Here is a 55778-nt window from a genome sequence, read left to right as displayed (position 1 = left end):
GGTGTACGCCGAACCATGCCCTTGCGGTTTCGGTCCTGGAAGCGGCGACGTGGGAAGAACGTAGCGCCGCGGAGCGCTGCGTCGCAAGCATGCGACGGCACATCAATGAGACGGCATATGACGCGAGGTCATGCTGCCGAACGAACTAGATCGCGTGATCGAATTCCCCGGCCTTGACGCCCAGGATCAACGCTTCGAGCTTGGTGCGAGTGGTCGTGATGATTTCGCCCGGATTGTCGCTCTCTCGGACTTCGATCATTCCGTCCTGCGTCCGTATCTCGACGCAATTCCCCGTCGCCTCGGAGTAGGAAGACTTCTGCCAGTTGGTAACAGTGGTCATTCGGTGAGTCTCACATTTCCTTTACGATGCTGCGGATGAGTTCCCGCGACGCGGCAGGGCTGAGCGAGGCGCGCTGGGCGGCTTCGAGAACCGCACGGTACTTGCCCAGTTGGGCCTTGGCGTCCAGGAAAGCCGGACCGTATGCGCTGTCGAGTTGCACGGTGTCGAGTTGCGACACGGGGCCGTCGGTGTAGAGCACTGACTGTGCCGACCCGATGAGTTCTTCTGTGGAGAAGGGAAGTACCTGAATCGTCACGCTCGGCCATTCGGCGACTTCCAGAAGGTGTTCGAGCTGGCCGCGAGCGACGGCCCGACCGCCGTACCTCATGCGCAGGGCCGCCTCGTTGATCACTCCCTCGAAGGGCGGAGGGGTGTCGCGGTCGAAGAGTGTGCGGCGTCTTATGCGCTGCTCAACGCGGGCGTCGAGTTCGGTCTGCGGCAGTGGCGGCAATGCTCCGCCGAAGATCGTGCGCGCGTAGTCGGCCGTCTGGAAGATGCCGGGGATCGTGAGGCTTTGCAGGGACAGGATGCGCCGGGCGTGATGTTCCATCTCCGCGACGTCCAGGAATCCCTGCGGAAGGATGCCTCGGTATTCCTCCCACCACCCTTTGTATCGCTCCTCGGCCATGTCGCAGAGGGCGTCGACCAAGGCGGAATCGCTGGCGGAGTAGAACGAGGCGAGGCGGCGAACTCGCTCCGCGCTGATCCCCCATCGCCCCGATTCCAGGTGGCTGATCTGCGCTTGATTTCCGCCGAGCAGCGCTCCGGCCTCGCGCGCGGGCATCCCTGACGCCTCGCGGAGCTTTCGCAGTTCCGCGCCCAGCCGTTGCTGCCGCATGGTGGGACTGCTTCTTGGTGGCATCGGCCCCTCTTCTGGTCGGCGTTCCCCAGTCTGCCGCGACACGGTCTCACGGGTCTACCTGTCAACGGCACAGCCGAGTCTCATCCTTGTGCCGTCTCATGTATGTGCCCTACCGTCGTGGGAATACCGCGCCGCACGTCGGATCGCCGAAGTGCAGTCACTCGCGCGCCCTTTGGGTGCGTACCTGGGGAGTGGCCAGGCCACGGCAGCGGGCAGCGCGCACCATCGCGTTGGGAGACGTAGCCACGACTCTCGCACCCCCGAAACCAGCCCCCACACCCCCCGTCGCACGCGACTCGTTCCGGTTCGACCTGCTCAACCGTGCCACCGCGCCGGGAATCGCCCGGGCCGTCGTGACCGACCTGATGACCCTGACCGGCAACACCGAACTTGTCGACGACATCCGCGTCTTGGTGAGTGAGCTGGTCACGAACGTACACCTGCACACCGACACGGCCGTCGTACGCCTCGACGTGACCGTGCACCCCACCTCCGTACGCGTGGCCGTGTGGGATGACGCCCCGCGCAGCCGGCTCCTCAGCCTGCCCGCGCTGCTCGACGACGGATCGGGGCGTGGCCTGCACCTGGTCGAAGCCCTGGCGTCGCGGTGGGGCGTCTACCGGCCCAACATCGACACCCGCCGGCGCAAGGGGGTGTGGTTCGCGCTGGACCGGTGCGGAAGCGGCGCTCCGTAACCAGCCACGGCCATGCACAGCGGTCTGCCGGATCAGGCGCCGGAGTGCGGGCGAGCCCGCTGAACGATCACGATGCGATCCGGGCCTCAGCGTACGGCCGCTGCCGCGCGTACTTCGGCGAGGGCTTGCCGGGCCAGCGGGCCGAAGCCCTCGCTGTTGTCGGTGTCGATCCACTGGTCAAAGGCGATCTCCCAGACGAGCATGCCCAGTTTCGCGGCCACGCGCGCGGTCGGGCTCGGGACTCCGCGACGGTTGAGGGCCTCGGTCACTGAGGCGGTGAGGTCGATCCTCTTCAGGGCTTCCCGTTCGCGCAGTTCCGTATGGGCGTTCAGCACGGCATGGCGTCGGCTGCTGAACTCGCGGCGGTCGACGGTGAAGAACGTCCGGCCGAGCGCATCGAGGGCCTCCGCAACCGCGTCGAGCGGCCCGGACCCCGGCGGCGCCGAGGCGATCCCTTCGACGAGCAGACCGGCCACCGTGCCCCCGCCGAAGAGCACCTCGCGCTTGTCCGGGAAGTACCGGAAGAACGTGCTCTTGGTGAGCCCCGCGCGCTCCGCGATCTCGATCACGGTCGTGTCGTCGTAGCCGTTCTCCTCGAAGAGGTCGAGGGCGGCGGCGGCGAGTCGTCCTGGTGCATCGGGTTGCCAGCGAGCCATGAGAGCAGTGTACGGGACTTGGTCCCATCGCTGAGGTAGGGTCGATGAGACCAAGTCCCATCACTGGCCAGGAGAGGTCACCGATGAGTAGAGCTGTCCGTTACCGGCAATTCGGCGGTCCCGAAGTACTCGAACTGCAGGAGATACCCGAGCCGCACGCCGCACCGGACGAGGTGCGCGTCCGGGTCACGGCCGCCGGGCTGAATCCGATGGACTGGCAGATCACCACCCAGCCCGACATGGCGGCGGGGTTCGGCATCACCTTGCCGGCCGGGTTCGGCAGCGACTTCGCCGGAGTGGTGGACGAGGTGGGCGCCGAAGCCACCGGATTCGCGGCCGGCAACCGGGTGTACGGGGCGGCGATTGGCCGGTCCGTCGCCGAATTCGTGCTGGTCAAGACCCCCGCTGCAGACCTGTGGCCCACCCCGGAGGGTATCGGCGACGAGGCGGCGGCCACGCTTCCGGTGTCCGGCCTGACGGCCTGCGCCGCGCTCGACGCGATCGGGCTCCGCGCCGGGGACACCGTCCTGATCGGTGGGGCGGCGGGTGGCGTGGGCATCTTCGCCGTGCAACTGGCGAGGCTCGCGGGTGCCCGGGTGCTCGGCACCGCCTCCGACGGCACGTTCGGATTCCTGCGCGGGCTCGGCGCCGAACCCGTGGCGTACGGCCCCGGCCTGGCGGACCGGGTGCGGGCTCTGGCGCCCGAGGGGATCACCGCCGCAGCCGACCTGTTCGGCAGGGAGACGGCCGAAGCCGCGCTGGGGCTCGGCGTGGCACCTGAGCGGATATCCGTCGTGGCCGACGGCCCTGCCCCGCCGCCCGGTGTGCGCAAGACGGGCGCCCTCGACGCGGGTCCGGGCGCCATGGAACGGGTCGCCGACGCGGTCCGTGCCGGCGAGATCACGGTGCCGATCGCGGCGACCTTCCCGGTCGAACGGATCCGTGAAGCCGTGACGACGCAGGCCGAGAGGCATGTTCACGGCAAAATCGTGATCGCGCTGTGAACCGGCACCAGGTGGACTCGGCGACCAGGATGCGGGCGCGTAGTGCGTAGTGCGTCGTGATCGTTTCGTGGGTTGTTCCTGCGCTCCGAGGCATGATCCGGCTCCATTCGGAGCGCGTGCGTGCCTGTTTGCCTGCCTGCCAAGAGGCTTCCCGGGTACAGCAGGCGCGGTACCGGCCCTTTGGAGTGGTCGAGGGGCGCGCGGGGCGTACGAAACGTGCGGACGCGGCGCGGCGAGCGTCAGGGGCGCGCCCCCGCCCGACATGGCGAAGATGGCCTGATCGACGCTCGTCCCACGCGGGCGCCGGAGCCCCGGCGTACCGCTCACCGGCGGTGTCCGCGGCCCGTCGCGTACCGGTACAACGGCTGAATCCGTCCTGGCAGGGTAGTGACATACCGCGAGGAACACCAGCACAATCGCCAGGAACTTACCCGCGCGTAACAGGCGCACCCTATGGGGAGGCTCCCGGTGCAGAGCACGATGCAAGACGTACCCCTGACCGTTTCGAGGATCTTGACGCACGGCGCGACGATCCACGGAAGGGCCGAGGCGATCACCTGGACCGGTGAAGGCGAACCGCACCGCCGCAGTTACGCGGAGATCGGCGCCCGCGCCGCGCAGCTCGCGCACGCGCTCCGCGACGAACTGGGCGTCGACGGCGACGAGCGGGTGGCGACGCTCATGTGGAACAACGCCGAGCACCTGGAGGCGTACCTCGCCATCCCCTCCATGGGTGCCGTACTCCACACGCTCAACCTGCGCCTCCCCGTCGAGCAGTTGATCTGGATCGTCAACCACGCCGCCGACCGGGTCGTCCTCGTCAACGGCTCCCTGCTGCCGCTGCTGGTACCGCTGCTCCCGCACCTGCCGGGGGTCGAGCACGTCGTCGTGGCGGGGGCGGGCGACCGTTCCCTGCTGGAAGGCGTCCGGCCCAGCGTCCACGAGTACGAGGAGCTGATCGCCGGCCGCGCGCGGCAGTACGACTGGCCGGAGATCGACGAACGGCAGGCCGCCGCGCTCTGCTACACCTCCGGCACGACCGGCGACCCGAAGGGCGTGGCCTACAGCCACCGGTCCCTGTACCTGCACTCCATGCAGGTCAACAACGCCGAGGCGTTCGCACTGGGCGGCAAGGACATTGCCCTGCCAGTGGTCCCGATGTTCCATGTGAACGCCTGGGGCCTGCCGCACGCCTCCTTCATGGCGGGCGCCTCCCTGTTGATGCCCGACCGCTTCCTTCAGCCGGGGCCGATCGCCGAAATGATCGAGACGGTGCGGCCGACCATCGCCGCCGCAGTACCCACCATCTGGCAGGGCCTGCTCGGCGAGCTGGACGCCACCAAGCGGGACGTCACCTCGCTGCGCAACGTCGTCATCGGCGGCTCCGCGTGTCCCCCGGCACTGATGCGCGCCTTCGAGGAGAGGCACGGGCTGCGCGTCGTACACGCCTGGGGCATGACCGAGACCTCCCCGCTCGGCTCGGTCGCGCACCCGCCGGCCGGCGTGAGCGGCGAGGAGGAGTGGGCCTACCGCGCGACGCAGGGCCGCTTCCCCGCCTCCGTGGAGGCCCGGCTGGTCGGCCCCGACGGGGAACACCTGCCGTGGGACGGGGAGTCGGCGGGCGAGCTGGAGGTGCGCGGGCCGTGGATCGCGGGCGCGTACTACGGCGGCGCGGACGGCGCCGACCTGCGCCCCGAGGACAAGTTCAGCCCCGACGGCTGGCTGCGCACCGGTGACGTCGGTACGATCACGCCGGACGGCTATCTGACGCTGACCGACCGGGCCAAGGACGTGATCAAGTCCGGCGGGGAGTGGATCTCGTCCGTCGAGCTGGAGAACCACCTGATGGCCCACCCGGAGGTCGCGGAGGCCGCGGTGGTGGCCGTACCGGACGACAAGTGGGGCGAGCGCCCGCTGGCCGCCGTGGTGCTGCGGGAGGGCGTGCACGTCGGGTTCGAGGAGCTGCGGGCCTTCCTCGGCGAGCGGGTGGCCCGGTGGCAGCTCCCGGAGCGGTGGACGGCGGTGGCGTCCGTACCGAAGACCAGCGTCGGCAAGTTCGACAAGAAGGTGCTGCGCAAGCAGTACGCGGACGGGGAGCTGTCGGTCACGCGGGTGGGGTGAGGCGGCGGCGTACGCGTACGGGAGGGGCCGGAGCCGGGGCCGGCTTCGCGTTGTGCAGGCGGATGCCGCTGAAGCCCAGCGTGCTGGTGATCACGTCGCTCCAGAAGCCCCAGAGGCTGTCGAGCACGCGGAGCTGGATCCCGGCGTCCCGGTGAAGCCGCAGGAGTTCGCCGACCGGCTCCGGCGGGCCCAGTGGCGTGACCGGGCGGGTCGCCACGACGGCGTGCGGCACCGGGTCGCCGAACGGGCGGAAGGGTGCGGCAGGCAGCCGGTAGGCGAAGAGTTCGACGGTGCGCAGCCGCTCCAGCCAGTCGTACTCGATCACGTGCACCCGTTCACCGCCGCCCGGCCCGAGGACGCGCGCACGGTCCGCCGCGGACGTGCCCGGCACGCACCAGGCCATCGCCCGCGGGCACTGGCGCGGGAACCAGTAGTCCGGCGCCCGGTCGCCGTCGACGGCCCAGACATACGCCTCCCGCTGCCGGGCGGTCCGGGCCACATGCGGCACGAAGCGCGTGATCGCGGGATCTTCGGAAAAGTGCAGGACTTCACCGGGGCGGGGGCGCATGGGGTGTTTCTACCGGAGAGGGGCGGTGCACCACCACGGAATGCGCGATGCCGGGTGGCGCGCCGTCCCGCTCAGTTCGTACCGATCTTCGCGAGCAGGTCGACGATCCGCGCCTGCACCTCCGCGCTCGTCGAGCGCTCCGCCAGGAAGAGGACCGTCTCGCCCGCCGCGAGCCGCGGCAGCTGGGCCGGGTCGAGGTCCGCCGACGTGTAGACGACCAGCGGGGTGCGGTTGAGCAGGCCGTTCGCACGCAGCCAGTCGACGATCCCGGCCCGGCGGCGGCGTACCTGCATCAGGTCCATCACCACCAGGTTCGGGCGCATCTGGGACGCGAGGGTCACCGCGTCCGCGTCCGTGGCGGCCCGCGCGACCTGCATGCCGCGCCGCTCCAGTGAGGCGGTCAGCGCCCCGGCGACGGCGTCGTTCTCCTCGGTCAGCAGGACCCGCGGCGGGTGCTGCTCACTGTCGCGCGGGGCGAGCGCCTTGAGGAGTACGGCCGGGTCGGCGCCGTACGCGGCCTCCCGCGTCGCCTGCCCGAGTCCGGCCGTCACCAGGACCGGGACCTCGGCCGCCACCGCCGCCGTACGCAGCGACTGCAGCGCGGTACGGGTGATCGGCCCGGTCAGCGGGTCGACGAACAGCGCCGCCGGATACGCGGCGATCTGCGCGTCCACCTCCTCGCGGGAGTTGACGATGACCGGGCGGTAGCCGCGGTCGCTCAGCGCCTGCTGGGTGGAGACGTCCGGCGCGGGCCAGACCAGCAGCCGGCGCGGGTTGTCCAGCGGCTCCGGCGGCAACTCGTCGTCCATCGGCTGCGGCTGCGGGTCGGTCACCTCGACGGCGCCGTTCGGGCCGTCCAGCGGCTCGGGTCCCTCGCTGCCCTCGTCGGGCGCGGAGACGGCGAAGGCACGCCCCTCCGAGGAGTTCAGCAGGTGCTGCTGTTGCTGCTGTTGCGGTGGCTGCTGCTGTTGCTGTTGCGGCTGGGGCTGCCCCGGCGCGTGGGTGCCGGGCTGCGGGTGCGGCCGGGCCTCGGGGGCGTCGCCCGCGGCCGTACGCTCCCCCTCCTGCGGCGGCTGCGCCAGCTTGCGGCGGCGGCCCGAGCCCGCGGCGGGCGCCGAGCCTCCGGGCGCGCCCGGACGCTGCTGCTCGGCGAGCTGCTGCGAGAACGGCACGCCCTGCCCGAGCGTCCGCACACTGAACGCGCGCCCGTGGGAGTGGCCCGAGGCGGGGCCGCCCGCCATGTCGTCGCCCTCCGCGTCCTCCGGGGAGGCGGGTGCGGGCATGGGCTGTCGGGGGGCGGCCGGGTCCTGTACGGGGGGCTCGGCGGCCATGCCGGGACCGGGGCCCTCGACGGGGCCCCCGGGGGCGGCACCGGCACCGGCACCGGCACCGTTCCCGGGCGTTCCGGCGGGCCCGGGCTGCGGCTGACCGGCCGGGCTCTGCGACGGGACGGGCGGTACGGGCGGGACCGGCCGGCCCGGCTGTGCCGGAGCCTGATCCTGCCCCGGGTTCCGACTCTGACCCTGGCCCTGGCTCTGCGTTCCCTGGCCGCCCTGCTCGGCCTCCACCGGGCTGGGCCGCCCACGCCGCCGCCCGGTCGGTGCGGGCGGAGCGTCCGTGGCCGCCGGAGCGGTTACGGGGCCGGCCGCCGCAGCGGTACCGGGACCGGCCGCCGGTCCGCCCTCGGTGGGGTGCGCCACCAGCCCCTCCGGACCGGCGACGAACGTACCCGTCGACTCCGAATCGGCCATCGCGGCGGCCGCCCGCTCCTCGGCGGCGGCCCGTCGCGCCCGGCGCCGGCCGGTCGGCTCGGGGCCCCACTCGCCTTCGGGCGCGCCCGGCTCGGGCACCGTCCCGGCCGGACCACCGGCCGCGTCCGCCGTACCGGGACGAGCGCGGCGGCGGCCCGTGCCACTGCCCGCGCTCGCGTCCGTACCCGTACCTGTGCTCGTACCGCCCTGAGAGCCGTCGGGCTGACCGGAAGCATGACCGGAAGCCTGGCCGGCGTTCTGCCCGGGCAGGACCGGCAGCGGGGGCAGGGGGGACTGCGGGAGCTGGTCGGCGGCAGCGGGCGGCAGCGCGAAGGCCGAGTGGACGTTACGGGCGGGGGCCTGCGACTGGTTCGGGATGGGGCGTTCGGCCGTGTCGGCCAGCGCCCTGCGTGCCCGGCGCCCGGACGGCGGCACCTGCCCCTGAGCCTGCGCCTGCCCCTGACCCTGCGCCTGGGCGTGCACCGCCTGACCCTCACTCTGCCCCTGCGGGCCGCCCCCGACTGCCGGGAGCGCAGCCCGTTCGGCGCCCTCCGGGCCGCCCTGCTGGACCTGGCGCCGACCGCCCGGCGGTACGACCTCGGCCCCGGCCATGCCCTGCGGCATCCCGGACGCACCGGGCATCCCCGGCCCCGCGCCCGGACGCCCGTCGCCACCCGCACCCGCACCCGCACCCGAACTCGGGCCCGTACCACGTACGCCGGAACCACCCGGTCCCTGCGCCCCGGAAGCATCGGCTTCGCTGCGGGCTCGGGGCACCTGTCCGTTGCCGCTGCCGCTGCCGTTTCCGGCCGCCGCGGTGCCACCGCCCGGCTGCTGCTGCTCCGGCACGTCACCATGCCGCGCCCGGCGCCGCCCGGTCGGCGTGCCCTCGGCCCCACCGTCCGTACGGGACGCACCGCCACCCGCGGCACCAGGCGCACCGGGGCCCCCGGCCCCGCCGGAGCCGGTCGCGCCCGCCTCAGCCCCCTGTCCCTTGCCTCCGCGGACTCGGGCGCCTCCGCCGCCTCCGCCGTCTCCGTCGCTTCCGTCGCTTCTGTCGGCTCCCCGGCCCTGCGGCTGCGTCCCCCGCGCCCGCTCGGCGGGCACCGGCATGACCGTCGTCTCGTTGCCCGTGGCCTCGCGCGCCGGGCCCCCGGCGCCGGTCACCGGCGTGCCACCGGCCGTCACGGGCACTTCGAGTACGTACGCGCTGCCGCCCGCGCCCGGCACCTCGTGCGTCTGCAGCACGCCGCCGTGCTGGCGCACGATGCCGCGCACGATGGGCGCGTGGACCGGGTTGCCGCCGCCGTACGGGCCGCGCACCTCGATCCGTACGACCTCGCCGCGCTGTGCCGCGGCCACCACGATCGTCGAGTCCCCGGAGGCGGCGGCCTCGGCCCCGCCACCCGGCGTCTTGCCCGTGGCGTCCACCCCGGCCACGTCCGCGATCAGGTGGGACAGCGCCTGCGCGAGCCGCTCCGCGTCCACCTCGGCGTCGATCGGCGGCGCGTGTACCGCGAACTGGGCGCGGCCCGGGCCGATCAGTTCGATCGCGCCCTCGACGCCGGCCGCCACGACCGCGTCGAGCGAGACCTTGGCCCGGGTGAGCCGTTCGCCGCCCGCGTCCAGCCGCTGGTAGCTCAGGACGTTGTCGACCAGCGTCGTCATCCGCGCGTACCCGGCGGCGAGGTGGTGCAGGATCTGGTTCGCCTCCGGCCACAGCTGGCCGGCCGGGTCGGAAGCGAGCGTGCCCAGCTCCGCCTTCAGCTCTTCCAGGGGGCCGCGCAGCGACTGGTCCAGTACGGCCAGCAGCTGCGTGTGGCGGGCCGCCAGCGCGTCGTACGGACGCCGGTCGGTGAACGTCATCACCGCGCCGACCAGCTGGTCACCGTCGCGTACCGGAGCGGTCGTCAGGTCCACCGGGACCGAGCGGCCGTCCTTGGCCCACAGCGCCTGCCCGCGCACCCGGTGCTTGCGCCCGGAGCGCAGGGAGTCGGCGAGCGGCGTCTCCTCCCAGGGCAGCGGCGTGCCGTCGGCCCGGGAGTGGTGGATGAGCGGGTGCAGCTCCTTGCCGCCCAGCTCGCTCGCCCGGTATCCGAGGATTTGTGCGGCGGACGGGTTGACGAGGACGACCCTGCCGTCGGAGTCGACACCGACGACGCCCTCGGCGGCCGCGCGCAGGATCATCTCGGTCTGGCGCTGCTGGCGGGCCAGCTCGGTCTCGGTGTCGAGCGTCCCGGTCAGGTCCCGTACGACGAGCATCAGCAGTTCGTCGCCGGTGTAGCCGTTGCGGTGGTCGGCGTACGCGGCCTCGAAGGCGGACTCGTACGGGGTACGGCCGTCCTCCAGGTTCGCGCTGGTCACCTCGACCAGCAGCTCACTGCCGTCGGTACGCCGGGCCACCATCCGGGTGGGCTTCGTACGCGGGCCCTGCTCCTGCTCGTTGTGGCGCCGCATCGAGCCGGGGATGCGCTTGGAGTCGAAGGACGGCAGCAGGTCCAGCAGCCCGCGGCCCACCAGGGCGGTGCCCGGGGCCTCGAAGGTCTCCAGGGCGATGGTGTTCGCGTTGACGACCGTGCCGTTGCAGTTCACCAGCAGCAACGCGTCCGGCAGGGCGTCAAGTATGGCTGCGAGGCGAGCAGCGCCTCGGGATGGCCTGCTGCTCACGACGACGCTTCCTCCCTGCAGTTACCGCACCTTGCCGAGCCCGCCGCCACGTCCGCCGCGGGTCACTGGAAGGGAGTCTACGGGCACCGGATGTGGACGCGGAGACGGATGACGAGGAGGTAATGCCACGGGATTGTGCGACTCACCGCACGCCCGACATGTGCCCCGCGTCCCGAACCGGCCCGCTTCTCCGTCACGAAGCGACCGAGGGCAGCACCGGCACGAAGCGGTTCCAGCGGCTGATCTCACATCCGTTGGCGCGGCTGAACTGGGCGTTGACCGTGCGCCCCGCCCAGGTCCCGGTGATCCGCGCGGTGGCCGGGCCGCCGTACTGCATCGTGCACTTGCTGTCCTTGGGCACGCCCGCGAACAGGTCCTTGCCCCACCGCGCCAGGTTGTCGAGCTTGTCGCAGGCACCGCGCGCGTCGATGTGGGTGCCGCGCGCCGGGTGGCAGTACAGCTCGTACGTGCCGTTCGTGGCCGTCTTGCCGGAGTCGCTGACGGTGATCGTGAGGTGGTCGGAGGAGCGCGCCAGGAGGGGGCGGGGCGCCGCGGCGGACGGAAGCCCGGCGGACACGGCGGCCGGGGCCGTCAGGGCGAGGGCGGCGGTGGCGGTGGTGGCAGCCGTGGCGAAGCGGGACAGCCGGCGGAACGGCATCGCGGACTCCAGGAGGTGCGAGGTACGGGGACAGCGGATACGGGGGCGGTACGCGGGCGTCCCTGCCGGGACCCGACCCGTCCCCGCAGCGTCTAACGCGCCGCCGGGCCCGACGTTGCGCGCGTCCCGCCGCCCGCCGCCATGTTTGAACCCTGTTCGATTCACGGCCCGGAAGCCGCCCGAATCACCTCGTAAAGACCTTTGCCGGTCGGCCGGTCCGCCGAGTACCGTGGGGGTCGATTGGTGACAGCCCGCCGAGCTGTGCCATCATCTGGTCACGCCACATCGCGCTTGCGCGCGGTCGGGGTGTGTGGAGGCGTCGCCTAGTCCGGTCTATGGCGCCGCACTGCTAATGCGGTTTGGGTTTTAAAGCCCATCGAGGGTTCAAATCCCTCCGCCTCCGCTCTGTTCGTTCAGGCCCCGGTCGTCACGACCGGGGCCTGAACGCTTTTCTCCCCCCGGAGCCGTGCACCGAACCCGCCGTACGATCCCACGGCCCATCGGCTCTGCCCCCCCCCGCCACATGTGACCGGAACTCTCCGGGCGCGCCCCCGCTCCCCGGGCGACCCTGGCCCCATGCCCCCCGACATGACTCCAGACATGCCGCCCGACCGGCCCCCTCCGCCCACCCCGGACCAGCCCGCCCCGGACCCATCCACCGCCACCGCCCACCACGCCACCCGCCGCGCGACCCACACCGCCCACACCACCCTCACCCACATCGCCGGCATCCCCCTCCCGGACTCCGCTCTGGCCAGGGAAGCCACCGAGCTGATCCGCAACACCACCGACGAGCTGATCTACCACCACTCCCGCCGGGTCTACCTCTTCGCCGCCCGGCACGGCCGCGAGCGGGGCCTGGCCTTCGACGCGGAGCTCCTCTACATCGCCGCCCTCTTCCACGCCCTGGGCCTGACCGCCCGCTTCCGCGGCTCCCGGCAGCGCTACGAACTGGACGGCGCCGACGCGGCCCGCCGCTTCCTGACCGACCGCGGCGTCCCGCCCGATCGCGCGCGCCTGACCTGGGAAGCTGTCGCCCTGCACACCACGCCGGAGATCCCCCACCGCATGGCCCCGGAGATCGCCCTCCTCGCGGCCGGCGTCGATCTCGACGTACGCGGCACCGGCTACGACACCCTGCCGCCGGAGACCCGCGACGAGATCCTCACGGCCCACCCGCGCCCCGACTTCAAACGCCGCTTCCTCCGCGCCGTCCACCAGGGCATCGCCCACCGCCCGGGCACCACCACCGGCACCGCCGCGGCGGACGTCCTGACCCGCCTCGATCCGGAGCGCACCCGTCCGGACTTCGTACGGATCGTCGAGGACTCCCCCTGGACCGAGTAGTTCCGGCCCGCCGCGATCAGGACGTTTCCGCAGGTCAGAGGGGGTGGGGCAATCGGATTTCGCCTCACGCCGTGGTTCGTGTAATGTTCTTTCTGCAACGCCGACCGGCAAGAAAAACCGCCGGAAAGCCAAGCGCTCGTAGCTTAACGGATAGAGCATCTGACTACGGATCAGAAGGTTGCAGGTTCGAATCCTGCCGAGCGCACAGCAGGTCAAAGCCCCCGCCGGGTAATCCGGACGGGGGCTTTGTCGTGCTGTACGGCGGTGAAGGGCGGGGATTTCCCTTGTGGGCGCGTGTGGCGTAGAGTCTGACGAACCGACGCGGGGTGGAGCAGCTCGGTAGCTCGCTGGGCTCATAACCCAGAGGTCGCAGGTTCAAATCCTGTCCCCGCTACTGCGAAGACCGGTCCGGCACGGAAACGTGCCGGACCGGTCTTTTTTGCGTGGCGTGTGTGGGGGAAGCGGATTACGGGGTCTCCGTGTAGTGCAGGGCCGGGCCGGTGGTGTGCGGGGCGAGGTCCGGGCGGAGGGTGAGGGTTTCCGGGTCGTAGTCCGCGGAGTTCTGGCGGCGGAAGGACAGGGGCGGGGCCGAGGGCAGGTCCAGGAGGCGGGCGCGGAGCCGGTCGGCGGTGTCCTCGAAGGTGGCGGGGGTCATCCGGTCCGCCGAGGGGACGAGGAACGGCGGCATCGCCTGCATGCCGGTGTACCAGAAGGTGCCGTGGTGGAGGGGGAAGAGCAGGTCGTTGAGGTCGCCGCTGACGCCGCGGGGGCCGATGGAGGAGGCGCGGGCGCCGGCGGTGACGACGGCCATGGCGCGCTTGCCGGTCAGCGGCCCGTCGCCGTAGCGCAGTGCTTGTCCGGTGGCGGGGTCCTCGATGCCGTACGCGAAGCCCTTGATGAAGACGCGGTCGAACCAGCCCTTGAGGATGGCGGGCATTCCGTACCACCAGAGCGGGAACTGCACTATGAGGGTGTCGGCCCAGGAGACCTTCTCCTGCTCCTCGCGGATGTCGGGGCTCAACGTGCCACTGCTGTGGGCGTGTGCGGCGGCGCGGCCGACGTGCAGGCGTTCCTCGGGGGAGTGGCCGAAGTCGCCGGCGTCGACGACCGGGTTCCACTTCATGGCGTAGAGGTCGGAGAGCCGTACCTCGTGGCCGTGCTCGCGCAGGACGCGCAGGCCTTCGTCCTTGAGGGAGCCGTTCAGGGAGCGCTCTTCGGGGTGGGCTGCCAGCCACAGGACCTTCATGGGGAATCTCCAACAGGGTGGGAGGGGAGGGCGGGAGTTCGTTCTATGGGTCGATCTTGGGGTGCGGGGCGGTGGCGGGACGAGTGACCGGATGGCCAGCATGTGCAAGGATCGGGCCATGGGTAGGGGTGCGGGTATGGGTATAGGCATGGGGATGGGCGTGGGGGCAGGTACGGCCGCGGGAGTCTTCGCGGGGGACGGGCGGCATCGGGTCGCCGTACTGGTGCGGCACGGGCTGCTGCCGATGGAGCTGGGGATCGTGCACCGCATCTTCGGCACGGCCGAGACGGCCGACGGGCAGCGGCTGTACGAGGTCGTGACGTGTGCGCCGGAGCCGGGGGAGATCCGTACGGACGTGGATTTCACGGTCAATGTGCGGCACGGGCCCGAGGCGCTGGCGGAGGCGGACACCGTCGTGGTGCCGGCCTCGCAGCAGGACTACGGGACGGACAGCGGGTGCCTGAGCGAGGAGATGGCGCGGGCCGTGGCGCGCATCCGTCCCGGGGCCCGGGTGGCGTCGATCTGCACGGGGTCGTTCGTGCTGGCGGCGGCCGGGCTGCTGGAGGGGCGGCGGGCGACGACGCACTGGGGATCGACGGAGCAGTTCCGGCACTTGTTCCCGGCGGTGGAGCTGGACGCGGATGTTCTGTACACGGATGAGGATGGCGTTCTCACGGCCGCGGGAGTCGCTTCCGGGATCGATCTGTGCCTGCACATGGTCAGGTGTGATCACGGGGCGGCGGTGGCCAACGAGGTGGCCCGCCGTACGGTCGTGCCGCCCCACCGGGAGGGCGGGCAGGCCCAGTTCATCCGGCGTCCGGTCCCCGAACCGCAGTACTCCTCGACGGCCGCGGCCCGGGCCTGGGCGCTGAAGCACCTCGACCGGCAGGTGACCCTGCGTGAACTGGCCGCCTGCGAGGCAATGAGCGTACGGACCTTCACCCGGCGGTTCCGGGAGGAGGTCGGGGTGTCGCCGTTGCAGTGGCTGACCCAGCAGCGCGTCGAGCGGGCGCGGCAACTGCTGGAGGAGACGGAGCTGACGGTGGACCGGGTGGCGGCGGACGCCGGATTCGGTACGGCGGCCTCGTTGCGGCAGCACCTCCAGGCCGCGGTCGGGGTGTCGCCGAGTGCGTACCGCAGCACCTTCAGGGGGGCCGGGGCCGAGCCGGCGGGGGCCGGGGAATGAGCGCGGCGGCGGGGGCCTGGTGGTGTACGGGGCCGAGCTGGGCCGGGAACGAGCCGGGGCTCGGCTGGTACGCCCCGGAGCGCGGCGCGCGTCGGCGCAGCGCGTTGCCCGCCGACAAGGCGCTGGCCTTCGCGGTGACGGGCGAGCGGCGGTGCCTCGGGGTGCGGCGGAGCGCGCGGTGGACGGCCTGCCCGTACGCGGCGGTGATCGACGGCGGGAGCGCGCGGGACCAGTGCGCGGACTGCGCGCGGCTCGACCGTTCGCGGTCGGTGGCGGCGGACACGATGGCCGACGATCCGCGTACGTACGGCGTCTACCTGGCGTATTTCGGGCCGGGCCTGCTGAAGGTGGGCATCACGGCGGCCGAGCGCGGCGCGGCACGGCTGGTGGAGCAGGGGGCGGTCACGTACGCGTGGCTGGGGTACGGGCCGCTGATGGCCGCGCGGCGGGCGGAGGCGTTGCTGGGCAGCGCCCTGGACGTACGGGACCGGTTCGGCAAGGCGGAGAAGCGGGCGGTGCGGGCTGGGCTGCCGCCGGTGCCGGAGCGGGCGGCTGCGCTGGCCGAACTGCACGCAACGGCGCGGGGGCTGGCCGGGTGGCCGGAGGCGCTGGAACCGGCCGCGTTCGCATGGACGGACCATACGGAGGCGTTCGGGCTGGCGCGGATTCCGGCGAGGGCGGTCGGTGAGGTCACGGGGCTGACGACGGGGGATGAGGTTGTGGGGAGTGTGGTGGCGGGAGTGGGGGCTGATGTGTATGTGCGGGATGCGGGGGGAGGGAGCAGGGTTTTCGTGGTGGACGGGCGGTTGTTGGCGGGTTGGGTGTTGGTTGGTGCGGTGGGTGGGGTGACTACGGCGGAAGTGCGGGATGGGAGGGGTGAGGGGGAGGGTAAGGGAGGGGCGCAGGGGAGTTTGTTCTGAGGGTGGGGGGCGAGGTCAGGGCGAAGGGTGGCCCTCAGTAGGTGCTAGGTGCAACGATCGCCTCGGGCTCGGGTTGAGAGCTGAGAGCCGGTATCCGGTGTCGTACGGCGGGGGGCGGCGTGACCATGGCGGTGGACGGTGACGAGCGGGTCGAGGCGCTCTGGCGGGGGCTGGGGCTGCCGGGGCTGATCGACGTGCACACGCACTTCATGCCGGAGCGCGTACTGGCCAAGGTCTGGGCGTACTTCGACGCCGCCGGGCCGCTGGTGGGGCGCGCGTGGCCGATCACGTACCGCTACGAGGAGGACGAACGGCTGGCCGTCCTGCGCGGCTTCGGCGTCCGCGCCTTCACCTCGATGATCTACCCGCACAAGCCGGGCATGGCCCAGTGGCTCAACGGCTGGGCAGCCGACTTCGCGGCCCGTACGCCGGGCTGCCTGCGGACCGCCACGTTCTTCCCGGAGACCGGGGCCGCGGAGTACGTGCGTACCGAACTGGACGCCGGGGCACGAGTGTTCAAGGCTCACGTGCAGGTGGGGGCGTACGATCCCGGGGATGCACGGCTCGACGGCGTGTGGGGCGCGCTCGCGGAAGCGGGGGTTCCGGTCGTCGTGCACTGCGGTTCCGGGCCCGCGCCGGGCAAGCACACCGGGCCCGAGCCGGTCGGGCGGCTGCTGGCCCGGCATCCGCGGCTGCGGCTGGTCGTCGCGCACATGGGGGTGCCGGAGTACACGGACTTCCTGGACCTGGCGGCGCGCTACGAGGGCGTGCACCTGGACACGACGATGGCGTTCACGGACTTTGCCGAGCGGGCCGCGCCCTTCCCCCGTACGGAGCGGGGGCGGCTCGCGGACCTGGGCGAACGCATCCTGTTCGGCAGCGACTTCCCCAACATCCCGTACGGGTACGCGCACGCGCTGGAGGCGCTGGCGCGGCTGGAAATGGGGGACGGCTGGCTGCGGGGGGTCTGTTACGGGAACGCGGGGCGGCTGTTCGGGATCTGAGCGGGTGGGAAGGCCGTCAGACAGCGCGCGCCCTGGGCGGGGTGGGTGAGGGGGCGGCTGCCGCGGCGGTCAGGGCTGCCATGGCTGTGCGCAGCTCCTGGAGGGTGGCGGGGTCGGTGACGGTTCCGGTGGCCGGGTCGGTCTTCGGGGCGATGGCCGTGAGGTTGCGGCAGGCGTCCGGGACCACGTCGGCGGACATCATGCGCAGGGTCTCGCGCAGCTGCTCGTGCGCGTACTCGGCGCCGGCCGGCGAGGGGGAAGCGGTCAGTACGGCGGCCGGCTTGCCCAGGAATTCGGCGCTGCTGACCAGCCAGTCGAGGGCGTTCTTGAGGACTCCGGGGACGCCGTGGGCGTACTCCGGGCTGACGACCAGTACGGCGTCCGCGTCCGCCACGGCGCGGCGCAGGGCGGCCACCGGGGCGGGTGGCGTGGCGCCTTCGGTGTCCAGGTCGGGGTCGAAGTGGGGAAGCGCGGCGATGTCGGCGGTGGCTGACGCGGCGTCGGTGAGGGCGAGGGCGGAACGCAGGACGGCGCCGTTGGAGGAGCGGGCGCGCAGGCTGCCGTTGAGGGCCAGGATCTTCATGCGGTGACGGTACGGGTTGACGTCGGCGTGAAGGGAAGAGGCGGGCGGGGGCAGGCGGGAGTGGACGTGGGCGGGCGGGACGCGGGGGCGTTTCGCCCGGTGGGAGGGTGAAACCGCAGGTCAGGGCGATTGTCAGTGGTGGGTGCCATGCTGAGGGAAGTGGTGACCGGCTGGACCGCGCGGGGGGCGGCCCAGTCCGGTTCCACTGAATCCGTGCTGTGGTGACGGGTGTTTCTCAGGGGATTCACAGATACGCGCAAGACGGCTCTCAGAGGGGGTGGTCAGCCTCGACAGCATGACCGTGACAGCGTCCACATCCACCGCGAAGAAGCCTGCCGAGCTGCTGCTGCGTCGCGACGGGAGCCCGGTGCGGGTGCTGGTCGTCGACGACGAGGCGTCGCTCGCCGAACTCCTCTCCTTGGCGCTGCGTTACGAGGGCTGGGACATCCGCGCCGAAGGCGACGGCACGGCCGCGCTGCGGGCGGCGCGTGAGTGGCGGCCGGACGCCGTACTGCTCGACGTGATGCTGCCGGACATGGACGGGCTGACCGTACTGGGACGGCTGCGGCACGAACTGCCCGAGGTGCCGGTGCTGTTCCTGACCGCGAAGGACGCGGTGGAGGACCGGATCGCCGGGCTGACGGCGGGCGGCGACGACTACGTGACCAAGCCGTTCAGCCTCGAAGAGGTGGTGGCACGGCTGCGTGGCCTGCTGCGCCGCGCGGGCGCGGCGGCGAGCCGCGGCGAGTCGCTGCTCGCGGTGGGCGACCTGCTGCTCGACGAGGAGAGCCACGAGGTGTGGCGGGGCGGCCAGGAGATCCACCTGACGGCCACCGAGTTCGAGCTGCTGCGCTACCTGATGCGCAACCCGCGGCGGGTGCTGAGCAAGACCCAGATCCTGGACCGGGTGTGGAGCTACGACTTCGGCGGCCAGGCCAACGTCGTGGAGCTGTACATCTCGTACCTGCGGCGGAAGATCGACGCGGGCCGCAGCCCGATGATCCACACCCGCCGGGGGGCGGGATACCTGATCAAGCCGGGCGGATAGCGGGTGCGGCTGCGGGCGCGAGTGCGGATGCCCGACGGAGCGGCAAGTGGGGGAGCGGGGGAAGCAGGGGACGGAGCGGGGCCGGGGTCGGGGCTGGGACCGGGAGCCGGAGCCGGAGCTGTAGGAGTGGGGGCGGGGTGGCCGACGTGAGGGCCGGAGTGGCCGGGCTGGCCGGAGTGGGCGTCCCCAGCCCCACCCCCTCCATCCCCACCACCCCCACCGCCCTCGCCAGGCCCCGGCGGGCACTCCTCCCCCCATCCGCGCACCGGCACCGTCGCCCCCGGCGGGTTCGGTTGCGGCCGCGGCGGTGGACTCTGCGTACGCGGCTGATCGTTTCGGCGGTGTTGTTGATCGCGGTGGTGTGTGCGGTGATCGGCACGGTCACCACCATCGCGCTGCACTCCTACCTCCAGAACCAGCTCGACGACAAGCTGCGCGAGTCGGCCCGGCACTCCGTGGGCCGGCCGGGGGACTTCACCGGCCACCGGGACCTGGGATTCATCGCCGCGCCGGGCCGGCCCATCGGCACCGTCGGCGCGCGGCTCTCCGCCGAGGGGGAGATCACCGCGGCGGGCCGCAGCATCGACGCGCGCAGCCCGCTGCCCGCGCAGAACGTGGTCACGCTGACCGATGAGCAGCAACGAGCCCTGGCCGCGGTCCCGCGGGACGGGCGCCCGCACACCGTCACCCTCCCCGACCTGGGTGACTACCGCGTCGAGTCGGCGCCGGACGATGCCGCGCTGGTCGGTCTGCCGTCCGGCGAGGTGCAGGATGTCGTCGGGCGGCTGGTCGTGGTCGAGGTCTGTGTGACCGCGGCGGGTCTGGTGGCCGCGGGCCTCGCGGGCGCCGCCACGGTCCGTATCGCGCTGTGGCCGCTGCGCCGGGTCGCCGCCACCGCCACCCGTGTCTCCGAACTGCCGCTGCACCGCGGCGAGGTCGCCCTGCACGAGCGGGTGCCGGCCGCCGAGGCCGATCCGCGTACGGAGGTCGGGCAGGTCGGCGCGGCCCTCAACCGAATGCTGGGGCACGTGGGTTCGGCGCTCGCCGCGCGGCAGGAGAGTGAAACGCGGGTCCGCAGATTCGTCGCGGACGCGAGCCACGAGCTGCGTACGCCGCTGGCTTCGATACGCGGCTACGCCGAGCTGACGCGGCGGGGCCGCGAGGAACCGGGCCCGGCCACCCGGCACGCCCTGGGGCGCATCGAGTCCGAGGCGGTACGGATGACCGGCCTGGTGGAGGACCTGCTGCTGCTCGCCAGGCTGGACGCCGGGCGCCCGCTGTCGTACGAGAGCACTGATCTCGCGCCGCTCGTCGTGGACGCGGTCAGCGACGCCCGCGCCGCCGGGCCCCGCCACAAGTGGCGCCTGGAGCTGCCGGCCGACCCCGTGTCCGTACGGGCCGACGCCGACCGGTTGCACCAGGTCCTGGTCAATCTGCTGGCCAACGCCCGTACGCACACTCCGGAGGGCACCACGGTCGTCGCCTGTCTGCGGCGCGAGATGCCGTTGCCCGGGGCTGGGCACTTCGTCCGGCTGGAGGTGCGGGACGACGGCCCCGGTGTGCCGCCCGCCCTGCTGCCGCACGTCTTCGAGCGCTTCGCCCGCGGCGACGCGTCGCGTTCCCGTACGGGTGGGGACGCGTCCTGTTCCCGTACGGAGGGGGACGCTTCCCGTTCCCGTACGGACGATGAGGGCCCCCGGGCCGGTGGTGGCAGTACGGGGCTCGGGCTGGCGATCGTGGAGGCCGTGGTGGCGGCGCACGGCGGTACGGTCGGGGTGGAGAGCGTTCCCGGGCGGACCGTCTTCCGCGTCCGGCTTCCCGTCGGCGGACCGGCGCGCGACGCCGCACGCGCCCCTCAGTAGTCCCATACGCCCCTTGAATACGGCCATTCACAGCCTGGGCACAGCAGCACCACACCACCGTGACAGCGCGGGTGGCGAGGGTCGGTGCCATGACGACGACACAGCCGGCCCACACCCCCCTGGGCTCCCTGCCGCCCCGTGAGCATCTGCGCCTCGGCCAGATCGACACGGTGCTCGATGTCGTGATCCCCGTCTACAACGAGGAGTCCGACCTGGAGCCGTGCGTCCGCCGGCTCCACGACCACCTCTCCCGCACCTTCCCCTACGGCTTCCGCATCACGGTCGCGGACAACGCGAGCACCGACCGCACCCCTGAGATCTCCGCGTCGCTGGACGAGATGATCGACGAAGTGACGGCCGTACGCCTGGAGGAGAAGGGCCGCGGCCGGGCACTGCGCACGGTCTGGGCCCTCTCCGACGCCCCGGTGCTCGCCTACATGGACGTCGACCTGTCCACCGACCTGAACGCGCTGCTGCCGCTGGTCGCCCCGCTCATCTCGGGCCACTCCGACCTGGCGATCGGCTCGCGGCTGGCGCGCAGTTCGCGGGTGGTGCGCGGCCCGAAGCGGGAGTTCATCTCCCGCTCGTACAACCTCATCCTGCGCGGCTCGCTGGCCGCCCGCTTCTCGGACGCGCAGTGCGGGTTCAAGGCCGTACGCGGCGATGTCGCCGAGCGGCTGCTGCCCATGGTCGAGGACAGCGGATGGTTCTTCGACACCGAGATGCTGGTGCTCGCGGAACGCGCCGGGCTGCGCATCCACGAGGTCCCGGTGGACTGGGTGGACGACCCGGACAGCACCGTGCACATCGTGCGGACGGCCACCGAGGACCTCAAGGGCGTCTGGCGTGTGGGCCGCGCGCTGGCGACCGGGGCCCTGCCGCTGGACCGGCTCGCCCGCCCCTTCGGCGACGACCCGCGCGACCGCGAACTGACCGGAGTACCGCGCGGCCTGGCCCGCCAGGTCATGGGCTTCTGCGTGGTCGGCGCGCTGAGCACGCTGCTCTACCTCGGCCTGTACTCGCTCTTCCGGCTCGGCGTCGGGCCGCAGCCGGCCAACGCCGCCGCGCTGCTGCTGTCGGCGATCGGCAACACGGCGGCGAACCGGCGGCTGACCTTCGGCGTACGGGGCCGTGAGCGCGCCGTCCGCCACCAGGCCCAGGGACTCGTCGTCTTCGGCATCGGACTGGCCCTGACCAGCGGTTCACTGGCCGCGCTGGACGCCGCTACCGGCGACCCCGCGCACGGCACCGAGATGGCGGTGCTGGTGGCCGCGAACCTCGCGGCGACGGTGCTGCGCTTCCTGCTCTTCCGGGCGTGGGTCTTCACGGACCGGGAGCGGGACGCCGGAGGCGGTGGGGATGCCGGAGCCGGCGAGGACAGCCGGTGCACCGCACCGGATCAGCACACGGCCGTACCGGACCAGCACACGGCCGTACCGGCCCACCTCGGCAGGAGCGCTCGATGACCACGTACCACCCCCGTCTCACCGATGAACCGGGAGAAGATCCGGCGGCGGTCCCGGATGCCCCGGATGCCACGGATGCGCAGTCACCACCCCCCGCCCCTGCGGACCCGGCCCCCGACCCCACTCCCAACTCCACTCCCGACTCCATTCCCGACCCCACCCCCGCCGCCTCCCCCCGCTGGTCCCGCCCCGCCCTCGTCGCGCTGCTGCTCGCGTCCGCCGCGCTCTTCCTCTGGGACCTCGGCGCGTCCGGTTACGCGAACCAGTTCTACTCGGCGGCCGCCCAGGCCGGTTCCGCGAGCTGGAAGGCGCTCTTCTTCGGGTCCTCCGACGCCGCCAACTCCATCACCGTCGACAAGCCCCCGGCCGCCCTGTGGCCGATGGCCCTGTCCGTGCGGCTCTTCGGGCTCAGCTCGTGGTCCATCCTGGTGCCGGAGGCGCTGATGGGTGTCGCCACGGTCGGTGTGCTGTACGCGGCCGTACGGCGCCGGTTCGGCGCGGGCGCCGGGCTGTTCGCGGGGGCGCTGCTCGCGCTGACGCCGGTCGCCGCGCTGATGTTCCGCTTCAACAACCCCGACGCGCTGCTGTGCCTGCTGATGGTCTGCGCGGTGTACGGCGTGCTGCGCGCCCTGGAGGACGCCCGTACGAAGTGGCTGGTGCCGGTGGGCGTCTGCTTCGGGCTGGCCTTCCTGACCAAGACGCTGCAGGCGTGGCTGATCCTTCCGCCGCTGGCGGTGGTGTACGCCGTCTGCGCGCCCACGCGGCTCCGTCGGCGGATCGGGCAACTGCTCGTCGCGGGGCTGGCGATGGTCGTGTCCGGCGGCTGGTGGGTCGCGATCGTGGAGCTGTGGCCGGCCGGCTCGCGTCCGTACATCGGGGGCTCGCAGAGCAACAGTTTCCTGGAGCTGACCTTCGGCTACAACGGCCTCGGCCGCATCAGCGGCAACGAGACCGGCAGTGTCGGCGGCGGCCGCCCCGGTGGAGGCGGCGGCGGGGGTGGAGGCGGTGGAAGCTGGGGCGACACCGGCATCACCCGGCTCTTCACCTCCGACATGGGGGGCCAGATCTCCTGGCTGCTGCCCGCCGCGTTCCTGCTGCTGGCCGCGGGGCTGGTCGTGCTGCGGCGGGCCGGGCGGACCGATGCCGCGCGGGCGGCGTTCCTGGTGTGGGGCGGCGCGCTGCTGATCACGTTCGCGACGTTCAGCTTCATGTCCGGGATCTTCCACCAGTACTACAACATCGCCCTGGCCCCGTACATCGCGGCGCTGGTCGCGATGGGCGGGACGCTGCTGTGGCGGCGACGCGACCGTACCGCCGCCGTACTGGTCCTCGCGGGCACGGTCGCGGTGACGGCCGCCTGGGCGTACGTCCTGCTGGCGCGTTCGCCGCAGTGGCTGCCGTGGCTGCGCTGGGCCGTGGTGGCGGTCGGCGCCGTGGCGGCGCTGGGGCTGCTGCTGTCCGTACGGATGCCGTCCGTACGGCTGGGCCGTCGGCTGGCCGTGGTGGCCGCCGGGCTGGGCGTCACCGCAGGACTGGGCGGCCCGGTGGCATACGCGGCGAACACGGTCGGCACCCCGCACACCGGGTCGATCGTCACCGCGGGCCCGACGGTCAAGGGCGCCGGGGGCCGGCACGGCGGCATGATCATCATCGGTGGTCCGGGCCCCGGCGGGAGGGCCGGAAAGCCCGGTAAGGGCGGTAAGGGGGGCCCGCCACCCGGCCAAGGCCAGGGCCAAGGCCAGGCCCGGAGCCAAGGCCAGGCCCGGGGCCAAAGCCAACCCCCCGGCGCCCCCGCCCGCCACAACGCCCTCGGCGGTCTCCTCAACGGCCGGCAGGTCAGCGCCAAGGCCAAGGCCGCCCTCCAGAAGGACGCGGGTGACTACACCTGGGCCGCCGCCGCCATCGGCTCCCAGAACGCCGCCAGTTATCAGCTCGCCACCCGCCTGCCGGTCATGCCCATCGGCGGTTTCAACGGCAGCGACCCGTCGCCGACGCTCGAACAGTTCAAGGAGTACGTACGCCAGGGGAAGATCCATTACTTCATCGGCGGCGGATCGGGCGGCGGCTTCTTCGGGGCGGGGAGTGCCGAGAAGTCGACCTCGTCCGACATCGCGAGCTGGGTCGAGAAGGCCTTCAAGAAGGTGAACATCGGGGGTGCGGCACTGTATGACCTGACCCGACCCGCCTCATGACGTTCGCAGCCGCACCACTCAGCTCCCCTTTAATTGGCTGTACGGCGTATAGCGCCCCCTGTACGGTGTAGATGTCCCGCTGATCCGCTCGATCACTCCGTACAGGGAGCCTGTATGTCCTCCGTGGCCTCCGGTGCCACTCCACCCTTGAGCCCGGCCCGCAATCCCACCCGCTGGCTCATCCTCGCCGTCATCTGTCTCGCGCAGCTGACCGTCCTGCTCGACAACACCGTCCTGAACGTCGCGGTCCCCTCGCTCACCGAGGAGATGGGCGCGACCACCGCCGACGTCCAGTGGATGCTCAACGCGTACTCCCTGGTCCAGTCCGGCCTGCTGCTCACCGCCGGCAACGCCGCCGACCGGTACGGCCGCAAGAAGATGCTCGCCCTCGGCCTGGTGCTGTTCGGCGTCGCCTCGCTCGCCGCGTCCCTCGCCCAGTCGCCCGGCCAGCTGATTGCGGCCCGCGCCGCCATGGGTGTCGGTGGCGCGCTGCTGATGACGACCACCCTCGCCGTCGTCATGCAGATCTTCGACGACGCCGAGCGCCCGAAGGCCATCGGCATCTGGAGCTCGGTGAACTCGCTCGGCTTCGCCGCCGGGCCGCTGATCGGCGGCACGCTGCTGGCCCACTACTGGTGGGGCTCGCTGTTCCTGATCAACATTCCGGTAGCCCTCATCGGCTTCGTCGCCGTGCTGCGGCTCGTCCCTGAGTCGAAGAACTCCAACGGGGAGCGTCCCGACCTGGTCGGCGCGCTGCTCTCCATGATCGGCATGGTGGGCGTGGTCTTCGCGATCATCTCCGGGCCCGAGAGCGGCTGGCTCTCCGGCCGGGTGCTGGGTTCCGCCGCCGTCGGCGTCGTGGGCCTCACCGTCTTCGCGCTGTGGGAGCTGCGCATCCCGAACCCGATGCTGGACATGCACTTCTTCCGCAACAGCCGGTTCATCGGCGCGGTGTCCGGCGGCATCCTGGTGGCGTTCGGCCTGGGCGGGTCGATGTTCCTGCTCACCCAGCACCTGCAACTGGTGCTCGGGTACGGCCCGCTGGAGGCCGGCCTGCGGATGGCGCCGCTGGCGCTGATGGTCGTCGCGCTGAACTTCACCGGCCTGGGCGTCAAGCTGCTGCCCAAGCTGGGCACCCCCGGCATGATCGTGGTCGGTATGAGCCTGCTGGCCGGCGGTCTGGCCGCCATCGCGACCCTCGGCAGCGGCAGTTACGGCGGCATGCTGCTCGGCCTGCTGCTGATGGGTGTGGGTGTGGCGTTCGCGATGCCCACCATGGCCAACGCCATCATGTCGTCGATCCCGGTGGAGAAGGCGGGGGTGGGCGCGGGCGTGAACGGCACGCTGATGGAGTTCGGCCAGGGCCTGGGCGTCGCCGTCCTCGGCGCGGTCCTCAACTCCCGCTTTGCCGCGCTGCTCCCGGCGGTCGCCCTGGGCGCGGGTTCACTGCCCGCGGCGCTGGCCATGGCCCGTACGGACGCGGACCGGGCGGCTGTTCACGACGCGTTCGCCTCCGGTATCGGCACCAGCCAACTGGTGGGCGCGGCCGCCGTCTTCCTCGGCGGGCTGCTCGCGGCGTTCCTGCTGCGGCGTGCGGAGCGTGGCGTTCCGGCCTCCGGTTCGGCCGTCGCCGCCGTTGCCGACGGTTCCGCCGTACCCGGGCCCGGTGCCCCGGAAGACGACCCCGTACGCCCGGGACCGGCCGCCGCCCGGCCGGAATAGCATCGACTGCGTACCACTGCGTGAACGAGAGGGAGGGCGCGAGATGGCAGCAACTTCGAGCCGCGCCGAGAAGCAGCCGAAGAGCGTGTGGCTGACCGAGCGCCCCCCGGTGAAACGGAAGGCGGACCAGCCGGCCGGACTGGACCTCGACAAGATCGTCGAGGCCACGGTCCGGCTGCTGGACGCCGAGGGCCTGGCGAAGTTCTCCATGCGCCGCCTCGCCGCCGAGCTGGGCGTCACGGCCATGTCCGTCTACTGGTACGTCGACACCAAGGACGACCTGCTGGAACTGGCCATGGACGCGGTGGCCGGCGAGCTGGACCTGCCGGACGAGTCCGATGAGCAGGCCGACTGGCGCGACCAGCTGCGCCACCTCGCCTTCGAGTACCGCAAGCTGCTGCTCGCCCACACCTGGCTGCCGAGACTGCTGGGGGAGTACCTCAACTTCGGGCCGCGCTCGATGGCGTTCTCCAACGCGACGCTGCGGGTGATGGCGCGCAGCGGCCTGTCGAAGAAGTCGACGTCGGGCGCGCTGGCGGCGGTCTATCAGTTCGTCTACGGCTTCTGCAGCATCCAGGGTCAGCACCGGGCCCGCTGCCGGGCCGAGGGCACCACCCTGGACGAGTACTTCCACCAGGTCGTGAAGGCGGTGCAGGGCCGGCCCCGGTTCGCCGAGACGATGGAGCTGTCCGTCAACGCCACGTACGCCCGCGAGGACATGTCGGCGGAACGGATGCTGGACGACGACTTCGCCTTCGCCCTCGACCTCCAGATCGCGGGCATCGAGGCCATGCGCGAGCGGGAACGGGAGCGCGAGCGGGCGGCGGCCGTTGCGGACGGCACCGAAGGTGACCCGGACGGCGATCACGACGGCGCGCATGACGGTGACGGTACGGATCAGAACCCCACCACCCGGTAACCGAGGCCGCGGCACCGCTCCGCCGGCGGCTCTACCACTTCCCGCCGCCGCACGGGCGTCCCGCGCGTCCGAACGCGTGAAGGGGGGCCGCCGAACGTGGGCATCGGCGGGCGCGGCGGTTTTCCCCTACCCCGCCGCGTCTACCTCTTATCTGATCATTTCTCAGCGCAGCGTAAGGAGCTCCACATGCGCGTTCGTACTGCCATCAGCGCGGGTGTCCTGACCGTCGCCGCCGTCCTCGGCAGCGTTGGTACCGCCGTCGCCGACGCAGGTGCGGGGGCCAAGGTCGCCAACTCGCCCGGCATCCTGTCGGGCAACGCCATCCAGGTTCCGATCGACCTCGGTCTGAACCTCTGCGGCAACACCATCGACGTCATCGGCCTGCTGAACCCCGCCACGGGGAACAAGTGCAAGACCAACTGACGGACTCTCCATACGACGGTGCCCCGCCCCTTGCAGCGCTGCAAGGGGCGGGGCACCGTCGCATGCGACCCCGGTCGGGGGGAGGGGCCGCGGGTCGTCAGGCCGTGGGCAGGTTCTCGCCCTGTACGGCCTGGATGTCCAGCTCGACCCTCAGGGTCGTGCCGATCGCCGCGATTCCGGCGGCGACGACCTGGTTGTAGTTCATCTTGAAGTCCTCGCGGCGCAGCTCGGCGGTGGCGTTGAAGGCCGCCCGTACGCCGCCCCACGGGTCGGGGCCGGTACCGAGGTAGCTGAGGTCGAGGTCCACCGGGCGGACCACGCCGCGCAGCGACAGGTCGCCGTGCACGGTCCAGCGGTCCGGGCCGGCCGGCTCCAGGCCGGTGCTGCGGTAGATCATGTCCGGGTACTGCTCGACGTCGAGGAAGTCCCCGGTCCGCAGGTGCCCGTCGCGCATCCCGTTGCCGGTGTCGATCGACGCCGTCTTGATGACCGCCTCGACCGACGACTTCTCCAGGTCCTCGGCGATCTCGATACGGCCCGCGAAGTCCAGGAAACGGCCGTGCACGCTGGTGATGCCCAGGTGCTGGGCGGTCGCCGCGACCGTCGAGTGCATCGGGTCGATGGTCCAGGCGCCGGGCGGCGGCAGCTCGGCCCCGCCCTGGCGGGCCAGCACCACGTTGCCGACGTCCATCCGGCCGCTCGCCGTGACGATCGCGCTGGAGGCGACCGGCGCGTAGCCGACGGCCGTCACGATCACCGTGTACGGGCCGGGGGCCAGCGGCTGTGCGTCCCGTACGGCACCGTCCTCGTCGGCCGCCGCGCGCAGCACCTGGGTGCCGGTCATGTCGGTGACGGTCAGCACCGCGTGCTGCACCGCCCAGCCGTCCCGTGTACGGACCTGCGCGCGTACGCCCGCGCCCTTGGCCGCTCCCGCTGCTGCGCCCGTCGAAGTCATTCCCACTCCCGTTCTTGCCTCTCACATGTCGGGCTCCGGGCGGCGGCACGCAGGCCGTCCCCTGCCTGTGCGCGTACCGCCGCCGGAGCCCTGGGGTCCGGCCCGTGCTGCCTCTCCGCTCAAAAGGACACCGCGGACCGGGGTTTCTTCGCCCCGGGGTGAACCGGGGTTCCCGGGGGCCCGCCGACGTACGGCGGGGCCCCGGGCCCGGGGTCACTCGCCGGGGTGGGCCAGCTCGACGTCGTATCCGTCGACCCCGCGCGCGTCGACCGTCAGGCCGTTGGCGACCGGCGGGTAGCCGCTCGCGATGACCGTGTAGTCGCCCGCGTCCAGGTCGGTGAAGGCGTACGCGCCGTCCTCACCGGTGGTGGAGGTGGCCACGACGTTGCCCGCCGCGTCCACCAGCGTGACCCGCGCGTCCGGCAGCGGACGCCGCTCGGCGCCGGCCCGTACGACGCCCTGTACCCGGGCGCCGGACAGCAGCTCGATCTCCATCCGGGTCGTGCCCTGCCCGCCGACCTCGACCGGCAGTGCCGTCGGCCGGAAGTCGGCCGCGTTGACGGCGATGGTGTACGTGCCGGGGGCCAGCTCGTCGAAGGAGAAGTACCCCTCCGGCGCGGTCTTGCCGGTGGCCAGCACCTCGCCGCGTACGTCCGTGACCACGACCATCGCGTCCGCCACCGGCTCGCCGGTGACCGCGCTGCGGACCTGGCCGCCGAGGCCGCTGGTGCCGCTGAGCAGGATGTCGTAGGCCAGGGCCTGCTCGCCGACGACGACCGTGGACGCCTGCGGCTGGTGGCCGTCGGCCGCCGCGATCAGCACGTAGGAGCCGGCGCCGGGGGCGTTCAGCACGTACGAGCCGTTGGCCTGGACCACCGAGCGGCCCAGCTGGCTGCCGCTGAGCGAGATCAGCGTGACTGCCGAGTTGCCGACCGGGTGGCCCTCCGCGTTGCGGACGGAGCCGTGGATCGCCGGGCCGGCCGGGACCTCGTCACCGCCGCCCGCCGAGGCGTACGCCGCCAGCGGCTGGGTGGTGGCCGACGCCGCCGGCTGCTGCGCCCAGGAGGGCGCCCGGCCGTCGTCGTCCCGGCCCACCGGGGCACCGGCGCCCACGAGGGCGGGCTCCGGCTGCGGGGCCGCGGCGGTGGCCGCACCGGCAGCGGCGGGGGCCGCCGCCGACTCGTCGGACTGCGCCAGGCCGCCCTGGGTCTTCAGCGCGACCTCCTTGATGAACAGCGTCAGCAGGAAGGCGAGCAGCGCGCACGGAGCCGCGTACAGGAAGACGTCGCCGACGCCGTGCCCGTAGGCGCTCTCCATGATCGTCCGGAACGGCGCCGGGAGGGCGTCCAGGTCCGGGATGCCGCCGCCGCCACCGCCGCCGCCCTGGGCGAACTTCGCCGCGGCCTGCGGGCCGAGCTCCTGGACGCCGTCCTTCACGTAGTGCGTGACGCGGTTGGCGAGCACCGCACCGAGCGCCGAGACGCCCACCGCACCACCGAGGGAGCGGAAGAAGGTCACGACGGAGGAGGCGGAGCCGAGGTCCTTCGGGGCGACCTGGTTCTGCGTGCACAGCACCAGGTTCTGCATCATCATGCCGATGCCGAGGCCCATCAGCGCCATGAAGATCGCGATGTGCCAGTACTCGGTGTCGTGCCGGATGGTGCCCAGCAGGCCGAGGCCCGCGGTGACCAGTACGCCACCGGAGACCAGCCAGGCCTTCCAGCGACCGGTCTTGGTGATGATCTGACCGGAGACGGTCGAGGAGATGAACAGACCACCGATCATCGGGATCGTCATGATCCCGGACATCGTCGGCGACTCACCGCGCGCCAGCTGGAAGTACTGGCTGAAAAAGACGGTGCCGGAGAACATCGCGATACCGACGAACAGCGACGCCAGCGAGGCCAGGGTGATCGTCTTGTTGCGGAACAGCCGCAGCGGGATGATCGGCTCGGCCGCCCGGGACTCGACGAATACGAAGATCGCGCCGAGCACGATCGCGCCGCCGACCATGGCGAAGGTCTGGCCGGAGATCCAGTCGTACTTGTCGCCCGCCAGGGTCACCCACACCAGCAGCAGCGAGACCGCCGCGCTGATGAAGAAGGCACCCGCCCAGTCGACCTTGACGTCCCGCTTGACCACGGGGAGCTTCAGGGTCTTCTGGAGGACGATCAGGGCGATCACCGCGAACGGCACGCCGACGTAGAAGCACCAGCGCCAGCCCATCCAGCTGGTGTCGGTGATGACGCCGCCCAGCAGCGGGCCGCCGACGGTGGCGACCGCGAAGGTGGCGCCGATGTAGCCGCTGTAACGGCCACGCTCACGCGGGGAGATCATCGCCGCCATGACGATCTGGGCCAGCGCGGACAGACCGCCCACGCCGATGCCCTGCACGACACGGCAGGCGATCAGCATGCCGGAGTTCTGCGACAGACCGGCCACCACCGAGCCCGCCACGTAGATCACCAGCGCGACCTGGACCAGCAGCTTCTTGCTGAACAGGTCGGAGAGCTTGCCCCACAGCGGGGTGGTCGCGGTCATCGCCAGCAGCGACGCCGTGACGACCCAGGTGTAAGCGCTCTGGCCGCCCTTGAGGTCATGGATGATCTCGGGCAGCGCGTTGGAGACGATCGTCGAGGACAGGATGGCGACGAACATGCCGAGCAGCAGCCCGGATATCGCCTCCATGATCTGACGGTGCGTCATGGGCGCCCCGTCGGGAGCCGGGTGGCCCCCGTGCTTGGCGTGGCCGCCCCGCACACCGGATGGTGTGGTCGTAGCCATGTGGTTCCTTTTCATTCCGCGGGTGTGCGGGTGGTGGGTTCGTGATGCGCCCGGGTCCGGCAGTCGCCGAAGCTCGTACGGAGCCTGGCGAGCAACTCGTTGAGACGGCCGACGTCGCTGTCGGACCAGTCGTCCAGGTACCGGGCGAGTGATGCTGTGTAGCGCTCGGAGAGCTCCGCGAGGAGCGACCGGCCGCTCGGCGTCAGGCGCAGCAGCCGCGACCGCTTGTCCAGCGGGTCGGGCTCGCGCTCGATCCAGCCGCGCTCGGCGGCGTGGGCCACGTGCCGGCTCGTGACCGACATGTCGATCGCGAGCAGTTCCGCCAGCTTGCTCATCCGCATCTCGCCGTACCGGTCGAGCAGCGTGAGCACACCGGCCGAAGCGGGCGGGCAGTCGGGCGGCAGGATCCGCCCCATCTCACGCTTGACGGCACCGATGGCACTGAGCTGCCGGGCCAGCTCCTCGTACTGACTCTGAGCGGCCATGGGCACCTCCGCACTTCTTCTTTTGTTGCCTTGAGCAACCGTAGAACCACTTGGTTGCTGAAGGCAAACGATTCCGTGGGGTGTGAAGGTAAAAGAACCCAAAAGGTTGGCAAGATCGATGGTCAAGGGGGTGGGGTGGGGGTGTAAAGGTGCAGGTCAGGGGGGGGCTGGCGCGGCGCGGAGGCCTCGGGGCCGACGGGCCGGCGTACGGGCGTACGGGCGTACCGATCGGCAACGCCAAGCGCCGGCGCAAGCCTCGCCGCCGTTCCTGTCATCCCGGCCCCGGCGACCCGCCATGATGGGAAAGGCCGGGCTTTCGGGCTTCACGGCCGCCAACAGCGGCCCGGAGCATACGAGTGCTCCGCCGGGGCCCTCGAAGACGTGACCTGGTGCGGACCCACGGGGGCATGGTGGATGCCAGTTGGTCGGGATTGTGGATCGCCGTGGCGGGCGTGGCGGGAACGCTGGGCGCCGCGCTGCTGACCCAGAGCCGCGCGGACCGTGCCAGGCGCAGGGAAACCCAGAGCGAAAGCCTTGAGCGGCGGCGCGCCTGCTACATCACGCTGAACACCACCGCGCGCCAGTACCTGACGGAGATGGGCAACCACCTCCACGCCCTGCAGCACGACGAAGGCGTCGCGGCGAGCCTGGAAAAGCTGGAGGCGGCCAGACTGGCCTACCGGGACAGCTATGCCGAAGCCCAGATGCTCGTGCCGGACGCGGTGCTGAGCACCTCCCGCACGGCGAAGAGGTGCCTGAACCACGCGTACGGCGACCTCAGGAAATACGGTGCGGAACCCTCCAGGTACGCCGAGGAACTGGCGAACCTGGAGCGGCACCTTCACCGGGAGGTCTGGCGCTCCGTGGGGGCGCTCAGGCAGTCCATGCGCACCGACCTCGGCGTCTGAGCGAGCCGTCGGGGGAGGCGGACACCCCGCGGGCGCGGGCGCGTCGAGCAACCCAGGCCCTCCGCCCGGGCCCGCCTCCGCCGGACACCCGCGGGCGCGGGCGCATCGAAGCTGATGCGCTCTTCAGCCGCAGAGGGCGGTGTCCAGCAGGCGCTGGGCGTGCCGGCGCCCTTGCTCGGTGGAGCCCGGATTGGCGGTGACGGCGACGGTGGCGGCGCGGCCGTCGTCGGTTGCGCCCGCATCGGTCGCGTAGCCGAGGAAGTCGCCGTCGTGCCACCACATCAGGCCGCCGCAGCTCAGCGGCTGACTGGCCAGACCCAGCCCGAACCGGGTGCCCTTCGGGTACCCGGCGTCGGCCGGGATCGCCACGGTCGTCCGCATCCGGGCGAGCTGTGCGGGCTTCAGCAGCCTGCCGCCGAGCAGGGCGCCGAAGAAACGATTCAGGTCGCTCGGGGTGCTGATCAGGGCACCGGCGGCCCAGGCCTTGGACGGGTCCGTCCCGGTGACGTCCAGCAGCGGTGCGCCGGGCTCCACCGCGGCGTAACCGTGCGGGTGGGCGCCCCGGATGCCCTGGTCGCCCACGGCCGGGAAGTAGGTGTGCCGCAACCCGATGCGGTCGATCACCCGCCGGGTGATCTCCTCGCTCACCGGGCGGCCGGTGACCTGCTCGATGAGCAGCCCGGCCACCACGTAATCGGTGCTGCTGTACCGCCAGTCCGTGCCGGGCGGGAACTCTGCCTTGTGCTGGAGCGCGAGGTCGAGCAGCGTGCGGGGCTCGTAGTAGCGGTGACGGTTGCTGACCAGGTCGCCCAAGTGCCGGGCGTAATCGGGCAGCCCGCTGGTGTGCTGGAGCAGCTGGCGCACCGTGATGCGACGGCCGTCGATGCCGTCGCCGCGCAGCAGCCTCGGCAGGTAGGTCTCGACCGGGGTGTCCAGCGCGACCTTGCCCTCGCCGACCAGCTGCAGGACGACGGCGGCGGTGAAGGACTTGGTGACGCTCGCGGCCCGCACCCGTCCGTCGACCGGTGCCTTCGCCCCGGTCCGCAGGTCCGCGACGCCCGCGGCGGCATTGCGGATACGCCCGTCATGGCCGGTGGCGGAGGCCAGCGCGGCGGGATAACCGTCCTCGTGCACCAGCCGGTCCAGCCCGCGCTGCACCGGGTCGGCGGCCCGGGGCTGCGCGGCGGACACGGGCAGTGTGCCCGCCAGAACCAGGGCGGCGGCCGACACGGCCACCGCCGCGATCCGACGGCGGTGAGAGCGCTTCGACATGGTGGGCCCTTCCTCGTGTACGCGGTTGGCACGGCGGGGCCCAGCCTGCTGGCGCGCGACTCGGACCACCATCCGGGCAGCCGCAGGGGGCGACTGGGGTTTCCCCTACGGCAGTTGACCCATCAGAGGGCTCCTGGCGGATCTCCGGGGCATCGCGCAACCGACCTCCGTCGCCTGACCGAGATGCCGGACACCTCACTCCGTCCCTGCCGCCGCATGCCGTGCCCGCAGCCCCTCGACGATCAGATCGAGCCCGAACTCGAACAGGGCGGTGAAGTCCGTGCTGGTGAGGGCGGGCAGGGTGGCGCTGAGGTGGGGATACGTCCCGGCGGCTACCGCGTCGCGCAGGACTGCCGCGCCCTCGGGGCCCCCGTCGCCCTGCGTCTGGAGGGCCGCCTGTTCTTCCAAGGTGTGGCCCACCGTGAAGTTGATCAACGTATAGAGAGCGCGGGCCGCCGCGTCATCGGGAAATCCCGCCTCGCGCAGTACGCCCACGAACGCGTCGGCGAAGCCGAGGACGCTCGCCCCGGTCGCGTGCGTTCCGGCGAAGACGCGCGCGCCGTCGCGGTGGGCGAGCAGGGCGTTGCGCGCGGCGCGAGCGAGGGTGCTCAGCCGCGCGCTCCAGTCATCGCCGTCCGCCGGGCCGGCTGATGCCGTGGCCCTCTCCATCATCCGCTCCGCCATGGCGGTCAGCAGGTCCTGCTTGGTCGCGAAATAGCGGTACAGGGCGCCCGCTTGTACGCCCATCGCGTCGGCGAGCCGTCTCATGGTCAGCGCGTCCAGGCCTGACTGATTCAGCAGGTCGAGGGCGGTTTGCAGGGTGCGGGCGCGGTCGAGACGGGCGGGCCTGCCGCGGGCCGGGCTTGACGGGGAGCTCATGCGCCTCACTATAGTGAACGCCGTTCACGTGAACGCTGTTCATTAATTAGGAAGGAGCACTCCGATGAACGTCGATGTGATCGTCGTGGGCGCGGGCCCGACCGGCCTGATGCTCGCCTGCGAACTGGCGCTGGCCGGCGTACGCCCCCGCGTCCTGGAACGCCGTACCGAGCCGCAGCGCGACTCCCGGGCCCTGAGCCTGCACCCGCGCAGCGTGGAGCTGATGGACCAGCGCGGGCTGCTCGACCGCTTTCTCCCGCTCGGCCGGACCGTGCCCGGCTGGCACTTCGCCCAGCTCCCCACCCGGCTGGACTTCTCCGTACTGGACTCCCGGCACGGTTACACGCTGTTCCTCGCCCAGGCGCATACCGAGGCGCTGCTGGCGGAGCGCGCCCGGGAGCTCGGTGTCGTGATCGAGCGCGGATACGAGGTGGAGGCCCTCGCCCAGGGCGGCGACGGGGTGGAGGTGAAGGCGCGCGGCCGGGACGGCAGCGTCGCGACGATACGGGCTCGTTACGTCGTCGGCTGCGACGGCGGCCGCAGCGTCGTACGGCAGAACGCCGGCATCGCCTTCCCGGGTACGGACGAAACCCTCACCGGCATGCTCGGCGACTTCGAGGTGACCGGCCCCGGCGCCCTCGCCACTGCCCGCGCGGGGGGCGTTCTGGTCGCGCCGATGGAGGAAGGCATCGTCCGGCTCGTTCTCATCGACCCGGAGCGGATGCGGGTGCCGACCGCGGAGCCCGTGACCTTGGAGGAGTTCCGCGCTTCCCTGATCCGGATGTGCGGCTCCGACTGCGGTGTGGCCGAACCCCGCTGGCTCTCCCGCTTCGGCAACGCCACCCGGCTCGCCGAGAGCTACCGCTCCGGCCGCGTCCTGCTGGCCGGCGACGCCGCCCATATCCACTTTCCCGCGGCGGGCCAGGGCCTGAACACCGGCCTCCAGGACGCGATGAACCTCGGCTGGAAGCTGGCCGCCGAGGTCAACGGCTGGGCGCCGCCCGGCCTGCTGGACACCTACGACGCGGAACGGCGCCCCGTCGGGCAGTCGGTCACCGAGAACACCGAGGTCCAGACGCTGCTGGCGGAACTCACCCTCGTCCCCCGGTACCAGCGTCCCGGCGCGGCCCTGCGCGCGCTCCTCGACGACCTCCTCGGCATGGAGGAGGTCAACCGCACCCTCGCCGCCCGGGTCTCCGCGCTCGGTACGGTCTACCCGCCGAGCACGCCAGGCGCCGACCCGCTGGCGGGCCGCCGGATGCCCGACCTCGACCTGACCGCCGCCGGGTCCGAGGCGGTACGGGTGTACGAACTCCTCCCGGCGGGCCGCTTCGTCCACCTCGACCTCGCGGGCGACGACCCGGACCTCGTGGCGGCGGTCACCTCAGGCTGGAGCTCCCGCGCAACTCCCTTCACCGTCACCGGGCGGGAAGCCCGTCCGGACCTGGACGGCGTGACCGAGATCCTCGTACGCCCCGACGGCCACATCGCCTGGGCCACCCGCACCCCGGACGTCCGGACCCGCCGCGACGAGCGGCACGCGGCACTGACGGCATGGGCGGGCGCACCGTCCTGACGCACGGGCGGCTGCCGGCTCTCCTGCCGGACACAAGCCCGGACAAGGGCCTGACCAGCCCGGACACGGGCCGGCCTGTCCCGGACGGCCAGGTCTGTTGACCCACTGGCCGGCACGCCAGCAATCTCGTTCCGCCGCAGCGATCAGGTGGTCGGCCCGCCCGCTGCGACCGCAGGAACGCGACAGACATCCATCGTCCTGCCGTACGCGAACCACCGGGCGCCCGCACAGCCATGACCGTCGTGACGGCCATGTCAGGCGCCTCCCGGGCCATCACAAGCCGTCAAACGTACCGAGCTGAGGGAGCACACGTGTTCAAGCACATGAGCCGGAGCCGGAAGAGCATGATGCGGGCCTCCGGCGTCGTCGCCGCGGGGGCGGCGTTGCTGGTGGGCGTCACGGGCGGCACGGCCAACGCGGCGGCCGGCTGGAACGCCCAGTACACGAACGGGGACATCGCCGGCGCCCACGCCTGGGGCTCGGTCGACGCCCAGTCCCGGGTCTTCGTCAAGGTCAACATCAAGGACTCCAAGCCCAACGACAGCTACGGCGCTCGCGTGTACGTCAAGGCGCGCTACAACGACGGCGGGGTGCGTGAGGAGAACCTGAGCACCAAGGGCAACGCCACGAAGAGCACCACGTGGAACTTCGCCGCCAACGTGGTCACGATCCAGGTGCAGGAGTGCACCACCAACGGAGGCTCCAAGTACAAGTGCGCCTCCGGCTGGCACACCCTCCCCAAGGGCTGAGCAGCAGCCGGCGAAACCGTCCCGCTGACCTCGTACGAAGACAGCGGGGCGGCTTCGCCCGCCCGTGACCGGCACTCCTGGGCACGGATCGGCGCGACTGTGCTGTGACGCACGAGGCCCAGGGGTGTGCCGCACATGCCGGGTTCGCTAGTGTCCTGGCCTATGGCGAACTACCAGCAGAACCCGGCCAACGGCAACCAGGACCCGGCCGGCAGCACGCAGATGTTCCGCGCCTTCGTGGACGAGGGCGCGCCCGAGCAGCCCGGTGGCCGCCGGGCAGCGGCCCAGCAGCAGTCGTCCGGCGGACCCCGCGTCGGTCTCATCGTGGGCGTGATCGTCGCGATCGCGGTCGTCGTCGGCGCGGCGTGGCTCGCCCTGAGCTAACCGGTCGTCCCACTGGTCGACCCCCTCTGACGTCCCCTCACTCGGCCGCCGCCAAGCGGCCGACGATCTCCTTTCCGCCCCCCACGCCCAGGCCGGGCACCCGCCGGCCTCGGCTGTCGGCGACCCGCAGTGCGTCGTGCAGCGCCTCGACCAAGCGATTGGCGAGGAACCGCAGTTCACTGGCCGACGCGGTGGGCTCGCCCAGCATCGCCCCGGCGTGATCGAGCAGCTCCGTCCCCATGTCGAGCTGCGCTGCCTCCATGTCGTCCGCGAGCCGCGACACGTAGCCGTCGCCGTCCGTCGACAGCAGGCATTGCTTCCCGCCCTCCTGCGACCAGGGCAGCAGCCGCACGCCCGGCACGGTGGCCGGCCCCGGCCCCTCTTCCGCGCTCACGCGGCGAACTCCCCGTGAAGCGCGCCAATACGCGCGATGCGCTGGGCGTACTGCGCTCGGGCGCGCGCTTCGAAGGCAGCCAGGTACGGCCGTACGAGGGCGGAGGCGTCGCCGTTGAGGGGGGTGTCGAGGGGGTTGGGCGTGAGCCTCGCGGCAGAGGTGGGGCGCACGGGCGCGCGAGGGGTAGTGACGGGAGCAGATGCTGGTGGCGAAAGGCGATACCTCAGCCAGGCCGCAGCGCGGCGGATACGGTGATGCACGTCGACGGTCTTTTCGGTTTTGGTCAGCGTTGGCCACGCCCCGGGGGTGGTGCTAGCACCCGCCGGGGCCCTTCGTTGCCCGCAAGAGCAGAGGCCTATTGGCTCCTGTATACACCTAGGCACCTATGCCTGCATCTATGCCGTGCTAGTTACCCATGCGTAGAGTCCCGTTCGTGATGGAGTTCGACCCGACGCGGCCCAAGTGGATGCAGATCGCCGATGTGATTCGAGAGCGCATCGCGAGCGGGGCCTATCCTCCGCGCCACCTCATCTCCGAAGTGAGGATGGAGCAGGAATTCGGCGTAGCGCGCGTGACGGTTCGGAAGGTGACCGCTGCCCTGAGAAAGGACGGGCTCATCATCACCACACCAGGCATGGGGTCGTTCGTGACTGAGGGCAGGCCGGAAGAATCAGCCGACGAGAGCTGACGTGGCTCCGGCGTGCCGCGTGCCTGCTGAAGGTGCCTGTCAGCTGGGGCGAGGGCGTGCGGACGCTGCTCTTCCGCCTGCTCGTCCAGTCGACCGGTGCCTTGCCCCAGGAGCTGAACGGGGATCGCCCTCCCGGGCCTGCCAAGGCATCGTCTACAAACTGCTGGTGTCCAGGTCCAAGTCGAACGGGACCGGGAGGCGCAGCGGCGTGCCGTACGGCAGCGGCCCGGTGATCCGGGTGTAGCCGAGGTGGCCCGGTTCGGCGTACTGGGTGAGGGCGCGCTGCCGCAGGTCTACGCACAAGTACAGCGGCGCTCCGTACTCGGCGTAGCGGCGGCGCTTTACGACGTGGTCGGTGTCGGCGTCGGGGTCCGACGTCACCTCCACGATCAGCAGTGTCTGGTCGGGCCGCAGAGCCCCGGCGCCCGTGGCCGCGGCGGTCGGGACGACGGCGAGAGCGGGTGCGTACCAGTTCGGTGAACCGGGCAGGTCGAGGTCGCCGGAGCCGATGACCGAGTCGAGTTCGCGGGCACGGGCGTCGAGCTGGTTGCGGAGCCTGCCGGCGGCGGCCTCATGGGCCCAGGGTGTCGAAACCGGCTTGATGACGCCCTCGATGAGCTGGGTCCGGTCGCTTCGGACGTGTTGGATCGCATACTTGAGGGCGTGCTCGGGGGTGATGCCGTGGCTGTAGTCGGCCGATGTGATGCTGATGCGCAGGTCCTTCCAGTGTGACGGCCTCCCGGTGTGCGACGGGTGGCCTCCCGCCCCGCTCAACGGCAACGCACCGCGCGGCAACCGCATCCACCTCGTCCGTTCCGGCGAGCTGCACGGCCATGCCGCCATCAGCGGCGGCACTCGAATGCGGCGGCATGGTTAATCGGTCGTCTGCTGTGGACCTCGTTGGGATCATGACGGGGTCGCGAACCGTTCAGCTTCCCCCACCCCCTACGAGAGGGCGCCGCACGATGCCACTGATTCCCGCCGATCCGAACGTCGTCCACCCGATGCCGGAGCAGCCGCGGGTGGTGCTGCTGAAGCCCCTCGTCACCTCGCCGTTGATCGAGGTCGGCGACTTCTCGTACTACGACGACCCGGACGACCCGACCGCGTTCGAGACGCGCAATGTGCTGTACCACTACGGGCCCGAGAAGCTCGTCATCGGGAAGTACTGTGCGCTGGGCGAGGGCGTGCGGTTCATCATGAACGGCGCCAACCACCGGATGGACGGGCCCTCGACGTTCCCGTTCCCGATCATGGGCGGGTCCTGGTCCGAGCACTTCGACCTGATCAGCGGGCTGCCGGGCAAGGGCGACACCGTGATCGGAAACGATGTGTGGTTCGGGTACCGGTCGATGATCATGCCGGGGGTGCGGATCGGGCACGGCGCGGTCATCGCCTCCGGGGCCGTCGTCGTGGACGACGTACCCGATTACGGCATCGTCGGCGGCAACCCCGCCAAGCTGATCCGCCGCCGCTACGACGACGCGGACGTCGCCCGGCTGCTCGAACTGGCCTGGTGGGACTGGCCGGTCGAGCACATCACCGAGCAGGTGCGGACGATCATGTCGGGGACGGTGGAGGAGCTGGCGGCGGTGGCCCCGGAGGCGAAGCAGTAAGGAGCTGAGTCAGGTGGCCCGGGGGCGGGCGTGCGCGGCGGCACGCAGCTCCGGCAGCAGTGCCGGTACGTCCGCGAACGCCGCGTCCGCAGGCTGACCGCAGACCTTGCCGGCCGTCTCACCGGCGAAGCTGAAGATGCCGGTCAGTTCGGGGCCGCGCCGCCCCCGGGGCACATGGTGGTGGGGGTGCGGCCCGTACGTGCCGGGTGTGGGGCTCGGGCGCAGAAGACCGATGCCTCGTCCACCACTGCCGGTGTCTGGGCGGCGCACTGCTCGTGGCTCCGTACGGTCAGGTCGGCGCGGCGCAGTACGTCGCCGCGTATCTCCGTGCCGGGCCGGGACGGGTCCGGCACGGCCGTGGTGCCGTGGCTGAAGATCGATACGGGGGTGCCGGGCTGTGGGCGGTGCGCGGCTACGGGGAGCGGTCTCGTCCCGTGTACCGGGGTGCTGAGCCGGATCTCGGCCAGGTCGTAGGCCGCGGAGGACAGCTCCGGGCGGCCGGGGTCGGCGGGGACGGCAGGAGTTTGTAGCGCGGGTGGAGGGTGGCGCTGCGTATGTTCCGTACGGTGCCGGGGTCCGTGGAGAGGACCGAGGAACCGAGGTGGACTTCCAAACGTTGTACGTCCACACCGTCAACGCAGTGAGCCGCGGTGAGGACGCGGTCGGGCGCGATGAGGACGCCGCCGCAGGCTGCCCGTTGCAGCAGCGGGCCGTCACCCTTGGCGGCCAGCGTCGCATCTCCGGTGTTAGGCCTGGGCTGGGCCTATTTGGCCTTGGCCTGTGACGGGAATTGACGGTAGTGCGCGGGCGGACGGGAGTAGTCAGACCTCGGTCGCGTCGGGCGTCAGCCTGCGGAGTGACGACCCTGAGGCGGTCTCGGGGTGGGCTGTTGACGATCAGAGGCCCCGGGCCGGATGGCGCGCGGGGCCGGGCAGGCCCACCGGCCAACTCGGGCCGTCCGGGGCGCCGAACCATGTCCGGTGGCCGCCACCATGCCCGTCACCATGGCTGTCGCCGGCACCGTCGCCGTCCACCGTCATGCCGAAGTCGAAGACCTCCGGTCTGCCCGCCTCCAGCCACCACTCGTAAGCCTGCTCGGCCTCGGTGGCCAGGTCGCGGGCGCCCCACTGGTACGTCTCGCCGGCGCGGATGTAGGCCCAGGCGCCGTCTGCGGACAGCCACCAGGCGGGAGCGGCGTCCGGTGTCGGCGTGCGGGTCGCGTGGACGCCGGGCAGCTGGAGTCCGAGGGCGAAGCGGGCGTGGAAGTCGTCCAGGAAGTCCGGGGGGAGGGTGGCCATGCCGTGGCGGCTCTCCGGCCAGCGGTCCGGCGTGTAGACGAGGGGGAGCGGGGCGGCGGGGCGTTGCTGGCCGCGCAGGTCCATGCCGGTCAGCGGTACGCCGAAACGGCCGCCGGCGCTGCGGCCGTCGGCGCTGACGGTCAGGATGGCCAGGCCGGAGGGCTGGAGGGTGGACTTCCACGGGGCGACGATGCGCGCTCCGGGCGCGGACTGGGCGATCCAGGCGGAGGGGATGCGGGACAACGACGCGGTGCAGAGGATGCGGTCGTACGGCGCGTCCTGCATACGGCCGCGCTCGCCGTCCGCGCAGACCACACGAGGCCGGTAGCCGTGGCGCAGCAGCCGCTCGCCGGCCGCGTCGGCCAGGGTCCGGTCGATTTCGACGGTGGTGAGGTTGGCTTCGCCGATCCGCTCGCACAGCAGCGCGGAGTCGTACCCCGTACCCGTACCGATGTGCAGCACCCGGCTGCCGGGGCCCGGGTCGGTGGCCGCGAGGGTGGTCAGTACGGCGTTGGCGGCGCTGATCGAACTGGTGGGCAGGTCGCCCGTACCGTCGGCGTGCGCGGGCCAGCCGTTGTCCACCTGTGTGATCACGGGCTCGGTGGGGTGGTAGATCAACTCCGCCCACCGCTCCTCGTCGTCGGCGCGGGTGAGGGGGCGGTGGCGGTCGTCGCCGGAGTGCCGCACCCAGATGGTGTCGGGCACGAACATGTGCCGGGGAACCGCGCGGAACGCAGCCCGCATCCAGGGGCGCTCGAACGCGCCTTGGGCTTCGAGCAGGCGCAGGGACTGGGTGTGGCGGTGGTCCAGGTCGAGCCGGGGTGGTGGAGGGGGGCGTCCGAATCTGTCAGTGCCAGTCAAGGCGTACGTCCCGGGTGTCGATGTGCATCCCCAGCGGCACCCGCCAGGCGGCCACACAGACGCGCCATGTGGCTGTTCGGCGGGTGCCGCCGGTGAGGGGTGTGGGGAGGGGGTGGGTGGATGTCCTGGTGGCCCAGTCGATGCCCAGGGCGCCGACGATGTGGGTGCCGAAGGTGACGGTGCCCGAAGTGACGGGCCGGCCACCGGTGTTGCGCAGGGTCAGGGAAACGTTCTCGCACCAGCGGACGTCGGTGCCGGTGCGATTTATGGGGCCGGTGGTGAGGTGGGGCGAGGTATTGGTGCTCGGATTGCTGGTGCTGGGTGGGGGAGTGGAGGGCTTGGGGAGCTGGGTGGGTTGGTGTTCGGGAGGTCCTGCGGAGGGGTGGCTGGGGGTGCGGCCGGAGGGAACCCCCGCCGGGGTGCCGGAGACGGGGGCGGCGTGGCCGTCGGCACCGTTACCGCTGATGCCGGCGTGGCCACGAGGGGCGGCGGGGCCGGAGGCGGGTGCGTCGGCCGCGCCGGAGGCCGTCGGCGGCGAGGAGACGTGCGGGGAGGCGGCGTCGCGGCCTGCTGCGGGTGAGCCGTCGGCGTCCAGAGGGGTGAGGGCGATGCCGTCCCTGGGCGGTACCGGGCTCGTAGGGGAGCGGCCGTCCGCCGGGCCGGCGGCGCCCACCGCGGCGTAACCACGTCCGCCGTCGCCGCCTCCGCAGGCGCAGAGCAGCGTGGCCAGGCACAGTGCGGTGGCCGGGAGGAGGGCGCGCGGGACATGGGGAGCACGAGCGGTACGCGGGGCGCCGGTGATACGCGGTGCACTGGTGGTCCGTCGCATCGGGCCAGTGTCACTGACGGGGCGTCAGTTGCATAGGCCCGGCACGGCAGGCATCGGCCTGTATGGGGACGGGGGCGGAGGTGGGAGCGGGTACGGGGACGTGAACGGGGGCCGAGCGGGGGCACGGGGCCTGGGTCGGCACCGGGGAGAACGCACGACGGAACCGGGGCGCAGATGGGGCCGAGGATGCGCCCGCCCTCCCTGCCTCAGTCCGAGATCAGCCCCTCGCGCAGCGTCGCCAGCGTGCGGGTCAGCAGGCGGGAGACGTGCATCTGGGAGATGCCGACCTCTTCGCCGATCTGGGACTGTGTCATGTTGGCGAAGAAGCGCAGCATGATGATCTGTCGTTCCCGCGGCGGGAGTTTGGCCAGCAGTGGCTTGAGGGACTCGCGGTACTCGACGCCTTCGAGCGCGGTGTCCTCGTAGCCGAGGCGGTCCGCGAGGGAGCCTTCGCCGCCGTCGTCCTCGGGGGAGGGTGAGTCGAGCGAGGAGGCGGTGTAGGCGTTGCCCACCGCCAGGCCGTCGACGACGTCCTCCTCGGATACGCCGAGGCACTGGGCCAGTTCGGTGACGGTCGGGGAGCGGTCGAGTTTCTGGGCGAGTTCGTCGCTGGCCTTGGTCAGGGCCAGGCGCAGCTCCTGGAGGCGGCGCGGGACGCGTACGGACCATGAGGTGTCGCGGAAGAAACGCTTGATCTCGCCGACCACCGTCGGCATCGCGAACGTCGGGAATTCGACGCCGCGTTCGCAATCGAAACGGTCGATGGCCTTGATCAGGCCGATCGTGCCGACCTGGACGATGTCCTCCATCGGCTCGTTGCGGCTGCGGAAACGAGCCGCGGCGTAGCGCACCAGCGGCAGGTTCAGTTCGATGAGGGTGTCGCGTACGTACGTGCGCTCCGGGCTGTCCTTGTCGAGCGTGGCGAGCCTCAGGAACAGGGAGCGGGAGAGTGTACGGGTGTTGAGAGCGTCGTCGTCGTGCACATGTGGTGCCGGCGCGGGAATCGCGGGAAGCACCTTCGAGCTGCCCAGTTCTACGGACATGCCACCCCCTTGAGGTCGCGGTCGGGTCGCTGCGGCGCCCTCGGTCCGCGGCGGAACCGAGAACTTATGCCTCCACCTGAATACCGGAGGCGACGCCACGGCAAACGCGGTTCCTGCAGAATGTCACATGTCGGCAACGCGCTGTAGCGCCAAGTCGACATATCTGTGCAGGAACGGGTCGCCCGTCCCGGTTAGGCTTCGATCCTGTTTGCGGACCGCAGTCGTGCGAAGCTCCGCGACAGTAGCCGCGAGACGTGCATCTGCGACACCCCCAGCTCGGCACTGATCTGAGATTGCGTCAAGTTGCTGTAGTAACGCAGGAGCAGGATGCGCTGCTCGCGCTCCGGGAGCTGGACGAGCAGATGGCGCACGAGGTCCCGGTGCTCGACCCCGGCCAGCTCCGGATCCTCGTACCCGAGGCGGTCCAGCAGCCCCGGCAGGCCGTCGCCCTCCTGCGCGGCCTCCAGGGACGTCGCGTGGTACGAGCGGCCCGCCTCCAGGCAGGCCAGCACCTCGTCCTCGCCGATCTTGAGCCGTTCGGCGATCTCCGCGGTCGTCGGGGACCGGCCGTGCAGCACGGTCAGGTCCTCCGTGGCGCCGTTGACCTGCACCCACAGCTCGTGGAGGCGGCGCGGTACGTGGACGGTGCGCACGTTGTCCCGGAAGTAGCGCTTGATCTCGCCGACCACGGTCGGCATCGCGAAGGTGGGGAACTGGACGCCGCGGCCGGGGTCGAAGCGGTCGATGGCGTTGATCAGGCCGATCGTGCCGACCTGGACGACGTCCTCCATGGGCTCGTTACGGCTGCGGAAACGTGCCGCCGCGTACCGCACCAGGGGCAGGTTGGCCTCGATCAGGGCGGCGCGCACCCGGGTGTGCTCGGGCGTACCCGGCTCCAGGCTCGTGAGCTCGGCGAACAGCACCTGTGTGAGCGCCCGTGTGTCCGCGCTCCTGCTCTCGCGGGATGGCGCCTTGGGCGCAGTTCGGGCCGTCACGGGCACGCCACCCTTCTCAGTCCATTCATCCGGCAAAAGCGGTCATAGCATCACAAGACATGTGCACTGTGTGCAAGCACCGCATAACGCCGTGTTGATCGCAGAGTTGATCAACGGGAAAGCGTGCGGGACGCTCCGCCGTACGGGTTCATGGCGGTGGTGACGGCGGCGGGCCGGGGGTGGGGCGACAGTGGCCCGACATGCAGGAGCCCCTCGCCCGTTGGACGGGGCGAGGGGCGTACGGGTGCGTCCGAGTACGTACGGATGCGTACGAGGGTTCGGAGCCGTGGCCCTAGAACTCGTAGTCCGCGATCACCCAGGTGGCGAACTCGCGCCACTGCCCGGCAGCGGCCTGATGGGCCGGGTGTTCGATATAGCGCTTGAGGGCGTCGGCGTCGGCCACGGCGGAGTTGACGGCGAAGTCGTACGCGATCGGCCGGTCCGTGATGTTCCAGGCGCACTCCCAGAACTCCAGCTCGGGGATCTGGTCGGCCAGCTCCTGGAACGCCTTGACCCCGGCCACGACCCGCGGCTCGTCGCGGTCGACGCCCTCGGCGAGCTTGAAAAGAACCAGGTGGCGTATCACTGGGCGGTCCTCCGTACGGTCGGCCCGTGGCCGTCGCGCGCCGTACGTCCCGCGCCGCACGTCCGTGTACGGCCGGCGCGTCCTACGAGACCAGCTGGGTCATGAACTCGCCGACACCGTGGGCGGCCGACGAAATGCCCTCGAACCCTATCTGCACGAGGTCGGCGGCGCGTGCCGGGGACGTGATGATCGTGTACAGGACGAAGACGACGACCACGTACAGCGCGATCTTCTTCGCTTGCGCCATCTGACTGTCCCCGTCTCCCCTACGGCAGCTCCCGCCCGCCCTTCCCCAGTGCAGACCGGGCTGAGTGTAACCACTTCCGCATCAGGTGTTCAGGGGCGGAGGCGGCAGCGGTGCCGGTGACGAGAGGGCGGGTGCCGGCGGGGAGTGTCGTGCGCGCCCGGCCGACCGGCGCCGGAAAGCCGGTGCTCACCGGGTATTTAGGGACCAAAGGCCCCTGGAGGCAGGTCTTTTGCCTGCGTTCCGTCCGGGGCGCGCGGAGCAGGATGGTGGTGTGCCCGGCGGATCTGGCAGGAATGCGCGGGGTACGGGATCCGAGCCCCACTGCGGGGTCCACGCCGCAAGCTTCCCCCCTGACGGCGGCGCGGACTTTGGGGCCCGGTCCACCTTCGGGGGAAACGGCTGTCCCCCCGATGCCGTTTCCCCCGACTGCCGGGGCGGGGCGGGCAAGGGTGGCGCGGCCGGGGCCAGGCCGCGGCGGGGCCGGAGGCAGATCTTCGTTCGTACGGGAGTGCCCGGTGCCCGGCACCTAGACTGGGACCTTTCGGGGGCACGGGCCCGTCCCTGGGGGCCCTGGGCGGATGGAGAGCGGCTGTGACGAGTGGCGTCGAAGACGTGGCGGATCCGCCGGCCGAGGTGCTGACGGAGGCCGCGGCGACGTTCGGACTGCTGGCATCGCCCGCGCGCCTGCACATCGTCTGGGTGCTGGCGGGCGGCGAGTGCGATGTCAGCGGCCTGGCGGAGCGGGTGGGCGGTGCGCTGCCCGCGGTGAGCCAGCACCTGGCGAAACTGAAACTGGCGGGGCTGGTGCGGTCACGGCGCGAGGGGCGCCGCGTGGTGTACCTGGTGGACGACCCCGACGTGGTGTCGATGGTGCGGTGGCTGGTGGGGCAGCTGACCGACCGGACGGGCCGGTCCGACGGCCCGGCGGTTCCGGGACGCGTCCGTGGCCTGGGCGCCTGAGAGGGCCGTGGGCTCCGCGGCCGCGCGTACGGACGTTCGTACGGAGGGGCAGGCGGAGCCCGGCACCCACCTCGCACCACCGGGCGTACGGGCGTACAGCGGCGCCGGGCTGCGGGACACCCCCGGGCTCACGGCGCTCGAAACCCTGCGGCTCCTGGAGAGCGGGCCGCGCGGCCTGACCGAGGCGCAGGCCGAGGAGCGGCTGCTGCGGTACGGCGACAACACGGTGCCCGAACGCCGGCCGGCCGGCCGGTCCTGGCGCTTCGTCCGCAGCCTGCGCGACCCGTTCACGACCGTACTGCTGTGTCTGGCCCTGGTCTCGGCCGCCGTCGCCTCGTGGGGGACGGCGTGCGTGATCGCGGTGCTGGTGGTGGTCAGCGCGGTGCTGCGGTCCAGCGGCGAGTACCGGGCCGAGCGGTCCACGGCGGCCCTGCGCGAGCTGATCGCCACGACGGCGACGGTGCAGCGCAGAGCGGCTGGTGGTGCCGTCGGTGCCGGCGCGGCTGGTGCTTGCGGGGCCGGCGGTTCCGGCGTACGTGCGAGGAGGGCGCTGGGCGCCGCTTCCAAGAGCGCGGCCCTTCCGAACGATTCGGCCGTCCGGGAGATACCGGTCGACCAGCTGGTACCGGGCGATGTGATCCGGCTCGGGCCGGGTGACCTGGTCCCCGCCGACCTGCGGTTGCTGCGCGCGAGCGGGCTGACGGTGCGCCAGGCACCGCTGACGGGCGAGTCGGCGCCGGTGGCGAAATTCCCGGTGGAGGCCTCGGCGATCTCATTGACATCAGTGTCCTCCGAGTTCTCGGCGGCCTCGGAGGCCGGAGCGGACGGCACCACGGCCTCCGGCCCGGGGCTCTTCGAACGCCCCGAGCTGTGTTTCCAGGGCAGCAGCGTCGCCTCCGGCAGCGCGACCGCGGTGGTGCTGGCGACGGGCGCGGACACGCTCTTCACCGGTACGTACAAGCGGCGGCCAGAAGCGGGTACGGGCGCGGGCGCGGACAGGGGGACGGGTGCGGGCACGGCCCCGGGCCCCGGTACCGGCCCCGGCACCGGCTTCGGCGCCCGCGACACCCGCCGCACCCGCCGCCCCAGCGCCTTCGACCGCTCCGTGAACGGCATCTCCTGGACCCTCATCCGCTTCATGCTGCTCACCCCGCCGCTGGTGCTGATGGCCAACGCCGCGCTGCGCGGCCGGGGCCTGGAGACGTTGCCGTTCGCCGTAGCGGTGGCGGTCGGGCTGACCCCCGAGATGCTGCCCGTGATCGTCACCACCGCACTCGCCCGGGGCGCCGCGCTGCTCGCGCGCGGCGGCGAGGTGATCGTCAAGCGGCTGCCCGCGCTGCACGACCTCGGCGCGATCGACGTGCTGTGTACGGACAAGACCGGCACCCTCACCCAGGACCGGCCGGTCCTGGACTGCTCCCTGGGTCCCGACGGGCGGCCCGCGCCCGAGCCGCTGCACTGGGCCGCCGTCAACAGCCTGTGGACACTCCAGCTCGCCGAGCTGCCGACACCGGACGCCCTGGACGAGGCGGTCCTGGAGGCCGCCGAGGACGACTTCGACGAGCTGCTCGCGTACGAGGGCATCGCCGCTCTGCCTTTCGATCCGGTGCTCCGCACGTCGTGCGCGGTGGTCCGTACGGACGCTGCCGCCCTGGCCGGCCCCCGGCTCGGCACACACACGCTCGTGGTCAAGGGCGCGCCCGAGGCCGTACTGGAACGCTGCGCCCGCGTCCGTACGGGTGAGGCAGGCAGCGCTACGGGGGAGAGGGACACCGACCTGGACGCCGCGGCCCGCGCGCGCCTGGCCCGCCTCGTCGCGGACCGTACGGCGGACGGGCTGCGGCTGCTGGCTGTCGCGGTCGCCGAGCGGACCGCCAGGCCCGGCCGCCGGTACACGCCGGCGGACGAGCGCGGCCTGACCCTCATCGGGTTCGTCGGCCTGCGCGACGCGCTCGCCCCGACCGCTGCCGAGGCCTGCGCGGGCCTCGCGCGGCGCGGCGTCGCCGTCAAGGTCCTGACCGGCGACCACCCGGGCACCGTCACCCACGTCTGCCGCGAACTCGGACTCGACACCGGCCCCGGCGCGGTGGTCACCGCCGACCGGATCGACGGCCTCACGGACCCGGAACTCGCCCGGCTCGCCGCCCGCACCACCGCGTTCGCGCGCTGCACACCGGAGCACAAGGCCCGGATCGTGGCGGCGCTACGGGCGGGATCGAAACCCGCCGGCACCCCCGGCGATCCCATATCCCCTCCTGCGGCCCCTCCCATCGCGCCCCGTACCGTCGGCTTCCTCGGCGACGGCGTCAACGACCTCCCCGCCCTGCACGCCTGCCATGTCGGTATCGCCCCGCGCGACGCCGTCGACGTGACCCGCGAGGCGGCCGACGTCGTCCTCGCCTCGAAGGACCTGAGCGCCATCGACGGCGCGATCGTCGCGGGCCGCAGCAGCAGCGCCAACATCGCCACCTATCTGCGCATCACCCTCTCCTCCAATCTCGGCAACGTCATCGCGATGCTCGGCGCCGGGCTGCTGCTGCCCTTCCTGCCGATGCTCCCGGCGCAGGTCCTGGTACAGAACCTGTGCTTCGACGCGGTCCAGCTCGCGTTCGCGTTCGACCGGCCGGGCCCCGCCGCGCTGCGCCGGCCCGCGGTCCTGCGCCCCGCCGACCTGCTCCGCTACATCACCGGTTTCGGTCTGCTCAACGCGGCCGCCGACCTGGCCACGTTCGGCGTACTGGTACTCGCGGTGCACGGCTCCGGGCACCCTGGCGGCCAGGACGCGTTCCACGCCGGATGGTTCACGGAGAACCTGCTGACACAGGCGCTGGTGATGTATCTGCTGCGTACCGGGCGCCGCTCGGCGGAAGGCCGGGCACCCGGCCCGATCCGCGTCGCGGTGTGCGCGCTCGCCGTCGTCGGGCTGCTGCTGCCGCCGTCGCCGCTGGGCCCGCTGCTGGGCATGGCGTCCCTGCCTCCCCTGTACTACGGGCTGCTGGCGGCGGTGCTGGTGCTGTACGGGGCCGGGCTGGCGTGGGCAAAGGACCGGTACGACCGGAACGCGGCCGTGGAGGACGCGCGTCCCGGCAGCCCGTCGACTCAGCCGTAGGACAGATCCGAACAGATACTGTCGTCAGCCGAACGAGCCTTGTCGGCGATCGCCGAGGACCCCGACGCGCCCGAGGACCCGGACGAAGGCCCGGGCGAAGGGTCCGGCCCCGCTGCGGAACCGGCAGCGGCAGCGGGCTCCAGCTTCGGATCGGACGCGTACGAGGCGCCCAGGACGACATGGACGCCCGAGGTGGCCGTCGGCACCAGCCGAGCGCCGCGGAAGCGCGCGGCGAGGGTCTTGGCCTCGGCCTCCTTGCCGGCGCCGTACTCCACGACGGTGGTCGCGTGGTCCTGCGTCCGCGCCGTCGCCGTACCGGTGACGGTGAAGCCCGCGGACTTGAGCTGATCGGCGGCGCGGGCGGCGAGGCCGGTCGAGGTGGTGCCGTTGTAAACGACGACACTGATCCCCGCCCCCGAGCTCGTACCCGTACCCGTATCCGTACCCGCAGAAGGTGACGGCGAGGACGACGGCCCGGAAGAAGCCTGTCCACCGGCCGACCCAGGCCCGCCCGCGTCCTTCCCGTCCAGGGTGCGGTCCGCCTTGATGTCCGCCCAGAGCGTGTCCGCCGCCGGGTGCACGATCGCGACCCGGTTGCCCTGGTAGCGCCACGGCAGCGTCACGAACTTGGTGTTGTGCAGGTCGATGTCCTTCAGCGACATCGCGAAGGAGAGCAGCTTGTCCGCCGAGTCCAGGCCCGGGTCGACGGTCATGGACTGGGTGGCGGCGTTGGCCAGCGGCAGCAGGGTGCTCGGATTGAACCCCCGGCTCTTGACCTTCTTGATCAGCGAGCCGACGAAGGCCTGCTGGCGCTGTATACGGCCGATGTCCGAGTTGTCACCGATGCCGTGCCGGATGCGTACGTAATCGAGCGCCTGCTGACCCGAAACGGTCTGCGGGCCCTTGGCGAAGATCCGCTCCCCGCGGGAGTGGCGGTTCGGGTTCAGGTCGCCCTGGTAGATGTCCTTCGGCAGGCAGACCGGTACGCCGCCCACCGCGGACGTCATCTTCGAGAAGCCCGCGAAGTCGACGACGACGGTGTGGTCGACGCGGACGCCGACCAGCTTCTCCACCGTGTTCTGGGTGCAGGCCGGGTTGCCCTGGGGGCTCTCGCCGACCGAGAACGCCGCGTTGAACATGGCGTTGTGCTGCGGCGCGGTCCACTTGCCGCTCGGCAGCCGGCACGGGGGTATCTCCACCAGGGTGTCCCGGGGGATGGAGACCGCGACCGCGTGCTTGCTGTCGCCGTATATGTGCAGCAGGAACGCGGTGTCCGAGCGGCCCACGTCACCCTCGCCGCCGCCCAGCGAGCTGTTGTCACCGGACCGCGAGTCGGAGCCGATGACCAGGACGTTCTGGCCGCCGGCGCCCTCGGCGGGGCGCTGCGGGCTGACGCCTTCGGCGCCGAAGGTGGTGATGTTGCCGTTGAGCTTGAAGTAGAACCAGCCGGCCCCCGCGGTGATCAGTACGAGCAGCGATACGGCGACGATGCCGGCCGTACGCAGGGGCCGCCGCCTGCCGCGTACGGCCCGGCCTTCCGCGTCGCCCCGGCCCCCCTTCGTACGCCGTCCGGCACTTCCGGCCACCGCCTTGTGGCTGCTTGCTGTCATGTGTGCACCTCACCCGCGTGGCTTTGTGCCGAGGAAGACGGACGTTCCGGCCCTTTGGTTGTACAGTTGCGCAATGTAGCAAGTTATAAAGCGGACAAGCTGCCGAGTCGGCAGTCGGCAGTCGGCAGTCGGTACGGGAAGGCGGGACGACGATGCTGCGGAACGGACTGGAGCCCTGGCACCTGCTGATCGTGGCGATCGTGGTGATCCTGCTGTTCGGCTCGAAGAAGCTGCCGGACACGGCGCGGGCCCTCGGCAAGTCGCTGCGCATCCTCAAGAGCGAGACCAAGGCGATGAAGGAGGACGGCGAGGGCGACGCCACCACCGACGGCGGCGACAAGGCCCGTACGGCCGCGCAAGCCGTACGTGCGGGAGAGGTCACCCGAGCCGAGGGCGCCACGGCAGCCGGCCATGGCCCGACGGCGACCGACCGCGGCCCGGCAGCGCACTGACGGGCCCGCCGGACGACGGTTCCATAATGGTTGACGCGCGTCGCGATCAGCGCGCCGCGCCCAGCACCAACCACGAGGGGAAACGGGACCGGATGAGCACCGAGCGCAAGCCTTCCGAACATGCCGTACCGGCCGTACGCGCCGCACGGACCGCACGGGCAACGAGCGGGCGGATCACCGCAGTTGTCGTGGCCCTGCTGCTCGGCCTGATGGGAGCAGCGGGCAGCGCGGCAGCGGCGGCACCGGCCGCCCCGGCGGTCGCCCACAGTGCCCAGCAGCAGGCCGGCGGCGCGTCGGCCGCGCAGGCGGAGGCCGCACCGGCCTCCTTCCACCACCACGCGAAGGCCGCCTTCGGCTCCAAGGACAAGTCGGAGAAGAAGGAAAAGAAGAAGAAAAAGGGCTTCTTCAAGAAGCTCGGTATCTTCCTCATCGTGCTGCTGATCATCTTCCTGGTCGTCATCATCGTGGTGATCTGGCTGATCGTGCACTTCGTACGCAAGGCGTTCCGCCGCCGCAACAGCTGACGCGTCCCGCGTCGCCATCCGAGCCGCACAGCCCCCGCCGCAAGCACCATCCAGCGGCGGGGGCTGCTGCCTTCCGCGGCCCGCCCCCTCCCGTTTACCGGGAAATTGCCCCTCATGGATCGTGTATTTACAACCAAGATCCTTAGCCTCTATGAGGAATCGATCCACCACACGGGGAACGGGGAAGCATGAGGTTCCAGAAGACCGCCGCGACCGCATTCACCGCACTCGCACTCGCCGCGGTGGCGGGCCCGGCCTCGGCACACGCCACGCCGACCGCCCCACACACGGCCGACGCAACAACGGACCAGACCCAGCCCGCACAGGGCAAAACCCTCTACTCGGCACCGCACGCGAACGAAGACCCAGCCCGGGCGGCAAAGCCGAAGGGCATCAAGCTGAAGACCCTGAAGTCGCCCGACAACAAAACCCTCGTCGCCACGCTCAGCGTGCCCAAGGGGTACCACTTCACCGTCGCACACAAAAACCTGGAACTGATCGGCCCGGGAAACAAGGTGGCGGGCAAGCTGGGTAACACGGTCAGCCTGAAGAACGGGCAGCAGGCCCACGTCAGTTACCGTGCCAGTGGCAACACGGTGAAGGTGCACTCCACCAAGACGTTCCGGCAGCTCGGCCTCTCGGTCAAGGCCGCGGAGAAACTGGCGGCCAAGAGCTACTCCAAGTGCGCCTCGGACAAAATCCGGGATTACGTCGTGTCCGGCGGCATCGGCGGCTGCATAGCCGGCGCCGAAACGGGCTGCGCCCCCGGCGCGACCGCCGGCGCCTTCGGCGGCCTCGTCTCCGGCGCCGTACTGTCCCTCTCCGATTGCTGATCGCACACGTCCCATGTGGAAGCCGCTCGTCGCCGCGCTCGCCGCCGTCCTGCTCGTCTACGTACTCACGCACACAGCATTCCCCGACCTGAACGAGCCCGGCCGGCTGCTGACCGGAGTCCTCGCAGGCGCCGCAGTCGGCGCCACGGCCCGCGCAATCCAACTCCGCAAATAACCCCGAACGCCGGGTATCGCCGTCGGCGCACTGGCGGAACTTGACCAAGTAGCTCCTGGCAGCCATACCGAGCGGCGAATCGGGCAGCCGTCAAGTGCACCGCGTCGACATACAAGCCAAGAACAGAAGGAGACAGTGACCGTGTTCACAGGGGCAGGGCCAGGGCTCGCGGCGATTCCCATGGACGAATGGAAAGTCGTGACGCCTTCGGGCAGGGAGTATGTCTTCGACACCGAGGAAGAAGCGCGGGAAGCCCTCCCGGATTACGGAGACCAAGCGACCCTGTGGAAGCGCCGGGTCCACCGCACCATCGCGAACGTCACGATGTCGCCGACCGGCTGGGCGCCCGTCGAGCCCACCACCCAGTAAGCGAAGCCGTCCGCAGAATCCAAAAAACCGGAGCGCGGCCCGGCGAGGGCTGAATCAAGAAAACCGCGCTCCGGTCAGCGCACCCGCCCGCGCGGCTTCAAGCCCACCGTGGGAAGCTCGGGCGCGGGCAGTCGCCTCCCGTCATATCCGTGCACCGCACCGAACCGCGAACCCGTCATCCATTCCTGCCGGGCCACCTCGATGTCCCGCTGGGAGCGGCCCACGAGGTTCCACCACATGACGATCTCCTCCTCGAAGAGGGCACCGCCGAGCAGGACGGCCCGCGCGGGGGCGTCCGACTCGTTCGTCAGCGTCAGATGGTCGCGGCCGGGTGCGACGTAACCCAGTTCGGCCGGGCGCAGCGGGGTGCCGGCCAGCCGGACACTGCCGTGGTCGACGAGCAGGCCGTGCTCGAAGGCGGGGTCGACGGGGAGGGCGACCGCCGCGCCCGGGTCGAGGACGATCTCCGCACCGAGCAGCGGCGTGAACGTACATACCGGCGAGACCACCCCGGCAAGCGTGCCCAGAAAGACGCTCACCGTGGCGGCCTCGCCGACCCGTACGGAACCGGGCACGTGATGCTGGAAGTTCGGCTCCGTGTGCCGGTGCTCTTCGGGAAGCGCGATCCACAACTGCACGCCGTGCAGGATGGTGGTGCGCTCCGTCGAAACCTCCGAGTGGCTGATCCCGTACCCACCCGTCATGAGGTTCAGCTCGCCCGGCCGTACGTAAGCGTGGGTGCCCAGACTGTCGCGGTGCTCGATCTCCCCACTGAACAGCCAACTCACCGTCTGCAGCCCGGTATGCGGGTGCGGCGCGACGTCCATGCCACCCGTCCGGGCGACATCGTCGGGACCGTAGTGATCGGCGAAGCACCAGGCACCGATCAGCGTACGGGAGCGCTGCGGCAGCGTACGGCGCACGGTCATGGCCCGCGGCCCGCCCAGCGGGACGTCACGCGGCGGATGCACCTCGACCTCCGAAACCCGCCCGCCGCTTCCGGCCCCCACGTCCATTCCGCTCACATGCGTCGCCTTCCGTGACCTGCCCCGACAAGGCAATGGCAGATAATTGCAAGTTCAACTTACCTTGCTCGGTCTACGGGCAACGGCCGGCCGGCCGCCGACGGCCGACGGCGGACCGGAGCCGTAGGACCGGCATCGGCCGCGACGTGCAATGAGGCAGGCCTCGAACGAAGCGAAGAGCCGACGAGGAAGATCACCGATCACCGGCTCGTCGCAGTCGGCCAGACGGTCGGACCAGACGGACGGATCCAGACGGACGGAATCGCCCTCGATCACTTCGCGGTGGTCCGCTCGGTCCATCCGCGGCGGGCGGTCAGGTCGGTGTAGATGCCGGGGCCGGTGGCTCAACGGGGCTCGCGAAGTGGGCCGCGTTAGCCGGGTGTTAGCGGCATGGCAGCCTCACGCTAAGCGCCCCGGACAGAGTGAGTGACGTACCGAGGAGACCACGTCACCGACCGCCCTGGGGGACCCGAAATGAGCGCCCACACCATCACCCGCACCGCCCGTCGCCGCACCCTGCGCATCGCCGCCGCGGCCCTGACCGCCGTTGCCGGTCTGACCCTGACGGCCTGCTCCGGCTCGGACGCCGCCGGTACGAAGGCCGCGGACCGGCCGGACGCGGGTGTGGCCGCCGCCGACCCGGGCGGCGCGGGCTCCTCCGCCGGTGCGCAGGGCTCCGAGCCCGAGGCGGGCTCCGGGGCGAAGGCCGAGGCCAAGTCGGGGACTGCGGGCAAGCAGTCCGGCGGCTCGCGGGCCGGCAGTGGTGGTGGCAGCAAGGCGGCTTCGGGTGTCCAGCGCTGCCACACCGCCGACCTCAAGGCGGTCTTCGCCACCGGCGAGGACGCGGTCCCGGACCCGAACGCGAGCGGCGGTACGACCACCAGCGTCGTGCTGACCAACAAGAGCAGCCGCTCCTGCAAGATCGGCGGGTT

The 55778-nt window shown here is 71.7% G+C and carries 53 protein-coding genes, 3 tRNA genes and 1 pseudogene; 31 read left to right on the top strand and 26 right to left on the bottom strand.

Annotation, left to right across the window (positions count from 1 at the left end):
• Positions 1 to 145 precede the first annotated feature (145 nt).
• Both ACZ53K_RS24070 and ACZ53K_RS24065 read right to left on the bottom strand, forming a co-directional pair.
• Positions 146 to 340: a DUF397 domain-containing protein gene (locus tag ACZ53K_RS24070; RefSeq protein WP_468840181.1), complete on the bottom strand. Its 195-nt coding sequence runs from the start codon at positions 338 to 340 to the stop codon at positions 146 to 148.
• Positions 341 to 350: 10 nt separating this feature from the next.
• Positions 351 to 1178 (bottom strand): helix-turn-helix domain-containing protein, encoded by an 828-nt coding sequence (locus tag ACZ53K_RS24065; RefSeq protein WP_468840179.1) that lies wholly within the window; start codon positions 1176 to 1178, stop codon positions 351 to 353.
• 254 nt (positions 1179 to 1432) lie between these two features.
• On the opposite strand from ACZ53K_RS24065, the gene ACZ53K_RS24060 reads away from it, so the two are divergent.
• Complete coding sequence (locus tag ACZ53K_RS24060) at positions 1433 to 1897, top strand: ATP-binding protein (RefSeq protein ID WP_468840176.1); 465 nt, start codon at positions 1433 to 1435, stop codon at positions 1895 to 1897.
• Positions 1898 to 1983: 86 nt separating this feature from the next.
• Here the strand turns inward: ACZ53K_RS24060 and ACZ53K_RS24055 are convergent, their stop codons facing one another.
• Positions 1984 to 2553: a TetR/AcrR family transcriptional regulator gene (locus ACZ53K_RS24055; RefSeq protein WP_468840173.1), complete on the bottom strand. Its 570-nt coding sequence runs from the start codon at positions 2551 to 2553 to the stop codon at positions 1984 to 1986.
• Between the two features lie 83 nt (positions 2554 to 2636).
• Between ACZ53K_RS24055 and ACZ53K_RS24050 the strand changes: the two genes are divergently transcribed.
• Together ACZ53K_RS24050 and ACZ53K_RS24045 are read left to right on the top strand one after the other, a co-directional pair.
• The gene (locus tag ACZ53K_RS24050) at positions 2637 to 3557 is read left to right on the top strand and encodes an NADP-dependent oxidoreductase (protein WP_468840170.1); all 921 of its coding nucleotides are present in this window, start codon (positions 2637 to 2639) and stop codon (positions 3555 to 3557) included.
• A 468-nt stretch (positions 3558 to 4025) separates the two neighbouring features.
• Complete coding sequence (locus ACZ53K_RS24045; RefSeq protein ID WP_468840168.1) at positions 4026 to 5678, top strand: long-chain fatty acid--CoA ligase; 1653 nt, start codon at positions 4026 to 4028, stop codon at positions 5676 to 5678.
• Here ACZ53K_RS24045 and ACZ53K_RS24040 read toward each other — a convergent pair.
• From ACZ53K_RS24040 to ACZ53K_RS24030, 3 genes are all read right to left on the bottom strand, one after another.
• Positions 5662 to 6246 carry a DUF6886 family protein gene (locus ACZ53K_RS24040; RefSeq protein ID WP_468840165.1) on the bottom strand — a complete coding sequence of 195 codons (585 nt, stop codon included), beginning with the start codon at positions 6244 to 6246 and terminating at the stop codon, positions 5662 to 5664. The two genes, ACZ53K_RS24045 and ACZ53K_RS24040, sit on opposite strands and share 17 nt — an antisense overlap.
• 71 nt (positions 6247 to 6317) lie before the next feature.
• Complete coding sequence (locus tag ACZ53K_RS24035; RefSeq protein WP_468840164.1) at positions 6318 to 10664, bottom strand: response regulator; 4347 nt, start codon at positions 10662 to 10664, stop codon at positions 6318 to 6320.
• Between the two features lie 193 nt (positions 10665 to 10857).
• Positions 10858 to 11322: an SSI family serine proteinase inhibitor gene (locus tag ACZ53K_RS24030; RefSeq protein ID WP_468840162.1), complete on the bottom strand. Its 465-nt coding sequence runs from the start codon at positions 11320 to 11322 to the stop codon at positions 10858 to 10860.
• A 312-nt stretch (positions 11323 to 11634) separates the two neighbouring features.
• On the opposite strand from ACZ53K_RS24030, the gene ACZ53K_RS24025 reads away from it, so the two are divergent.
• The 4 genes from ACZ53K_RS24025 (at position 11635) to ACZ53K_RS24010 (ending at position 13063) form a co-directional block, all read left to right on the top strand.
• Positions 11635 to 11725 (top strand) — tRNA-Ser (locus ACZ53K_RS24025).
• Positions 11726 to 11898: 173 nt separating this feature from the next.
• Entirely contained in the window at positions 11899 to 12669 is a 771-nt protein-coding gene (locus ACZ53K_RS24020; RefSeq protein ID WP_468840159.1) for an HD domain-containing protein, read from the top strand.
• Positions 12670 to 12801: 132 nt separating this feature from the next.
• A tRNA-Arg gene (locus ACZ53K_RS24015) sits at positions 12802 to 12874 on the top strand.
• Between the two features lie 115 nt (positions 12875 to 12989).
• Positions 12990 to 13063 (top strand) — tRNA-Met (locus tag ACZ53K_RS24010).
• Between the two features lie 72 nt (positions 13064 to 13135).
• Here the strand turns inward: ACZ53K_RS24010 and ACZ53K_RS24005 are convergent.
• Positions 13136 to 13915 carry an NAD(P)H-dependent oxidoreductase gene (locus ACZ53K_RS24005; protein ID WP_468840156.1) on the bottom strand — a complete coding sequence of 260 codons (780 nt, stop codon included), beginning with the start codon at positions 13913 to 13915 and terminating at the stop codon, positions 13136 to 13138.
• A gap of 148 nt (positions 13916 to 14063) precedes the next feature.
• On the opposite strand from ACZ53K_RS24005, the gene ACZ53K_RS24000 reads away from it, so the two are divergent.
• The 3 genes from ACZ53K_RS24000 (at position 14064) to ACZ53K_RS23990 (ending at position 17025) form a co-directional block, all read left to right on the top strand.
• A complete protein-coding gene (locus tag ACZ53K_RS24000) occupies positions 14064 to 15101 on the top strand; it encodes a GlxA family transcriptional regulator (RefSeq protein WP_468840424.1) in 1038 nt (345 codons plus the stop codon).
• Positions 15098 to 16021, top strand: coding sequence for a DUF2797 domain-containing protein (locus ACZ53K_RS23995; RefSeq protein WP_468840153.1), 924 nt, complete (start codon positions 15098 to 15100; stop codon positions 16019 to 16021). The genes ACZ53K_RS24000 and ACZ53K_RS23995 overlap by 4 nt, the downstream gene beginning before the upstream one ends.
• 125 nt (positions 16022 to 16146) lie before the next feature.
• Complete coding sequence (locus ACZ53K_RS23990; RefSeq protein WP_468840422.1) at positions 16147 to 17025, top strand: amidohydrolase family protein; 879 nt, start codon at positions 16147 to 16149, stop codon at positions 17023 to 17025.
• Positions 17026 to 17041: 16 nt separating this feature from the next.
• Here ACZ53K_RS23990 and ACZ53K_RS23985 read toward each other — a convergent pair whose 3' ends face one another.
• A complete protein-coding gene (locus ACZ53K_RS23985; RefSeq protein ID WP_468840150.1) occupies positions 17042 to 17608 on the bottom strand; it encodes an NADPH-dependent FMN reductase in 567 nt (188 codons plus the stop codon).
• Between the two features lie 295 nt (positions 17609 to 17903).
• Here ACZ53K_RS23985 and ACZ53K_RS23980 point away from each other — a divergent pair, with 295 nt between their 5' ends.
• The 7 genes from ACZ53K_RS23980 (at position 17904) to ACZ53K_RS23950 (ending at position 27240) form a co-directional block, all read left to right on the top strand.
• Positions 17904 to 18656, top strand: a complete 753-nt coding sequence (locus ACZ53K_RS23980) for a response regulator transcription factor (RefSeq protein WP_468840147.1) — start codon at positions 17904 to 17906, stop codon at positions 18654 to 18656.
• Between the two features lie 341 nt (positions 18657 to 18997).
• Entirely contained in the window at positions 18998 to 20518 is a 1521-nt protein-coding gene (locus tag ACZ53K_RS23975; RefSeq protein WP_468840146.1) for a sensor histidine kinase, read from the top strand.
• A gap of 89 nt (positions 20519 to 20607) precedes the next feature.
• Entirely contained in the window at positions 20608 to 21984 is a 1377-nt protein-coding gene (locus tag ACZ53K_RS23970; RefSeq protein WP_468840144.1) for a bifunctional glycosyltransferase family 2/GtrA family protein, read from the top strand.
• Positions 21981 to 24176 (top strand): ArnT family glycosyltransferase, encoded by a 2196-nt coding sequence (locus ACZ53K_RS23965; protein ID WP_468840141.1) that lies wholly within the window; start codon positions 21981 to 21983, stop codon positions 24174 to 24176. The genes ACZ53K_RS23970 and ACZ53K_RS23965 overlap by 4 nt, the downstream gene beginning before the upstream one ends.
• A gap of 114 nt (positions 24177 to 24290) precedes the next feature.
• Positions 24291 to 25898 (top strand): MFS transporter, encoded by a 1608-nt coding sequence (locus ACZ53K_RS23960; protein WP_468840139.1) that lies wholly within the window; start codon positions 24291 to 24293, stop codon positions 25896 to 25898.
• Between the two features lie 43 nt (positions 25899 to 25941).
• Positions 25942 to 26817, top strand: coding sequence for a TetR/AcrR family transcriptional regulator (locus ACZ53K_RS23955; RefSeq protein ID WP_468840137.1), 876 nt, complete (start codon positions 25942 to 25944; stop codon positions 26815 to 26817).
• A 186-nt stretch (positions 26818 to 27003) separates the two neighbouring features.
• On the top strand, positions 27004 to 27240 hold the full coding sequence (locus tag ACZ53K_RS23950; protein WP_030017571.1) for a chaplin: 237 nt from the start codon (positions 27004 to 27006) through the stop codon (positions 27238 to 27240).
• 97 nt (positions 27241 to 27337) lie between these two features.
• Here the strand turns inward: ACZ53K_RS23950 and ACZ53K_RS23945 are convergent, their stop codons facing one another.
• The 3 genes from ACZ53K_RS23945 to ACZ53K_RS23935 all read right to left on the bottom strand — a co-directional run bounded on the left by ACZ53K_RS23945 (position 27338) and on the right by ACZ53K_RS23935 (position 31464).
• Complete coding sequence (locus ACZ53K_RS23945) at positions 27338 to 28195, bottom strand: YceI family protein (protein WP_468840134.1); 858 nt, start codon at positions 28193 to 28195, stop codon at positions 27338 to 27340.
• Between the two features lie 213 nt (positions 28196 to 28408).
• Positions 28409 to 30901 carry an MFS transporter gene (locus ACZ53K_RS23940; protein WP_468840420.1) on the bottom strand — a complete coding sequence of 831 codons (2493 nt, stop codon included), beginning with the start codon at positions 30899 to 30901 and terminating at the stop codon, positions 28409 to 28411.
• An 89-nt stretch (positions 30902 to 30990) separates the two neighbouring features.
• Positions 30991 to 31464: a MarR family winged helix-turn-helix transcriptional regulator gene (locus ACZ53K_RS23935; RefSeq protein ID WP_398164931.1), complete on the bottom strand. Its 474-nt coding sequence runs from the start codon at positions 31462 to 31464 to the stop codon at positions 30991 to 30993.
• A gap of 407 nt (positions 31465 to 31871) precedes the next feature.
• Between ACZ53K_RS23935 and ACZ53K_RS23930 the strand changes: the two genes are divergently transcribed.
• Positions 31872 to 32372: a hypothetical protein gene (locus ACZ53K_RS23930; protein ID WP_468840130.1), complete on the top strand. Its 501-nt coding sequence runs from the start codon at positions 31872 to 31874 to the stop codon at positions 32370 to 32372.
• 123 nt (positions 32373 to 32495) lie between these two features.
• Here the strand turns inward: ACZ53K_RS23930 and ACZ53K_RS23925 are convergent, their stop codons facing one another.
• Entirely contained in the window at positions 32496 to 33644 is a 1149-nt protein-coding gene (locus ACZ53K_RS23925) for a serine hydrolase domain-containing protein (protein WP_468840128.1), read from the bottom strand.
• Positions 33645 to 33839: 195 nt separating this feature from the next.
• A complete protein-coding gene (locus tag ACZ53K_RS23920) occupies positions 33840 to 34523 on the bottom strand; it encodes a TetR/AcrR family transcriptional regulator (protein ID WP_468840125.1) in 684 nt (227 codons plus the stop codon).
• A 64-nt stretch (positions 34524 to 34587) separates the two neighbouring features.
• Between ACZ53K_RS23920 and ACZ53K_RS23915 the strand changes: the two genes are divergently transcribed.
• The 3 genes from ACZ53K_RS23915 to ACZ53K_RS23905 all read left to right on the top strand — a co-directional run bounded on the left by ACZ53K_RS23915 (position 34588) and on the right by ACZ53K_RS23905 (position 37232).
• On the top strand, positions 34588 to 36099 hold the full coding sequence (locus ACZ53K_RS23915; RefSeq protein ID WP_468840122.1) for a monooxygenase: 1512 nt from the start codon (positions 34588 to 34590) through the stop codon (positions 36097 to 36099).
• Positions 36100 to 36410: 311 nt separating this feature from the next.
• The gene (locus ACZ53K_RS23910) at positions 36411 to 36848 is read left to right on the top strand and encodes a hypothetical protein (protein WP_468840119.1); all 438 of its coding nucleotides are present in this window, start codon (positions 36411 to 36413) and stop codon (positions 36846 to 36848) included.
• Between the two features lie 162 nt (positions 36849 to 37010).
• The gene (locus tag ACZ53K_RS23905; protein ID WP_468840117.1) at positions 37011 to 37232 is read left to right on the top strand and encodes a hypothetical protein; all 222 of its coding nucleotides are present in this window, start codon (positions 37011 to 37013) and stop codon (positions 37230 to 37232) included.
• Between the two features lie 37 nt (positions 37233 to 37269).
• On the opposite strand, the gene ACZ53K_RS23900 is transcribed toward ACZ53K_RS23905, so the two are convergent.
• Positions 37270 to 37626: a hypothetical protein gene (locus ACZ53K_RS23900; protein WP_468840114.1), complete on the bottom strand. Its 357-nt coding sequence runs from the start codon at positions 37624 to 37626 to the stop codon at positions 37270 to 37272.
• Complete coding sequence (locus tag ACZ53K_RS23895; RefSeq protein WP_468840112.1) at positions 37623 to 37796, bottom strand: hypothetical protein; 174 nt, start codon at positions 37794 to 37796, stop codon at positions 37623 to 37625. Before ACZ53K_RS23895 ends, ACZ53K_RS23900 begins: the two co-directional genes overlap by 4 nt.
• A gap of 266 nt (positions 37797 to 38062) precedes the next feature.
• On the opposite strand from ACZ53K_RS23895, the gene ACZ53K_RS23890 reads away from it, so the two are divergent.
• Entirely contained in the window at positions 38063 to 38314 is a 252-nt protein-coding gene (locus tag ACZ53K_RS23890) for a GntR family transcriptional regulator (RefSeq protein WP_468840418.1), read from the top strand.
• Positions 38315 to 38467: 153 nt separating this feature from the next.
• On the opposite strand, the gene ACZ53K_RS23885 is transcribed toward ACZ53K_RS23890, so the two are convergent.
• The gene (locus tag ACZ53K_RS23885) at positions 38468 to 39025 is read right to left on the bottom strand and encodes a Uma2 family endonuclease (RefSeq protein ID WP_468840416.1); all 558 of its coding nucleotides are present in this window, start codon (positions 39023 to 39025) and stop codon (positions 38468 to 38470) included.
• A gap of 254 nt (positions 39026 to 39279) precedes the next feature.
• On the opposite strand from ACZ53K_RS23885, the gene ACZ53K_RS23880 reads away from it, so the two are divergent.
• Positions 39280 to 39930: a CatB-related O-acetyltransferase gene (locus tag ACZ53K_RS23880; RefSeq protein WP_468840109.1), complete on the top strand. Its 651-nt coding sequence runs from the start codon at positions 39280 to 39282 to the stop codon at positions 39928 to 39930.
• A gap of 9 nt (positions 39931 to 39939) precedes the next feature.
• On the opposite strand, the gene ACZ53K_RS23875 is transcribed toward ACZ53K_RS23880, so the two are convergent.
• From ACZ53K_RS23875 to ACZ53K_RS23840, 8 genes are all read right to left on the bottom strand, one after another.
• Positions 39940 to 40200 (bottom strand): hypothetical protein, encoded by a 261-nt coding sequence (locus ACZ53K_RS23875; protein ID WP_468840107.1) that lies wholly within the window; start codon positions 40198 to 40200, stop codon positions 39940 to 39942.
• 142 nt (positions 40201 to 40342) lie between these two features.
• A complete protein-coding gene (locus ACZ53K_RS23870) occupies positions 40343 to 40603 on the bottom strand; it encodes a trypsin-like serine protease (RefSeq protein WP_468840415.1) in 261 nt (86 codons plus the stop codon).
• Between the two features lie 223 nt (positions 40604 to 40826).
• Positions 40827 to 42089 carry a methyltransferase domain-containing protein gene (locus ACZ53K_RS23865; RefSeq protein ID WP_468840104.1) on the bottom strand — a complete coding sequence of 421 codons (1263 nt, stop codon included), beginning with the start codon at positions 42087 to 42089 and terminating at the stop codon, positions 40827 to 40829.
• Positions 42076 to 42918, bottom strand: coding sequence for a hypothetical protein (locus ACZ53K_RS23860; RefSeq protein WP_468840101.1), 843 nt, complete (start codon positions 42916 to 42918; stop codon positions 42076 to 42078). Before ACZ53K_RS23860 ends, ACZ53K_RS23865 begins: the two co-directional genes overlap by 14 nt.
• A 206-nt stretch (positions 42919 to 43124) precedes the next feature.
• Positions 43125 to 43961, bottom strand: coding sequence for an RNA polymerase sigma factor SigF (locus tag ACZ53K_RS23855; RefSeq protein WP_468840098.1), 837 nt, complete (start codon positions 43959 to 43961; stop codon positions 43125 to 43127).
• 191 nt (positions 43962 to 44152) lie between these two features.
• Positions 44153 to 44962 carry an RNA polymerase sigma factor SigF gene (locus ACZ53K_RS23850; protein ID WP_073765078.1) on the bottom strand — a complete coding sequence of 270 codons (810 nt, stop codon included), beginning with the start codon at positions 44960 to 44962 and terminating at the stop codon, positions 44153 to 44155.
• 286 nt (positions 44963 to 45248) lie between these two features.
• Positions 45249 to 45542: a Dabb family protein gene (locus tag ACZ53K_RS23845; RefSeq protein ID WP_468840095.1), complete on the bottom strand. Its 294-nt coding sequence runs from the start codon at positions 45540 to 45542 to the stop codon at positions 45249 to 45251.
• An 82-nt stretch (positions 45543 to 45624) separates the two neighbouring features.
• Positions 45625 to 45789, bottom strand: a complete 165-nt coding sequence (locus ACZ53K_RS23840) for a hypothetical protein (RefSeq protein ID WP_468840092.1) — start codon at positions 45787 to 45789, stop codon at positions 45625 to 45627.
• A 591-nt stretch (positions 45790 to 46380) separates the two neighbouring features.
• Between ACZ53K_RS23840 and ACZ53K_RS23835 the strand changes: the two genes are divergently transcribed.
• Entirely contained in the window at positions 46381 to 46749 is a 369-nt protein-coding gene (locus ACZ53K_RS23835; protein WP_468840089.1) for an ArsR/SmtB family transcription factor, read from the top strand.
• Positions 46733 to 49858 carry a P-type ATPase actuator domain-containing protein gene (locus ACZ53K_RS23830; RefSeq protein WP_468840086.1) on the top strand — a complete coding sequence of 1042 codons (3126 nt, stop codon included), beginning with the start codon at positions 46733 to 46735 and terminating at the stop codon, positions 49856 to 49858. The genes ACZ53K_RS23835 and ACZ53K_RS23830 overlap by 17 nt, the downstream gene beginning before the upstream one ends.
• Here ACZ53K_RS23830 and ACZ53K_RS23825 read toward each other — a convergent pair.
• Positions 49849 to 51468: an LCP family protein gene (locus tag ACZ53K_RS23825; RefSeq protein WP_468840083.1), complete on the bottom strand. Its 1620-nt coding sequence runs from the start codon at positions 51466 to 51468 to the stop codon at positions 49849 to 49851. The two genes, ACZ53K_RS23830 and ACZ53K_RS23825, sit on opposite strands and share 10 nt — an antisense overlap.
• Before the next feature lie 152 nt (positions 51469 to 51620).
• Here ACZ53K_RS23825 and tatA point away from each other — a divergent pair, with 152 nt between their 5' ends.
• The 5 genes from tatA to ACZ53K_RS23800 all read left to right on the top strand — a co-directional run bounded on the left by tatA (position 51621) and on the right by ACZ53K_RS23800 (position 53821).
• The gene (gene tatA, locus ACZ53K_RS23820; protein ID WP_468840081.1) at positions 51621 to 51920 is read left to right on the top strand and encodes a Sec-independent protein translocase subunit TatA; all 300 of its coding nucleotides are present in this window, start codon (positions 51621 to 51623) and stop codon (positions 51918 to 51920) included.
• A 26-nt stretch (positions 51921 to 51946) separates the two neighbouring features.
• On the top strand, positions 51947 to 52444 hold the full coding sequence (locus tag ACZ53K_RS23815) for a hypothetical protein (protein WP_468840078.1): 498 nt from the start codon (positions 51947 to 51949) through the stop codon (positions 52442 to 52444).
• Positions 52445 to 52632: 188 nt separating this feature from the next.
• Positions 52633 to 53277, top strand: coding sequence for a hypothetical protein (locus ACZ53K_RS23810; RefSeq protein WP_468840075.1), 645 nt, complete (start codon positions 52633 to 52635; stop codon positions 53275 to 53277).
• A 13-nt stretch (positions 53278 to 53290) separates the two neighbouring features.
• Positions 53291 to 53452, top strand: coding sequence for a hypothetical protein (locus ACZ53K_RS23805; RefSeq protein WP_468840073.1), 162 nt, complete (start codon positions 53291 to 53293; stop codon positions 53450 to 53452).
• Positions 53453 to 53593: 141 nt separating this feature from the next.
• Positions 53594 to 53821, top strand: a complete 228-nt coding sequence (locus tag ACZ53K_RS23800; protein WP_468840070.1) for a hypothetical protein — start codon at positions 53594 to 53596, stop codon at positions 53819 to 53821.
• Positions 53822 to 53895: 74 nt separating this feature from the next.
• On the opposite strand, the gene ACZ53K_RS23795 is transcribed toward ACZ53K_RS23800, so the two are convergent.
• Entirely contained in the window at positions 53896 to 54837 is a 942-nt protein-coding gene (locus tag ACZ53K_RS23795; RefSeq protein ID WP_468840414.1) for a pirin family protein, read from the bottom strand.
• Positions 54838 to 55320: 483 nt separating this feature from the next.
• Between ACZ53K_RS23795 and ACZ53K_RS23790 the strand changes: the two are divergent.
• A pseudogene (locus ACZ53K_RS23790) lies at positions 55321 to 55778 on the top strand (DUF4232 domain-containing protein); the annotation flags it as partial.

It is taken from the genome of Streptomyces sp. NPDC033221 (assembly GCF_055577005.1).
This window is presented reverse-complemented; position numbering and strand designations above follow the sequence as displayed.

Coding starts and splice junctions, on each gene's coding strand:
- ACZ53K_RS23890 (WP_468840418.1), top strand. CDS start 38,063: ATGGAGTTCGACCCGACGCGGCCCAAGTGGATGCAGATCGCCGATGTG.
- ACZ53K_RS23840 (WP_468840092.1), bottom strand. CDS start 45,789: ATGGCGCAAGCGAAGAAGATCGCGCTGTACGTGGTCGTCGTCTTCGTC.
- ACZ53K_RS24065 (WP_468840179.1), bottom strand. CDS start 1,178: ATGCGGCAGCAACGGCTGGGCGCGGAACTGCGAAAGCTCCGCGAGGCG.
- ACZ53K_RS24050 (WP_468840170.1), top strand. CDS start 2,637: ATGAGTAGAGCTGTCCGTTACCGGCAATTCGGCGGTCCCGAAGTACTC.
- ACZ53K_RS23805 (WP_468840073.1), top strand. CDS start 53,291: ATGTGGAAGCCGCTCGTCGCCGCGCTCGCCGCCGTCCTGCTCGTCTAC.
- ACZ53K_RS23930 (WP_468840130.1), top strand. CDS start 31,872: ATGGTGGATGCCAGTTGGTCGGGATTGTGGATCGCCGTGGCGGGCGTG.
- ACZ53K_RS23980 (WP_468840147.1), top strand. CDS start 17,904: ATGACCGTGACAGCGTCCACATCCACCGCGAAGAAGCCTGCCGAGCTG.
- ACZ53K_RS24020 (WP_468840159.1), top strand. CDS start 11,899: ATGCCCCCCGACATGACTCCAGACATGCCGCCCGACCGGCCCCCTCCG.
- ACZ53K_RS23990 (WP_468840422.1), top strand. CDS start 16,147: ATGGCGGTGGACGGTGACGAGCGGGTCGAGGCGCTCTGGCGGGGGCTG.
- ACZ53K_RS24000 (WP_468840424.1), top strand. CDS start 14,064: ATGGGGATGGGCGTGGGGGCAGGTACGGCCGCGGGAGTCTTCGCGGGG.
- ACZ53K_RS23940 (WP_468840420.1), bottom strand. CDS start 30,901: ATGACGCACCGTCAGATCATGGAGGCGATATCCGGGCTGCTGCTCGGC.
- ACZ53K_RS23935 (WP_398164931.1), bottom strand. CDS start 31,464: ATGGCCGCTCAGAGTCAGTACGAGGAGCTGGCCCGGCAGCTCAGTGCC.
- ACZ53K_RS24030 (WP_468840162.1), bottom strand. CDS start 11,322: ATGCCGTTCCGCCGGCTGTCCCGCTTCGCCACGGCTGCCACCACCGCC.
- ACZ53K_RS23960 (WP_468840139.1), top strand. CDS start 24,291: ATGTCCTCCGTGGCCTCCGGTGCCACTCCACCCTTGAGCCCGGCCCGC.
- ACZ53K_RS23860 (WP_468840101.1), bottom strand. CDS start 42,918: ATGCGACGGACCACCAGTGCACCGCGTATCACCGGCGCCCCGCGTACC.
- ACZ53K_RS23995 (WP_468840153.1), top strand. CDS start 15,098: ATGAGCGCGGCGGCGGGGGCCTGGTGGTGTACGGGGCCGAGCTGGGCC.
- ACZ53K_RS24040 (WP_468840165.1), bottom strand. CDS start 6,246: ATGCGCCCCCGCCCCGGTGAAGTCCTGCACTTTTCCGAAGATCCCGCG.
- tatA (WP_468840081.1), top strand. CDS start 51,621: ATGCTGCGGAACGGACTGGAGCCCTGGCACCTGCTGATCGTGGCGATC.
- ACZ53K_RS23955 (WP_468840137.1), top strand. CDS start 25,942: ATGGCAGCAACTTCGAGCCGCGCCGAGAAGCAGCCGAAGAGCGTGTGG.
- ACZ53K_RS23920 (WP_468840125.1), bottom strand. CDS start 34,523: ATGAGCTCCCCGTCAAGCCCGGCCCGCGGCAGGCCCGCCCGTCTCGAC.
- ACZ53K_RS23945 (WP_468840134.1), bottom strand. CDS start 28,195: ATGACTTCGACGGGCGCAGCAGCGGGAGCGGCCAAGGGCGCGGGCGTA.
- ACZ53K_RS23925 (WP_468840128.1), bottom strand. CDS start 33,644: ATGTCGAAGCGCTCTCACCGCCGTCGGATCGCGGCGGTGGCCGTGTCG.
- ACZ53K_RS23965 (WP_468840141.1), top strand. CDS start 21,981: ATGACCACGTACCACCCCCGTCTCACCGATGAACCGGGAGAAGATCCG.
- ACZ53K_RS23880 (WP_468840109.1), top strand. CDS start 39,280: ATGCCACTGATTCCCGCCGATCCGAACGTCGTCCACCCGATGCCGGAG.
- ACZ53K_RS24070 (WP_468840181.1), bottom strand. CDS start 340: ATGACCACTGTTACCAACTGGCAGAAGTCTTCCTACTCCGAGGCGACG.
- ACZ53K_RS23915 (WP_468840122.1), top strand. CDS start 34,588: ATGAACGTCGATGTGATCGTCGTGGGCGCGGGCCCGACCGGCCTGATG.
- ACZ53K_RS23855 (WP_468840098.1), bottom strand. CDS start 43,961: ATGTCCGTAGAACTGGGCAGCTCGAAGGTGCTTCCCGCGATTCCCGCG.
- ACZ53K_RS24055 (WP_468840173.1), bottom strand. CDS start 2,553: ATGGCTCGCTGGCAACCCGATGCACCAGGACGACTCGCCGCCGCCGCC.
- ACZ53K_RS23815 (WP_468840078.1), top strand. CDS start 51,947: ATGGTTGACGCGCGTCGCGATCAGCGCGCCGCGCCCAGCACCAACCAC.
- ACZ53K_RS23810 (WP_468840075.1), top strand. CDS start 52,633: ATGAGGTTCCAGAAGACCGCCGCGACCGCATTCACCGCACTCGCACTC.
- ACZ53K_RS23950 (WP_030017571.1), top strand. CDS start 27,004: ATGCGCGTTCGTACTGCCATCAGCGCGGGTGTCCTGACCGTCGCCGCC.
- ACZ53K_RS23825 (WP_468840083.1), bottom strand. CDS start 51,468: ATGACAGCAAGCAGCCACAAGGCGGTGGCCGGAAGTGCCGGACGGCGT.
- ACZ53K_RS24005 (WP_468840156.1), bottom strand. CDS start 13,915: ATGAAGGTCCTGTGGCTGGCAGCCCACCCCGAAGAGCGCTCCCTGAAC.
- ACZ53K_RS23905 (WP_468840117.1), top strand. CDS start 37,011: ATGGCGAACTACCAGCAGAACCCGGCCAACGGCAACCAGGACCCGGCC.
- ACZ53K_RS23795 (WP_468840414.1), bottom strand. CDS start 54,837: ATGGACGTGGGGGCCGGAAGCGGCGGGCGGGTTTCGGAGGTCGAGGTG.
- ACZ53K_RS23970 (WP_468840144.1), top strand. CDS start 20,608: ATGACGACGACACAGCCGGCCCACACCCCCCTGGGCTCCCTGCCGCCC.
- ACZ53K_RS23985 (WP_468840150.1), bottom strand. CDS start 17,608: ATGAAGATCCTGGCCCTCAACGGCAGCCTGCGCGCCCGCTCCTCCAAC.